The sequence below is a fragment of the Sodalis praecaptivus genome, from assembly GCF_000517425.1.
Lineage (GTDB): Bacteria > Pseudomonadota > Gammaproteobacteria > Enterobacterales > Enterobacteriaceae > Sodalis_A > Sodalis_A praecaptivus.
In genome coordinates, this window is record NZ_CP006569.1 from 115,344 (window position 1) to 171,402 (window position 56,059).

At 57.3% G+C, this 56,059-nt stretch carries 58 protein-coding genes and 1 tRNA gene (1 of these 59 running past the window's edge); 29 read left to right on the forward strand and 30 right to left on the reverse strand.

The window, feature by feature from the left end:
* Together sodA and fdhD are read right to left on the reverse strand one after the other, a co-directional pair.
* A protein-coding gene (gene sodA / locus SANT_RS00505) for a superoxide dismutase [Mn] (protein WP_025420370.1) crosses the window boundary here: on the reverse strand, positions 1-73 show its beginning. It extends 545 nt beyond the left edge of the window; only the first 73 of its 618 coding nucleotides appear in the window; the start codon lies at positions 71-73; its stop codon lies beyond the left edge, outside the window.
* A gap of 129 nt (positions 74-202) precedes the next feature.
* Complete coding sequence (gene fdhD, locus SANT_RS00510; RefSeq protein WP_237234704.1) at positions 203-988, reverse strand: formate dehydrogenase accessory sulfurtransferase FdhD; 786 nt, start codon at positions 986-988, stop codon at positions 203-205.
* 223 nt (positions 989-1,211) lie between these two features.
* Between fdhD and SANT_RS00515 the strand changes: the two genes are divergently transcribed.
* The 3 genes from SANT_RS00515 (at position 1,212) to SANT_RS00525 (ending at position 4,726) form a co-directional block, all read left to right on the forward strand.
* On the forward strand, positions 1,212-1,814 hold the full coding sequence (locus SANT_RS00515) for a hypothetical protein (protein ID WP_025420372.1): 603 nt from the start codon (positions 1,212-1,214) through the stop codon (positions 1,812-1,814).
* Positions 1,815-2,378: 564 nt separating this feature from the next.
* Entirely contained in the window at positions 2,379-3,020 is a 642-nt protein-coding gene (locus tag SANT_RS00520; RefSeq protein ID WP_025420373.1) for a glutathione S-transferase, read from the forward strand.
* Positions 3,021-3,187: 167 nt separating this feature from the next.
* On the forward strand, positions 3,188-4,726 hold the full coding sequence (locus SANT_RS00525; RefSeq protein ID WP_025420374.1) for an aldehyde dehydrogenase family protein: 1,539 nt from the start codon (positions 3,188-3,190) through the stop codon (positions 4,724-4,726).
* 13 nt (positions 4,727-4,739) lie between these two features.
* On the opposite strand, the gene SANT_RS00530 is transcribed toward SANT_RS00525, so the two are convergent.
* Positions 4,740-5,984: an MFS transporter gene (locus SANT_RS00530; protein ID WP_025420375.1), complete on the reverse strand. Its 1,245-nt coding sequence runs from the start codon at positions 5,982-5,984 to the stop codon at positions 4,740-4,742.
* Between the two features lie 219 nt (positions 5,985-6,203).
* Between SANT_RS00530 and SANT_RS00535 the strand changes: the two genes are divergently transcribed.
* Complete coding sequence (locus SANT_RS00535; protein ID WP_025420376.1) at positions 6,204-7,214, forward strand: acyltransferase; 1,011 nt, start codon at positions 6,204-6,206, stop codon at positions 7,212-7,214.
* A 219-nt stretch (positions 7,215-7,433) separates the two neighbouring features.
* Here the strand turns inward: SANT_RS00535 and SANT_RS00540 are convergent, their stop codons facing one another.
* The 4 genes from SANT_RS00540 to SANT_RS00555 all read right to left on the reverse strand — a co-directional run bounded on the left by SANT_RS00540 (position 7,434) and on the right by SANT_RS00555 (position 10,906).
* Positions 7,434-8,351, reverse strand: coding sequence for a GlxA family transcriptional regulator (locus SANT_RS00540; RefSeq protein WP_025420377.1), 918 nt, complete (start codon positions 8,349-8,351; stop codon positions 7,434-7,436).
* Positions 8,352-8,356: 5 nt separating this feature from the next.
* The gene (locus SANT_RS00545; protein WP_025420378.1) at positions 8,357-9,376 is read right to left on the reverse strand and encodes an isochorismatase family protein; all 1,020 of its coding nucleotides are present in this window, start codon (positions 9,374-9,376) and stop codon (positions 8,357-8,359) included.
* Between the two features lie 338 nt (positions 9,377-9,714).
* Positions 9,715-10,299: a DJ-1/PfpI family protein gene (locus SANT_RS00550; protein WP_025420379.1), complete on the reverse strand. Its 585-nt coding sequence runs from the start codon at positions 10,297-10,299 to the stop codon at positions 9,715-9,717.
* A 250-nt stretch (positions 10,300-10,549) separates the two neighbouring features.
* Complete coding sequence (locus SANT_RS00555) at positions 10,550-10,906, reverse strand: VOC family protein (RefSeq protein ID WP_025420380.1); 357 nt, start codon at positions 10,904-10,906, stop codon at positions 10,550-10,552.
* Positions 10,907-11,145: 239 nt separating this feature from the next.
* Between SANT_RS00555 and SANT_RS00560 the strand changes: the two genes are divergently transcribed.
* Positions 11,146-12,672, forward strand: coding sequence for a hypothetical protein (locus SANT_RS00560; RefSeq protein WP_025420381.1), 1,527 nt, complete (start codon positions 11,146-11,148; stop codon positions 12,670-12,672).
* On the opposite strand, the gene SANT_RS00565 is transcribed toward SANT_RS00560, so the two are convergent.
* Both SANT_RS00565 and SANT_RS00570 read right to left on the reverse strand, forming a co-directional pair.
* On the reverse strand, positions 12,669-13,061 hold the full coding sequence (locus SANT_RS00565; RefSeq protein ID WP_025420382.1) for a VOC family protein: 393 nt from the start codon (positions 13,059-13,061) through the stop codon (positions 12,669-12,671). The two genes, SANT_RS00560 and SANT_RS00565, sit on opposite strands and share 4 nt — an antisense overlap.
* A 36-nt stretch (positions 13,062-13,097) precedes the next feature.
* Positions 13,098-13,616 (reverse strand): cupin, encoded by a 519-nt coding sequence (locus tag SANT_RS00570; RefSeq protein WP_420480347.1) that lies wholly within the window; start codon positions 13,614-13,616, stop codon positions 13,098-13,100.
* 163 nt (positions 13,617-13,779) lie between these two features.
* On the opposite strand from SANT_RS00570, the gene SANT_RS00575 reads away from it, so the two are divergent.
* On the forward strand, positions 13,780-14,379 hold the full coding sequence (locus SANT_RS00575) for a nitroreductase family protein (RefSeq protein WP_025420384.1): 600 nt from the start codon (positions 13,780-13,782) through the stop codon (positions 14,377-14,379).
* 324 nt (positions 14,380-14,703) lie between these two features.
* Here the strand turns inward: SANT_RS00575 and SANT_RS00580 are convergent, their stop codons facing one another.
* Positions 14,704-15,912 (reverse strand): multidrug efflux MFS transporter, encoded by a 1,209-nt coding sequence (locus SANT_RS00580; protein ID WP_025420385.1) that lies wholly within the window; start codon positions 15,910-15,912, stop codon positions 14,704-14,706.
* Between the two features lie 93 nt (positions 15,913-16,005).
* Positions 16,006-16,614 carry an HD domain-containing protein gene (locus SANT_RS00585; protein ID WP_025420386.1) on the reverse strand — a complete coding sequence of 203 codons (609 nt, stop codon included), beginning with the start codon at positions 16,612-16,614 and terminating at the stop codon, positions 16,006-16,008.
* A gap of 109 nt (positions 16,615-16,723) precedes the next feature.
* Here SANT_RS00585 and SANT_RS00590 point away from each other — a divergent pair, with 109 nt between their 5' ends.
* The 10 genes from SANT_RS00590 to flhA all read left to right on the forward strand — a co-directional run bounded on the left by SANT_RS00590 (position 16,724) and on the right by flhA (position 27,501).
* Positions 16,724-17,182 (forward strand): MarR family winged helix-turn-helix transcriptional regulator, encoded by a 459-nt coding sequence (locus SANT_RS00590; protein WP_025420387.1) that lies wholly within the window; start codon positions 16,724-16,726, stop codon positions 17,180-17,182.
* Positions 17,183-17,314: 132 nt separating this feature from the next.
* Entirely contained in the window at positions 17,315-17,746 is a 432-nt protein-coding gene (locus tag SANT_RS00595; RefSeq protein WP_025420388.1) for an organic hydroperoxide resistance protein, read from the forward strand.
* A 223-nt stretch (positions 17,747-17,969) separates the two neighbouring features.
* Positions 17,970-19,673, forward strand: a complete 1,704-nt coding sequence (eptB, locus tag SANT_RS00600) for a kdo(2)-lipid A phosphoethanolamine 7''-transferase (protein WP_025420389.1) — start codon at positions 17,970-17,972, stop codon at positions 19,671-19,673.
* Between the two features lie 81 nt (positions 19,674-19,754).
* Positions 19,755-19,831 (forward strand) — tRNA-Pro (locus tag SANT_RS00605).
* Between the two features lie 1,023 nt (positions 19,832-20,854).
* The gene (gene flhD, locus SANT_RS00610; protein WP_025420390.1) at positions 20,855-21,199 is read left to right on the forward strand and encodes a flagellar transcriptional regulator FlhD; all 345 of its coding nucleotides are present in this window, start codon (positions 20,855-20,857) and stop codon (positions 21,197-21,199) included.
* Between the two features lie 4 nt (positions 21,200-21,203).
* Positions 21,204-21,794, forward strand: coding sequence for a flagellar transcriptional regulator FlhC (flhC, locus tag SANT_RS00615; RefSeq protein ID WP_025244158.1), 591 nt, complete (start codon positions 21,204-21,206; stop codon positions 21,792-21,794).
* Between the two features lie 98 nt (positions 21,795-21,892).
* Positions 21,893-22,789 (forward strand): flagellar motor stator protein MotA, encoded by an 897-nt coding sequence (gene motA / locus SANT_RS00620; protein WP_025420391.1) that lies wholly within the window; start codon positions 21,893-21,895, stop codon positions 22,787-22,789.
* Complete coding sequence (gene motB / locus SANT_RS00625) at positions 22,786-24,027, forward strand: flagellar motor protein MotB (protein WP_025420392.1); 1,242 nt, start codon at positions 22,786-22,788, stop codon at positions 24,025-24,027. The genes motA and motB overlap by 4 nt, the downstream gene beginning before the upstream one ends.
* 233 nt (positions 24,028-24,260) lie before the next feature.
* The gene (gene flhB, locus SANT_RS00630) at positions 24,261-25,424 is read left to right on the forward strand and encodes a flagellar biosynthesis protein FlhB (RefSeq protein WP_025420393.1); all 1,164 of its coding nucleotides are present in this window, start codon (positions 24,261-24,263) and stop codon (positions 25,422-25,424) included.
* Positions 25,405-27,501 carry a flagellar biosynthesis protein FlhA gene (gene flhA, locus SANT_RS00635; protein WP_025420394.1) on the forward strand — a complete coding sequence of 699 codons (2,097 nt, stop codon included), beginning with the start codon at positions 25,405-25,407 and terminating at the stop codon, positions 27,499-27,501. The genes flhB and flhA overlap by 20 nt, the downstream gene beginning before the upstream one ends.
* A 393-nt stretch (positions 27,502-27,894) precedes the next feature.
* On the opposite strand, the gene SANT_RS00640 is transcribed toward flhA, so the two are convergent.
* Genes SANT_RS00640 through flgA form a run of 3 tightly spaced genes read right to left on the reverse strand, consistent with a single transcriptional unit; the run spans position 27,895 to position 29,412 of the window.
* Positions 27,895-28,338: a flagella synthesis protein FlgN gene (locus SANT_RS00640; protein WP_025420395.1), complete on the reverse strand. Its 444-nt coding sequence runs from the start codon at positions 28,336-28,338 to the stop codon at positions 27,895-27,897.
* A gap of 38 nt (positions 28,339-28,376) precedes the next feature.
* A complete protein-coding gene (gene flgM / locus SANT_RS00645; RefSeq protein ID WP_025420396.1) occupies positions 28,377-28,652 on the reverse strand; it encodes a flagellar biosynthesis anti-sigma factor FlgM in 276 nt (91 codons plus the stop codon).
* A 43-nt stretch (positions 28,653-28,695) separates the two neighbouring features.
* On the reverse strand, positions 28,696-29,412 hold the full coding sequence (gene flgA / locus SANT_RS00650; protein ID WP_025420397.1) for a flagellar basal body P-ring formation chaperone FlgA: 717 nt from the start codon (positions 29,410-29,412) through the stop codon (positions 28,696-28,698).
* A 182-nt stretch (positions 29,413-29,594) separates the two neighbouring features.
* On the opposite strand from flgA, the gene flgB reads away from it, so the two are divergent.
* From flgB to flgL, 11 genes are all read left to right on the forward strand, one after another.
* Entirely contained in the window at positions 29,595-30,008 is a 414-nt protein-coding gene (gene flgB / locus SANT_RS00655; protein WP_025420398.1) for a flagellar basal body rod protein FlgB, read from the forward strand.
* A gap of 6 nt (positions 30,009-30,014) precedes the next feature.
* The gene (flgC, locus tag SANT_RS00660) at positions 30,015-30,419 is read left to right on the forward strand and encodes a flagellar basal body rod protein FlgC (RefSeq protein WP_025420399.1); all 405 of its coding nucleotides are present in this window, start codon (positions 30,015-30,017) and stop codon (positions 30,417-30,419) included.
* 11 nt (positions 30,420-30,430) lie between these two features.
* Entirely contained in the window at positions 30,431-31,249 is an 819-nt protein-coding gene (locus tag SANT_RS00665) for a flagellar hook assembly protein FlgD (protein ID WP_025420400.1), read from the forward strand.
* A gap of 51 nt (positions 31,250-31,300) precedes the next feature.
* Complete coding sequence (gene flgE / locus SANT_RS00670) at positions 31,301-32,527, forward strand: flagellar hook protein FlgE (RefSeq protein ID WP_025420401.1); 1,227 nt, start codon at positions 31,301-31,303, stop codon at positions 32,525-32,527.
* 12 nt (positions 32,528-32,539) lie between these two features.
* On the forward strand, positions 32,540-33,298 hold the full coding sequence (locus SANT_RS00675; RefSeq protein WP_025420402.1) for a flagellar basal body rod protein FlgF: 759 nt from the start codon (positions 32,540-32,542) through the stop codon (positions 33,296-33,298).
* 20 nt (positions 33,299-33,318) lie between these two features.
* Positions 33,319-34,101, forward strand: a complete 783-nt coding sequence (gene flgG, locus SANT_RS00680; protein WP_025420403.1) for a flagellar basal-body rod protein FlgG — start codon at positions 33,319-33,321, stop codon at positions 34,099-34,101.
* 63 nt (positions 34,102-34,164) lie between these two features.
* The gene (locus SANT_RS00685; RefSeq protein ID WP_025420404.1) at positions 34,165-34,926 is read left to right on the forward strand and encodes a flagellar basal body L-ring protein FlgH; all 762 of its coding nucleotides are present in this window, start codon (positions 34,165-34,167) and stop codon (positions 34,924-34,926) included.
* A gap of 30 nt (positions 34,927-34,956) precedes the next feature.
* Positions 34,957-36,054, forward strand: a complete 1,098-nt coding sequence (locus tag SANT_RS00690; RefSeq protein WP_025420405.1) for a flagellar basal body P-ring protein FlgI — start codon at positions 34,957-34,959, stop codon at positions 36,052-36,054.
* Positions 36,051-37,004 carry a flagellar assembly peptidoglycan hydrolase FlgJ gene (gene flgJ / locus SANT_RS00695; protein WP_025420406.1) on the forward strand — a complete coding sequence of 318 codons (954 nt, stop codon included), beginning with the start codon at positions 36,051-36,053 and terminating at the stop codon, positions 37,002-37,004. Before SANT_RS00690 ends, flgJ begins: the two co-directional genes overlap by 4 nt.
* A gap of 108 nt (positions 37,005-37,112) precedes the next feature.
* Positions 37,113-38,783 carry a flagellar hook-associated protein FlgK gene (gene flgK / locus SANT_RS00700; RefSeq protein ID WP_025420407.1) on the forward strand — a complete coding sequence of 557 codons (1,671 nt, stop codon included), beginning with the start codon at positions 37,113-37,115 and terminating at the stop codon, positions 38,781-38,783.
* Between the two features lie 57 nt (positions 38,784-38,840).
* Positions 38,841-39,779, forward strand: a complete 939-nt coding sequence (flgL, locus tag SANT_RS00705) for a flagellar hook-associated protein FlgL (RefSeq protein ID WP_025420408.1) — start codon at positions 38,841-38,843, stop codon at positions 39,777-39,779.
* A 50-nt stretch (positions 39,780-39,829) separates the two neighbouring features.
* Here flgL and fliR read toward each other — a convergent pair whose 3' ends face one another.
* From fliR to fliF, 13 genes are all read right to left on the reverse strand, one after another.
* Positions 39,830-40,618 (reverse strand): flagellar biosynthetic protein FliR, encoded by a 789-nt coding sequence (gene fliR, locus SANT_RS00710; protein WP_025420409.1) that lies wholly within the window; start codon positions 40,616-40,618, stop codon positions 39,830-39,832.
* A gap of 5 nt (positions 40,619-40,623) precedes the next feature.
* Complete coding sequence (gene fliQ, locus SANT_RS00715) at positions 40,624-40,893, reverse strand: flagellar biosynthesis protein FliQ (RefSeq protein WP_025420410.1); 270 nt, start codon at positions 40,891-40,893, stop codon at positions 40,624-40,626.
* Positions 40,894-40,911: 18 nt separating this feature from the next.
* Positions 40,912-41,715 carry a flagellar type III secretion system pore protein FliP gene (gene fliP / locus SANT_RS00720; protein ID WP_237234637.1) on the reverse strand — a complete coding sequence of 268 codons (804 nt, stop codon included), beginning with the start codon at positions 41,713-41,715 and terminating at the stop codon, positions 40,912-40,914.
* Positions 41,712-42,086 (reverse strand): flagellar biosynthetic protein FliO, encoded by a 375-nt coding sequence (gene fliO, locus SANT_RS00725; protein WP_025420412.1) that lies wholly within the window; start codon positions 42,084-42,086, stop codon positions 41,712-41,714. Before fliO ends, fliP begins: the two co-directional genes overlap by 4 nt.
* Positions 42,087-42,491 carry a flagellar motor switch protein FliN gene (fliN, locus tag SANT_RS00730; RefSeq protein WP_025420413.1) on the reverse strand — a complete coding sequence of 135 codons (405 nt, stop codon included), beginning with the start codon at positions 42,489-42,491 and terminating at the stop codon, positions 42,087-42,089.
* The gene (fliM, locus tag SANT_RS00735) at positions 42,484-43,497 is read right to left on the reverse strand and encodes a flagellar motor switch protein FliM (protein WP_025420414.1); all 1,014 of its coding nucleotides are present in this window, start codon (positions 43,495-43,497) and stop codon (positions 42,484-42,486) included. The genes fliN and fliM overlap by 8 nt, the downstream gene beginning before the upstream one ends.
* Before the next feature lie 5 nt (positions 43,498-43,502).
* Positions 43,503-43,991 carry a flagellar basal body-associated FliL family protein gene (locus tag SANT_RS00740; RefSeq protein ID WP_025420415.1) on the reverse strand — a complete coding sequence of 163 codons (489 nt, stop codon included), beginning with the start codon at positions 43,989-43,991 and terminating at the stop codon, positions 43,503-43,505.
* 132 nt (positions 43,992-44,123) lie between these two features.
* Complete coding sequence (locus SANT_RS22785; protein ID WP_025420416.1) at positions 44,124-45,371, reverse strand: flagellar hook-length control protein FliK; 1,248 nt, start codon at positions 45,369-45,371, stop codon at positions 44,124-44,126.
* Positions 45,368-45,817 carry a flagellar export protein FliJ gene (gene fliJ, locus SANT_RS00750; protein ID WP_025420417.1) on the reverse strand — a complete coding sequence of 150 codons (450 nt, stop codon included), beginning with the start codon at positions 45,815-45,817 and terminating at the stop codon, positions 45,368-45,370. The genes SANT_RS22785 and fliJ overlap by 4 nt, the downstream gene beginning before the upstream one ends.
* Positions 45,818-45,827: 10 nt before the next feature.
* Complete coding sequence (gene fliI / locus SANT_RS00755) at positions 45,828-47,204, reverse strand: flagellar protein export ATPase FliI (protein ID WP_025420418.1); 1,377 nt, start codon at positions 47,202-47,204, stop codon at positions 45,828-45,830.
* Entirely contained in the window at positions 47,176-47,889 is a 714-nt protein-coding gene (gene fliH / locus SANT_RS00760; RefSeq protein WP_025420419.1) for a flagellar assembly protein FliH, read from the reverse strand. The genes fliI and fliH overlap by 29 nt, the downstream gene beginning before the upstream one ends.
* Complete coding sequence (gene fliG, locus SANT_RS00765) at positions 47,882-48,871, reverse strand: flagellar motor switch protein FliG (protein WP_025420420.1); 990 nt, start codon at positions 48,869-48,871, stop codon at positions 47,882-47,884. The genes fliH and fliG overlap by 8 nt, the downstream gene beginning before the upstream one ends.
* Complete coding sequence (gene fliF, locus SANT_RS00770) at positions 48,868-50,577, reverse strand: flagellar basal-body MS-ring/collar protein FliF (RefSeq protein WP_025420421.1); 1,710 nt, start codon at positions 50,575-50,577, stop codon at positions 48,868-48,870. Before fliF ends, fliG begins: the two co-directional genes overlap by 4 nt.
* Before the next feature lie 242 nt (positions 50,578-50,819).
* On the opposite strand from fliF, the gene fliE reads away from it, so the two are divergent.
* Positions 50,820-51,143, forward strand: a complete 324-nt coding sequence (fliE, locus tag SANT_RS00775; protein ID WP_025420422.1) for a flagellar hook-basal body complex protein FliE — start codon at positions 50,820-50,822, stop codon at positions 51,141-51,143.
* A 554-nt stretch (positions 51,144-51,697) separates the two neighbouring features.
* Here the strand turns inward: fliE and SANT_RS00780 are convergent.
* From SANT_RS00780 to fliD, 3 genes are all read right to left on the reverse strand, one after another.
* A complete protein-coding gene (locus SANT_RS00780; protein ID WP_025420423.1) occupies positions 51,698-52,039 on the reverse strand; it encodes a flagellar protein FliT in 342 nt (113 codons plus the stop codon).
* Positions 52,040-52,051: 12 nt separating this feature from the next.
* A complete protein-coding gene (gene fliS, locus SANT_RS00785; protein WP_025420424.1) occupies positions 52,052-52,441 on the reverse strand; it encodes a flagellar export chaperone FliS in 390 nt (129 codons plus the stop codon).
* 79 nt (positions 52,442-52,520) lie between these two features.
* Positions 52,521-53,966, reverse strand: a complete 1,446-nt coding sequence (gene fliD / locus SANT_RS00790; protein ID WP_025420425.1) for a flagellar filament capping protein FliD — start codon at positions 53,964-53,966, stop codon at positions 52,521-52,523.
* Positions 53,967-54,411: 445 nt separating this feature from the next.
* Between fliD and SANT_RS00795 the strand changes: the two genes are divergently transcribed.
* The gene (locus SANT_RS00795) at positions 54,412-55,704 is read left to right on the forward strand and encodes a FliC/FljB family flagellin (RefSeq protein WP_025420426.1); all 1,293 of its coding nucleotides are present in this window, start codon (positions 54,412-54,414) and stop codon (positions 55,702-55,704) included.
* Positions 55,705-56,059 lie beyond the last annotated feature (355 nt).

The window sequence follows — 56,059 nt, forward strand, 5'->3', positions numbered from 1 at the left end:
CCATCGTTTCTTTGTCGAAATGCGGTTCCAGGGCGTCATAGCCATAAGGCAGGGAAGGTAGCGTAAAGCTCATAACAATCTCTCCATTTCTAGTTGAACCGGCCCCCTTTAAAAGCATGTTAGGGTCGCGTAAGCAATCCGATCATTATAGTTAATTAAACGTTGAATAAAACGTTTATCGGTTACTTTAAAAAGAACATGTTTAACTTACGTCTTCAACAATCCGCGTTGGATGGGTAAAGACCATAGCGCGCCCCGGTTTACTGAATCCCACCAGCGTCAGGCCGCAGCGCTCGGCAACCTCTACCGCCAGCGAAGTGGCGGCGGAAACGGCGAACAGGATTTCCACCCCGCACATGGCCGCTTTCTGAACCATTTCATAGCTGGCGCGGCTGGAAACCAGGACCGCCCCGGGCGTTTCACCCCGGCGCGCGCGCATGCCGAGCAGTTTATCCAGCGCCACGTGGCGCCCGACGTCTTCGGCGCCATAGCTTAAGTCCCCCTCCGGCGAGATCCAGGCCGCGGCATGGGTGCAGCCCGTGAGCCGGCCGATGGGCTGCACCTCTGGCAATTGCGCCAGCGCCCGATCCAACTGTGCCAGGGGCCAACGTTGCGTGAAAGGTAATGACGGCAGCGGCTTGCCGATTTCATCCAGTTGCTCCACGCCGCAGATACCGCAACCGGTGCGCCCGGCCAGCGCTCGACGCTGCGCTTTCAAGCCCATAAAACGGCGGCTGGAAAGCTCGACCTGCACCTCTAGGCCCTGACGGGCAGGCACGATATCAATACCGTAAATATCCGTCGGCGAGGCGATTATGCCTTCGGATAACGAGAAGCCAACGGCGAAAACGTCCAGTTCTTTTGGCGACGCCATCATCACCACATGGGAGATGCCGTTATAGACCAGCGCGACCGGCACTTCCTCGGCCAGCCAGTCCGGCTCCGGTTGATGGAGCCGGCCGCGCCGGCGGACGCGGGACTGGCAAATGCCCGGCTGGGCGTCATCGGCGTGAAAAGCGGCGTGTTTCACCAGGGGTTTCTCCCATAATGTGGTAGGGCGCTATTATTCGCCGCTACGGCCAGCGATGCAAATTCTCGACCCAGGCGAGCGGGCACCATAATGTAAACAGTTTTCTTTTTCAGTCAGTTGCGTAATCCGCCGGCCGTTGCTACGGTTAATGGAACATCATTGCGGATAAGGATTGAGGGCTATGACCAGGCATTATTTCAAGATCGCGCTATTCCTTATGCTGTCGGCCGGCGGGCTGGCAGGCGCGGCGGGTACGGTGGCGTCGGCGGCCGACAGCGGGACGGGCAACGCGTCCGCGCCGCCGGTCAACGGCATCGACGTCGCCGCGCTGAACGGCAAAGTGACGCTGCAAGTGCCGGCGGCTTTCGTTAATCAAACCCGCGAAGACACCACCTCGCAAAATCCCGGCGTGAAGATCCAGGTGTTCACCGACCGGCAGCGCCAGCAGGTGATCGGGGTAAGCGAGGTGCCGACCGCGGCCGGCGATGCCAATGATACCAGCGCCGATGCCTTTAACAAGATGGCTCAGGGCAGCTTGTCCGGTCTGAAAACCCAATATAAGGATGTGCAGAAAACCGGTCAAAGCACTGAAATCGTCGCTGGCCGTAAATTCTTGCGTCTGGATACCCGTCAATCGGTGGAGGGCAATGCCATGCTCGGTTCCACTATTACCACGCCGTATGCGGGCAATGTGCTGACCATTCAGGTGCTGACGCCAGCCAAAAATGAGGTGCAGCACAATCGGTTGGTGAAGCAAGTGCTGGGGACGGTGGCGTTTCATTAACGCCGATGTTGGGCCGACGACGGTACTCCCCCTTGTGCTCACCCGAGACAGCGCATAGACACTCCGCGGTTGCATTCGCCGGGTGGCCTGCAACGACGCCTTATCGTTATCCACCCGGTGAGGCCGCAGGCCACCCGGCGTTACATGCGCCAAACGACCCGTGCCGGCACCCTGGCGTCATTTGACAAAGAGCGTACGCCGGTGTTGCATGCGCCAAACGGCCCGTGCCGGCACCCTGGCGTTATTTAACAAGGAGCGTAAGCTGGCGTTGCATGCGCCAAACGGCCCGTGCCGGCACCCTGGCGTCATTTAACAAGGTGCGTACGCCGGCGTAACATGCGCCAAACGGCCCGCGCCGGCACTTTGCCGTCATTCACCCGCGGGCGCACGCCGGCATGATCCCTCGTGACTCTATCGACGCGCTAAGGTTAAATCTACTGGACGAGCCGCAGAGGCCGCCTTTATTCTGGTTAAAGATTGGGCGGGCAAGACCGCTTTTATTTCCCGTTGTTGCCCCCTTTGCGCCATACTGATGATTCCGTAACCGGCAACCGGAGGCGTATCATGAAACTCATCGGCAGCTATTCCTGTCCCTTTGTGCGCAAAATTTCGGTAATTCTGCTTGAGAAAAACTTGCCGTTTACGTTGGTTCACGCGGTGGATAACACGCTATCCAGCGCGATAAACCCGCTAGGCAGTGCGCCGGTTTTGATTGACGCGCAAGGTGAAAGTCACAGCCACCCCTCGCTGATTGCCGAGTATCTGGAATGGCTACAGCCCGAACCGGCACTACTGCCGGCCGACGCCCGCGATGCCCTTAGGGTGAAGGAGTGGGCGGCCTTGGCCGATGGCGTCACGTCGGCGGCGCTGGCGCTGGTGAGCGAATGCCGCCGCAGCGCCGACGCTCAGCAGGAGCAGCGGCTATGGCAACACCGCGCCCGCCTGCGTAGCGGGCTGGATGCGCTGGAGCAGGGGGCGGCGGAAGGCCGCTGGCTGAACGCATCCCTGCTGTCGGTGGCGGATGTGGCCGTCGCCTGCATGCTGGGTTTTATCAACGTCCGGCGCCTGATGCCCAACTGGTGCGTTGACCATCCTGCGCTGGTGGCCATGGCCGACCGGCTCTTCAGCCGTGAGAGTTTCGCTCGAACTCTGCCGCCGGCGACCGCCGGATTGTATAGCGATGAAACCATCGCCGCCAGAGTGTGAAGCCGCTCTGATAACCGCGATTTTCCTTCCCGTCGGCCCTGTTCATCGTCTCGGCGCGGCGTTAACGTTACGGATATAGCGTTCAGACCGCTCATCGCCGCGTGTCGATGTTGTTCGCTGACATCGGTCGACCGACCGGTAAAGCAACCAGCGTGAAGGAGAGAGCCATGGCGCACAATCCCCCTATCACAAACCTGATTCCCGGTGAATACGGGTATCCTTTTCAGCTAAAAGCACGTTATGCAAATTTTATCGGCGGCGAGTGGGTGCCGCCGCTGTCCGGCGATTATTTTGTCAATTTAACGCCGGTCACCGGCAGGCCGCTGTGCGAGGTCGCCAGCTCCGGTCGAGACGATATCGATCTGGCGCTTGACGCCGCCCATGCCGCTCGCCCCGGCTGGGGGGCGACGTCGGTGCAGGAGCGGGCCGCGATACTGCATCGCATTGCCGATCGCATGGAGCAAAACCTTGAGCTGCTGGCGGCGGTGGAAACCTGGGATAACGGCAAGCCCATCCGCGAAACCCTGGGGGCTGACGTGCCGCTGGCGATTGACCATTTCCGCTATTTCGCCGCCTGTATCCGCGCGCAGGAGGGCGGAATCAGCGAAATCGATAATGAAACGGTGGCTTACCACTTCCATGAGCCGTTGGGGGTCGTGGCGCAAATCATCCCCTGGAATTTCCCGCTGCTGATGGCCTGCTGGAAGATGGCGCCAGCGCTGGCCGCCGGTAACTGTATTGTGCTGAAGCCGGCCAAGCTAACGCCGCTGTCGGTGTTGGTGTTGATGGAGCTCATTGACGATCTGCTGCCGTCGGGTGTGGTCAATGTGGTCAACGGAGCAGGGAGCGAAATCGGCGAATATCTGGCGACCTCGGGGCGGGTGGCCAAAGTTGCCTTTACCGGTTCCACCGAGGTCGGACAGCAGATAATGAGCTACGCGGCCCGCAACGTTATCCCGGTGACCCTTGAGCTGGGGGGCAAATCCCCGAACATTTTCTTTGCCGATGTTATGGCCAAAGAGGATGCCTTCTTCGACAAAGCGCTGGAAGGGTTTGCGCTATTCGCTTTCAACCAGGGCGAGGTCTGTACCTGCCCCAGCAGAGCGCTGGTGCAGGAATCGATTTACGAACGCTTTATGGAGCGCGCTATCAAGCGGGTGGAGGCCATCAAAACCGGTAACCCGCTCGACCGCGGCACAATGATGGGCGCGCAGGTTTCCACCGGCCAGCTGGAAACCATCCTCAACTATATTGATATCGGCAAGCGAGAGGGGGCGGAAGTGCTTACCGGCGGCCGCCGCAAGCCGATGGCGGGCGATCTGGCGGCGGGATATTATCTGGAGCCGACGATTTTGTTCGGCAACAACAGCATGCGGGTTTTCCAGGAAGAAATCTTTGGTCCGGTGCTGGCGGTCACGACTTTCAAGGATATGGATGAAGCGCTGGCCCTGGCCAACGACTCCGATTACGGCCTTGGCGCCGGGGTCTGGAGTCGTGACATCAATACCGCCTACCGAATGGGGCGCGGTATTCAGGCGGGGCGCGTCTGGACCAATTGCTATCATACCTATCCGGCCCACGCCGCCTTTGGCGGCTATAAGCAATCGGGCATTGGTCGGGAAACCCACAAAATGATGCTTGAGCATTATCAGCAAACGAAATGCCTGCTGGTCAGCTATGCCGATAGCGCGACAGGTCTGTTCTGAGCCCAAACGGCGGTCAGGCCGCCGGTGCCGCCGCGGTAATTTGCTGCGCCGCGCGCCGGCGGATAAAGCGCCGCATCAGTACGAACCAGGCCAGAACGCTGAGCAAATTGAGGAAATTGAATAATCCGCTGCCGCCGGCGGTGTATAAAGTTTTCGCCAGCTCAATACCAAAGGTATATACCAGAATAGTGAGCATGCCCAGCGCGGCGGAAACGGCGCCCTTGCTGATGTTGCAGGAAAACAGGGTCAGCCTATAAAGACCGGCGTTGGCAACGCCGACGCCGAAAGCGTAGAAACTCATCCCGGCGGTCATCCACAAATAGGCGCCGGGAGACAGCAGCGTGGCGGCGGTGGCAAGCAGCAAACCGCCGAGGATGGGGACGGCGCCTAACTTTATCAGCCGTTCAACCGTGCGCCGGCCACTGTAGCGTGCCAGCGTGACGTTACCCACGATTAGCCCGCCAAATATCGGCAGCTGTAAAAACCCGTATTCCACGGCGGTGAGGCCGTGATCGCCCATCAGGATCACCGGCGACTGCGCCAGCCACGACAGCAGCGGCAGACAGGCGCAGCCGATGGCCATGGCACCGCACAGAAATTGGCGGTTAGTGAGGATGACGCGGTAATCGTGCCACAACGACGCCGGTGAAAGCGGCTCGCCCAGCCGGGTGGCGGTTTCGGGCATCGCGCGCCATAGTCCTACCAGAGCGACAGCGGCCAGGAGAGCGAAGAGCACGAACATCATTTTCCAGGAGAAATAAGCCACGATCACCGAACCGGCCAAGGGGCCGAGCAGCGGGGCAATCAGCGCGACATTGGCCATCAATGCGGTAATTTTGATGCAAACCGCTTCCGCAAACGATTCCTGAATGGCGGCGTATCCCACCGCGCCGATAAAACATAAGCCAAAGCCCTGCAAGAAACGCATGGCGATAAACTGTTCGATGGTATTGACCAGTAAAATACCCAGGCAGGCGCTAATAAAGAGGATTACGCCCGCCAGCATCACTGGACGGCGTCCGCGGCGATCGGACAGCGGCCCCAATAACCACTGTAGCACCATGCCGCCCGCCAAATAGGCGGTCATTGATGTCGGCACCCATTCATGGCTGGCGTTAAAGCTTTCCACAACGGCCATCATGCCCGGTTGTATCATGTCGTTTGCGATATAGACGGCAAATTCAAACAGCACCAGGCACAGGGGAAACAACAGCGCCCCCCGACCTAAACGGGCGGAGGAAGAGTTTAAAGACTTCATGATATAACCAATTGAAATTAAATGATAAAACGACGACATCTGACTGCGTCAGCGGTACAGGCTGGCTATTTTGCAACCAATTTCGCTAAGTCGCAAGCCCCAACGTTGCCGCGGACACATTTCGGATAAAGATTTATTCTTTAACCTTCAATAATAAGCCAAGTTAATCTAATCTAACTCTCTGATGATCAAGCTGTTGACCGGCGGCCGGGGAAAAGGATGACGCAGATAGCCACTGTAAAAAAATTCACCTGGATAGATAATCTGCGCGGCTGTGCCTGCATGATGGTGGTAATGATACATACCACCACGTATTACGTTACTCACGGCAATACCGTAGGTGAACACAATTGGATGTTCGCCAATATGCTTAATTCGGCCTCACGGGTAGCGGTGCCGCTGTTTATGATGATTTCCGGGTATCTGTTTTACGGCGAGCGTGCGGCGACTAAAAAACACCTGCTCAGGCTGGTGGGTTGTTTACTGTTTTACAGTGCGGTGGGGCTGATATATATGGCTTTGCTCACCCCAATCAGCGCGCATCAGGCGCTGTCAGGTATGTTGCAAAAGCCGGCGTTTTATCATCTATGGTATTTCTATGCCGTCATTGTCCTTTATTTGCTCTCACCGTTAATTCAGGTCAAAGCTTTAAGCGCCGGCCATCTGGCGGTGATTATCCTGCTGGCGGCGGTACTGGCCAACCCCCATAGCCCGGCGCTTCATCTGGCAGGCGTAAAATTCGCGCCGATAAATTTATTTATTAATGGCGACATGATTTATTATTTGCTGTACGCCATTCTCGGGCGCGCCATTGGTATGCTGACCCTGGATAACAAACGCGTACCGCTGCTGTCGGCGCTGGTATTCCTGCTTGCCGTTGCGCTGATCGCGGCGGGCACCAAAAAGCAGCTTATTATTAACGGCGACTTCGCCGATACGTTTTACGAGTTTTGCGGACCCTTGGTCTTCATCGCTGCGGTGAGTTTGTTTATCTGGTTTAAATCCGTCCTGGACCATCGGCCGCTGGCGCTGCTGTCTTGGGTCTCGCGTCATTCACTGGGCATTTACGGATTCCACGCCTTTATTATTCATTTTCTTCGCACTCATGGCCTGGATATGAAACGGTGGCCGATGCTGGATATTCCGCTGATTTTTACGGTCACGTTGCTGCTAAGTCTGGGGCTGGCGGTAGCGGTGGAAAAGATAGACACCCGACGGCGCATCAGTTGAGGCCGCGGACGGCCGCCGGCGACGGCGGCGGCGTTTTCAGCGGCGTCTCGGGCTTAGGCCGCCCTGCACCGCCGGCGGCGTCAGCGTTGTCGGTGCAGAGGATATCGCTATTGTTTGCCGATGCGCCGTCCGTTCAGGTAGCAAACCGCAACTGCCGTTCAGGGTGCGCCGTCCGTTTATGCAGCGTACGGGCAGTCGCCGCTCAGCGTTACGAGTCTTTCAATGCGTTTGCCGTCGCGCCTGCGCGCGCCGCAGTTGACGCCCGGAGGTAAAACCGGCGCAAAGCGCCGCTTTTTCGATTCCCATCCCTTGTTGTAGCCGTTGCTCGGCCACCGCCAGGCGCAACTGCTCATGATAGGCGCGTACGCTAAGGCCGAGATGAACGCGAAACAGCCTGCTAAGATGGCGGCCGCTCATGAAAACCTGCTGCGCCAGTTGCTCAAGATGCCAATCGGTCTCCGGCTCGCGGGCAAGAATATCCTGGGCCCGATGCACTGCCGGATGCAAATGATTGCGATAGCGCAGCCAGGGCGACAGTTGCGGATCATCGCCACCGCGCCGGAAATACACCACCATTTCCCGCGCCACCGACATCGCCACCTGCGGCCCCGCGTATTGGCTCACGAGATGCAGCGCCAGATCGATGCCGGCGGTAATGCCGGCGCTAGTATAGAGCCCTCTGTCCTCGACAAAAATGCGATTGTCTCGGGGCAGGGCCGCCGGCGCCTGTTGACGCAGGCGCGCCATCACCTGGTGGTGCGTCGTGCAGCAATAGCCATCAAGCAAACCGGCGCGCGCCGCCAAAAGCGCGCCGGAGCAGATGCAGACCAGCGTCCAAAGCCGTGAGTGAAAGCGCGTCCGGTGCTGTTGCAACCATCGCTGGGCTGATTGCGCCTGCGGGGTCTCAAGCTGTCTGCTGGAGTCGCTGACGCCGGGCACAAACACCAGACTGTCGTCAGGCAGCGTCGCGGGCAACGGCTCAATATGCCCAAGCGTTAGGCCAGTGGAGGTCACTACGTCCGGCTGCGGACCGATATAGTGCAGACGGAACCCGCCGGCCAGGGTCAGCACCTCCGCCGGCCCGGTGATATCCAGCGACATGACATGCGGCAGCAACAGAAAATAGACCTCGCGCATCGCCTTCATTCCACGTCGTTACGCAAGGTGCGCGCCAGCCAGGCGTCCACATTAGGCTGTCGGCATAGCATGGTGCTGACGTAGGCATCACGTTCAAACGCCAGCACCTGCATATCCCAGACGCAGAACGATTCGTTGCGCGCCAGCCGCCAGCTCCCGCCGTCGGTCACCCAGATCTTGATACGCAGCTCGTTCTCATTGTCCCACACCCCCAGCACAAGATAGTCGCGCTCCCGGCCCTGATGTTCAATCATGACGCCGATCCCGGCGCTGTCCGCACGCTGCGCATCAGGAGGCAGCCAGGCGGTGAGCTGTGGCCATGCCGCCTCGAAGCAGGAAACGCCGCCGGCCAGAGGGTAGCGCAGGCGATAGCGCTTCAGCCGCCAACCGCTCAGGGTAAGCGGCTCCTGCGGCGTAATCGACCGCGGTTGATAAGGCTGGGGGCGAAAGGCCACCGGCGTCGGCGGCGCTTCGGCGCTGGCGGCAGCCAAATCGGCTAGACAGCCTGCGACATCGCGGATGGCGGCAAAGCGGTCGACGAGCACGGTTTCGGTGCGGTGTTTTAATTCGGCGCTGCTGAGGGTTTGACCGCCATGGCGCATAGGAAATGTGAGTGTGGCTTCAGTGACAAAAGTAACCTGATATCCCAGATCGGACGCCACCCGGGCGGTGGTTTCACAGCATTGCTCGGTGCGCAGGCCGGCAATAATCAGCCGCGAAATGCCCTGTTCCTGCAACCATTCATGCAGACCGGAGTCGGTCAGGGCATTATGCACGCGCTTGGTGATGCGGACATCGGCCTGATGGCGCAGAAACGTCATCGGTTTCACCCAGCCTGAGTCTGGATGAAAGGGGCCGCTGTCGGCGGTGTGAAAGACATCCACCAGCGCCACGCCGCGCTCCCGGCATTGATCAATCAGCTCCAGCAATGCCTGCTGGAAGGCCGGTAATTCGGCTTCCGACCAGAATGGACGATGTTCAAATGATTGCTGAACATCGATGATCAATAATGCGCTCTGTGCCATTTTCGGACTCCTGCTATTCGCTGTGTGGCCTATAGTGCCGCAGTCTGGTCATAAGCGACAGGCTAAAAATGGACATAACGGAGCCGATTTGGGACCGGTGTTGGGCCTGTGTCCCGACGACGCGCTCCCGAGGAGACGTCTGACCGGCATGCGTGGTCAGAGAGGGGCTATAGGGTATACCGCGTCTTGGGCCGGCGGTTAACCTTGCGCCCTGTCGGGCGGGGCGTTAGCCGGAGTGATGACGGCGGCCAGGGTGAGTCGATTGACGAGCGTTGAGGCAGGCACGAAGGGCGCACGCCGTCTAGGCCAGCCTTAAGTCAACGGGGTGAACGGACGGGTTAACCAGGGCCGCTTGCGCTGCGCCAGTGATCGTAATAAATATGCTCCGCCTGGAAGTCGGCCCGCTCGACGTCGCCGGTCAGGCGCGATGCCAGGGAGAACGCGAAGTCGAAAGCGACGCCCAATCCTTTACCGCTTAAAAGGTTACCGTCTTCGACGACCTTTTGATCCACATAGATGCCGTCGGCCACCTGCTGATAAAGGTCGCCAGAACAGACATAGCGGCGGCCGTTTAGCAGGCCATTACCGCCCAGTACCCGTGCCGCGGCTGAGCAAAGCGGACAAACGAGCTTGCCGGCGGCATCGTGGCGTCGGATGAATTCCGCCACCTGCGGATTGGCAGCCAGATTGACCGTCCCCTCAGGGCCGCCTGGGATCACTACCGCATCGTAGAGGTCATTGGCGCGATTACTCAGCAGCGCATCCGCAAAAATACGGATGTCGTGATAGCTAAGCAATTCAAGACCCTCTTGGCAAGCCAGCTTTTCGACCGTAATATCCAGCCGCCGCAAGATATCAATGACGATGATCGCTTCCGCTTCTTCAAACCCCTGCGCCAGCAAAATGGCGACGCGTTTGCCTATCATATTAATGCTCATCCTGTATACCTAATGCCTGGTCATCAAGAATAGCACGGTGATTTATAAAAAATAGAACGTGGTTTCAAAAACGGAAAGAAGATCGCAGAAATACCGTGGCGGCCTGTCTTCGCCGCGCTGCCCGCCACACCAGAGCGCGCCGCTCGCCAGACGCCGTGATCCTACTGTGGCCGGGGTAGCGTACCGGGCGTGAAGGCGAGGGCCAATCCCCCGACCACTGCCCATCGCGCTAAGGTCAATTTTCCGTCCACACGCCCAGAATATAGCCGTCCAGATCCTTAAAATGGAAACGCTGGCCGCCCGGGAAGGCAAAAATGGGCTGAACAATTTCCGCTCCTGCGGCCTGTAGTTTGTCGCGGGTTTCTTGCAGGTTGGCTGCATAAAATACCACCAGTGGACCGCCCCCGGGCGTCACCGCTTCGGTGGAGCTAAATCCTCCGGTGATGCGGCCATCGGAAAACTCGGTATACGTGGGGCCGTAATCGGTAAACAGCCAGCCAAATACCTCGCCGTAAAAACGTTTACTGCGCGCGATATCGCTGACGTTGAACTCGATATAGTCCACTTGGCCGTTAGCGCCGATCTCTTGCATAGTCTGATCTCCGTTTGCGATGACATTTTCTCAGTATGGCGCAGGGCCGGTTTTCCCGCAGGGCAAGGTGTAAAATCGGCAAAAAAATCGTCTTTTCGTTGGATAACGGTTAAACCTGTGCGTTGCAACCTCCGTGTATATCAGCGCTAACGTGCTCATGTCAGGCGGCCGCGCAGCGATTCAGCCGGCCGACTGTGTTGTTTTGTATGGATAATCTGATTAATCAAAGGATAGAGAGTATGTCTCAGGTTAATGCTGCGCTGCACTGTTTACTCCCCTGTCTGTTTCGCGAGAGGCCGCCGCACGACGAACACTCCCCGGCGGCCAGGCGTGTCGGGGTCGTCCATCATGGAGGCCCGCTCGCGTTGCCGCGTGCGGAAAATCCCCTGTTGCGCTCGGTGGTAGCCAGAGGGCAAACGGTGCCGATGGGCCGGGGACGGCACAGTTTCACCGCAAGACGCAGCGGTCAGGGCATGATTGTTACCGGCAGTTGGCGGCGTCAAGGCAGCGATCGGCATACCGGCAGCGCGTCAGCGTCAGGGATAGCAAACGGCGGCTACGAAGGGACCCCGCCGCCGACGCTGAGAAACTCGCCGGCTGCGCTGTCGACGGCCTCGCCGGTGCCGGAGGGCAGGCTGCAAATCAATGTGATTTACGGGCATGATCTCAGGGCGCGCGCCTGGCGATCCTGTACGCCGCCGCGTTATTTGCCGGATAGCGCACCGCGCGGCGAAGGGCAATCGGACGAAAATCGGGGCTCACCGAGCACCAGCAGCGCGTCATCCGACCGCTCTGCTCCAGAGCGTCAGGCGGTAGCGGTAGCGCCGCACGGGCGCCGAGTGGAAGACGGTCGCCAGTCCCCCTCGCTGCCTTTAAACATCCGGGCATTGGCACAAAGAGGAGAGAATCGATTCCATGGCTACACCTGCCCGGCGACCTCGTCGGGACGGCTTTCGCCCGTGCAAACCAGATTGAATCGCCTATTGGCCCCGCGCGTCTCGCCGGCATCGGTGGAGAGCGGCTGGTTGCAAACGCTTTCGAGCGCCCTGTTCGAGGAACGACAAAGCCGTAGCCGCTTTGCCATCGCGGTTGCCGAACATAGCCTCCAGCAGCTGTTCACGCTGGCGGGCAATCAGGCGCGGCTGGTTAAAAAACGCTTTCGGCCTATCGCCAGCGGCGCGATAGGCGATACGTTGCTGCAGTTGGCGCATTTGCACTTTGTAGTATGGCAATTCCTGACTGAAAACGACCAGCGCGCAGCAAGCGCGTTGAGCGTGAAATACCAGTGTTTTATGTGCTTGCTGGGCAAAAAGCTCGGCGCAGATCCCCTTACGCGGCAATCGGCGTTTGATCCAAAAGTGGCGCTAACGGGCGCCCACTATCAAGAGATGACCGCGCTAATGAACGAGCTGCGTCTGGTGGTGCTGGAACTGTTCGATTACAACCTGTTCGGCCCGGGAAACTACATTTTACGGCTGCGCGGTCTGCCCTTCCTCAACCATCTGGAAGCGTTGTATGCCCAGGCCCGAGGCATTGAGCGTAAAGAGAGGGAGTTGCTGCAAGAGTTTGTCTCGGCGGATCAGCTTCTGCGCTTGAAACTTCAGCGCGATCAGGATTTGCAGAGCGGCGACATGATGAATGGCCGCGGCTATATTATGGCAGTAGGGCAAGATATTCGTTTTATCTGCGGCATGGGCATGTTGACCGCCAGCGCCGCGCTGATGAGCGAGCGGCGCCGTGCAAACGTGTTACATCCCGCCCACTAACCGTAATGCATGCCCTCAAGCTTCATGCCGTCGGGATCAAGGAAAAACACGGCATAATAATCGGGGTAATATTCGCCGGCGGGGTCGACGATGGTCGCGCCGTGCTGCTCAAGCCAACGCTGGAGCGCATCCACATCCTGCCGGCTTTTAAGCGACCAGGCGTAATGGTGGAAGCCGATATCCCCTTTTCGGTACGGGTGCTTGGCACCCTGCGCGTCGGCCTGGTAAATCCAAAACCGGCCGGACGCGTGACGCCACCCCATGGCGTTGTCCATCTCATCCATGACCTCGAAGCCAAGAAACGCAAAGAGTTGGCGATAAAAGTGCTTAGAGCGCGCGATATCGCTGACGCTTATCACCAGATGATCGACGGCCTGTACTCGGGACATAGTCTCTTCCTCCGCTTATCGAGGGCTGCGGGACGGTTATGCCTGTTCGGCGTTATGCCAAAGCGTGGTGATGCCGCCGCGATCGCCGCTTAACGGATCGGTCGCCGGCAGCGGCACTTGGGCGACTCTGGCGCGCGCTGGGTCCAAATTTGTCGCGTCGTCGCGATACAAATCGGCGCTAACGTCCGGCGGATAGGCGCCCACCACCATGAAATCCGCGCTGGTGTCGATAGCTTTATGACCCACGCCGGCTGGGATCAGCACCACATCCCCTATTGCGAGGGTCACCAACGGCCCGGTTTCGCCGCCCAGTTGAATTTGCGCCTGGCCGGCGTAAACGCCGAGCAACTCATGGGTATTGCTGTGGAAATGGGTAAACGGATAGATGCCGTAGCGCCACTGCGCCGGCCAGCCGTTCGCGGCGAAATGCCTCTCCAGCCACACCGCGGGATGGTGTGTCCCCCCTGGAATGACCCCGCGGTAGATCACTACCGGTAAGAGATTGTTGGGCACGCCGTTGGCGGCTTCGGCCAAGGAAAGCGTTTCAATTTTCATAGCGCGTGACATTCAGAATTTTTGCGTAAAGTCCTATCAGCATAGTCAACATTTTGCGCCAAGGGGATGATTTACAGAGCACGCTAATAAGGCTTAAGCTATTCAATGAATTATGATGGCTGGCGTATGCCGCTTTTCTCTTATCTTTTGCAGGAGCTCCATTATGAGTAATGCTTTTATCGACGCCATTGCTGCGCGCCGCTCCATTTATGCCCTCGGCAAGAACGTATCGCTGTCGTCGGACGCCATTACCGCGCTGGTGAAAGAGGCGGTGAAGCACAGCCCCTCGTCGTTTAACTCGCAAAGCTCGCGCGTGGTGGTGTTGTTTGGTCACGCGCATGAAACCCTATGGGACATCGTCAAAAGCACGTTGAAAAAGATCGTGCCGGCGGAAGCCTTTGGCGCTACCGAAAACAAACTGTCGTCCTTTGCCGCCGGTGCCGGTACGATTTTGTTTTTTGAAGACACCACGGTTATTGATGAACTGCAAAAACAATTTGCCGCCTATGCCGATAACTTCCCGATCTGGTCAGAACACTCCACCGGGATTGCGCAGTTCGCCGTCTGGAGCGCCCTGGCCCAGGAGAAGATCGGCGCCAGCCTGCAACACTATAATCCGCTCATCGATGATGAGGTCAAAGCCACGTGGCATCTGCCGGCGAGCTGGAAATTGCGGGCGCAAATGCCGTTTGGTTCCATTGAAAACCCCGCCGGCGAAAAGACCTATATTTCCGATGAAACCCGCTTCAAAGTATTCAAATAGTCGGCGGTGGCCGGCTTAACGGGACTGGCCTGCGCGCCGGTCTTTTTTTTCCCCCCTCGGCAATGGCGGTTTTACTTTCGCGCGATGCGGCTATAGTTATAGTCCAGGCCGGATAAAAAACAGACGATTCCGAACGGAATCGGCGCCGCAGACGTGGGATATTACCCGTCAGGGGGCGCCGGTTTCACCCGCAAACCGACAGGAGGAGAGCAGCAATGACCCGAATTCTGATAGTGTTTTTATTTTTTATCGCCGTGTGTGCCGGCGTGATGGTGGTACAAATGGGCGGCCATTATCCGTGGATCTAAATTCAGGCCGCTGCCTTCAGACGGATTTCTGCTCGCGCGCGGCGCCGAGTTTGCGCATACCGGCATGTAGCTGCCAGGTGTTTATCAGCACCAGCGCGGCGGTGGCGATGAAGACCCAGCGAAAGCCCAGCAGCGCTGAAATGCTGGAGCCCACCAGCGGGCCGGCGACGTTCCCCAAATACATAAACGACTGGTTATAGCCGAAAATACGGCCGGTTACCTGATCGCTTGAATACTTCAGCAGCAAAGTTTGAACCGCCGGCATCAATGCGCCTTCCGCAAACCCCATCATGAAACGTAACGCTCCTAATTGCAGCGGCGTTCTGACCAGCGCCATGATGCAAAACAGCGCAATCAGGCAGCCCAGCGCGGTCATTAGGACGCGCGCCGTGCCGATACGATCCCCCAGCCGGCCAAGGCGCGGAGCGGCCAATAACGCCGACACCCCCGGCACCGCGGCAATGGCACCGCTGATAAACGCCAGATTATCGCGATTGGCGGACAGTTCTTTGATAAATAGGGTTAATATCGGGCTGATGGAGCTGTTGGTCAACTGTATCATCATGGTGGTGATGAACAGCGTCAGAATCAATCGCGGATAGGGCAGCGCGGCGAATACCGCACGCCCGTGCAGCTGATCGGCCTTTTTCACCCTCACCACGCGCTCTTTGATTAACAGCAACGTGACGAGAAAACTGACCGTCATCAGACCGGCGGTGATAAGAAAGACCACCCGCAGGCCGAGATGGTCGGCCATAAATCCGCCCAGCAGCGGGCCGATGATCACGCCGGAAACCTGGCCGGTCGACAGCGTGCCGAGCGCCCAGCCGCTTTTCTCCCGCGGCACCTGCGACGCCACCAGCGCCATGGCGTTGGGAATATATCCCGACGTCAGCCCCATCAGCGCGCGCAGCAGCAGCAATTGCCAAACGCTGGTGACGAAAGCCTGTAGGGCGATCACCACCGCCATGCCAAGCGAGGCGCGCAGCAGCATCAGCTTGCGCCCGCGCCGGTCAGCCATACTGCCCCACAACGGTGACACGACGGCCGAGACCAAAAAGGTGGCGCTGAACACCATGCCGGACCAGAGACTCAGTGATTCGTGAGAGTGTACGCCGAGCTGTTCCACATACAGCGGCAAAAACGGCAGGATTTGGCTCATGGCCAGGCCGGTAAAAAAACATCCCAGCCAAACGGAGATAATATTGACCTTCCAGGCTTCCATATTCAGTGCTTACGCCGCGCGAAAAGTAAGGTGGGAATATAGGGTACCAGCTGTGCCCATGGCGCCCTATCGAAAATTTTCCCCGCGCTGTTTTTATCCGCCGGACAGCCGCCGGGCGCCGCCCTGATAGCTGACGGTTAATTGTTTAAACCACTCTTCGCTTATCAAATGAGGCGGCTGGCGTAATGTTTGCAGACCTTTGTCCAGCGTCCGCTCCGCTTCGCGCCAAAGACGGCTGTCGCCGCCGGATAACACCTCCAACTGCAGTTTTTTTTCTACGAGGTAGACGCTGGCGAAATCGGCGTCATAGCGAATAAGCGAGCAGGTATTATCAATAATATCCGCCAATTTAATGGTTTTGGCTTCATCGCAGGCGTTGGCTAAATGACGCAGGGCCGCCTGCTGTTTGACCACTCTGGAGGTAGGACCGGGGAAGGCCGGCAGCGTCAGCATGGCCACCAGTTCGGCCACCTCGACGCCGAACCGCTGCTGAATTTGCCCCAGGCTGACGCCGGTATCCTCGACGGTATCATGGAGCCAGGCGGCGGCCAGCATGGCTTCATTATGTGGCACCTGCCGCACCCACTCCACTACGGCGGCGGGGTGGATGATGTACGGCTCCTGGGTATATTTACGGCGCTGATCGCGTTTACCGTGGGCCTCGCGGGCAAAGCGTCGCGCTCGTTGCTCAAGTGTCGGCATAGCATGCCCTCCGATTAACGTGCCGCTGGCGCGGAAAAAACCTAATAAAGTCATTATAGACCAAGAAATGACTTGCTACTATATCGCGCGCTATCTATAATTCTACCGTATGAACACACCCGTGAAAAATAGTCAAAGCGACGTGCCGCTGCTGCTGGATCAGCAGTTCTGCTTTTCCCTTTATTCGGCCAATCTGGCGCTGAATAAGGTTTATCGCAAATTGTTGGCCAAGCTTAATCTGACCTATCCCCAATACCTGGTGATGCTGGTGCTGTGGGAGCGGGATGCGCTGACGGTTTCGGAAATCGGCGATCGGCTATTTCTCGACTCCGCGACGCTGACGCCGTTGCTCAAACGTCTGGAAAGCGCGGGCCTGCTGGGGCGTTTTCGTTCCGCCGCCGACGAGCGGCAGGTGATCATTCGCTTAACCGATCAGGGGCGTTCGCTGCGCGCTTTGGCGGCCACCATCCCGGCGGAGGTGCTCTGCGCGTCGTCGTGCCGCGCCGATGAACTTGACGCGCTGAAACGTCAATTAGAGATTTTACGCGGCCATTTGGCTCAGGGGTAACGGGCGTCAGGACGCAGTGTTACCCTGCGCCATGAGACTGCAAAAAGCTGACGCATTTATATAGCAAGCGATTTAATCGTGCAATATTTCTCAATCACCGGGAAATTTCCTCCCGCCAACCAAGGAAGCATTATGTCTATTGAAAAAGTGATTTATCGCGCCAAAGCGAAGGCCACCGGCGGCCGCGATGGGCGCGCGACCTCCTCCGACGGCGTGTTGGACGTCAAGCTGGGCCTGCCCAAAGAAATGGGCGGTCAAGGCGGCGCGGTCACCAACCCCGAACAGCTGTTCGCCGCCGGCTACTCTGCCTGTTTCCTTGGCGCGCTAAAACATGTCGCCGCGCAGGACAAAACCTCTCTGCCCGCCGAGACCTTTATCGAAGGCAGCGTGGGGATCGGTGCAATCGCCACCGGTTTCGCCATTGAGGTTCAGCTTGAGATCCACCTGCCGGGCCTGGCGCGCAGCGTGGCGGAAGAGCTGGTGCGAAAAGCCCATGTGGTGTGCCCGTATTCCAACGCGACCCGCAATAATATCGATGTTGATTTGCAGGTCATTACCGGCTAATACCCCGTCTGATTGCCGGGGGAGGTCATCCCCCGGCGTTTTGGCATCCCGCCTTTTGCTTCCCGCTGCGCTGGGGTGAAAACTTTTTGCAATTTTCCTTGTCAAAAAATTTCAATCGGTCACTATTGCGCTGCTCAATTATCGTCGGATTTAGCCTGTTGCTGCGCCAGCAGCTAAGCCCCGTGGCCGTCACGACCTCATCCTTGCTGGGCTTTTGCCTTAAATGAAAATTGTAAAAACACTGTCACATCAGACGCTTTCCCTGTTGCTTGCCATCTATATCGGCCTGTTCCTCAACCTCTCGGTCTTCATCCGACGATTCGATATGCTGCATCCGTCCTCCACCGTCGGGCATATGGTCATCGCGTTAACCGAAATCACCGCCGCTATTTTATCCACCTTCTTTTTGATGCGGATATTGTCGTTCGGCGGTCGCCTGTTCTATCGCATCGCGGCGTCGCTACTGGTGCTGATATCGGTCGCCGCCAGTTACTACATGACCTATTTCAACGTCGTTATCGGTTACGGCATAATCGCCTCGGTGATGACGACCGATATCGATCTGTCGCGCGAAGTCGTGGGCATCAAATTCCTGGTATGGATGGTAGGGATAAGCGCCTTGCCGCTGTTGCTGATTTGGCAAAACGCCCTCGCCGACACCCTGTTCCAGCAAATGAAAACGCCGGGCAGACGGGTGAAATCTTTACTGGGGCTGCTGGTGGTGCTGGCGCTGGTATGGCTGCCGGTGCGTTATCAGGATAAGGCGCAGAATCTGCGTGAACGTATCACCAATATTGACATGCCCAGCTATGGCGGTTTGGTGGCGCACTCCTATCTGCCGTCGAACTGGCTGGCGGCGCTCGGGCTGTTCGCGTATACGCGGCTCGATGAGAGCCAGGATAACGAGAGCCTGTTCGATCCCGCCAAGCAGTTTACCTATCTGCCGCCGGCGGGCATCGATAATACCTATGTGGTGTTTATTATTGGCGAGACCACCCGTTGGGATCATATGGGTCTGCTGGGCTATGAACGCGATACGACGCCAAAACTCTCCCACGAAAAGAATCTGGTGGCGTTTCGCGGGCATTCCTGCGATACCTCCACCAAACTCTCTCTGCGCTGTATGTTCGTGCGCGAGGGGGGAACCCTCGATAATCCGCAGCGTACGCTGAAAGAGCAGAATGTCTTTGCCGTGATGCGTAAACTGGGCTTCACCTCCGAGCTGTTTGCCATGCAAAGCGAAGTGTGGTTCTACAACAACACCGACGCCAACAATTATGCCTTTCGCGAAATGATCGCGTCAGAGAAGCGCAATGATGGTAAATCCGTGGACGATATGCTGCTTGTTGACGAGCTGAAGGAATCGCTGGCCCGCCATCCCCAAGGCAAGCATTTGGTCATTTTGCACACCAAAGGCTCTCACTATTTGTATTCGCAGCGTTACCCGCGCAGTTTTGCCCGCTATCAGCCGGAGTGTATCGGCGTCGATCAGGCCTGCAGCAAGGCGCAGCTGATTAACGCGTTCGATAACAGCGTCCTGTATACCGACAGTTTTATCGATAAGGTCATCGATCAGGTCCGCGATAAAAAAGCGCTAGTGTTCTATGCCGCCGACCACGGTGAGTCCATTGACGAAAACTATCACTTGCACGGTACACCGCGCGACATGGCGCCGCCGGAGCAGTTCCGCGTGCCGATGATGGTCTGGGCATCCGACGCTTTCCTGGCCAGTCCCGAGAATCATGACGCCTTTGCGCGGCTGCAGGCGCAACAGCGCGCCGGCACGGTGCATCGTCATGAAGAATTGTTTGATAGCCTGTTGGGATGCCTGGGGTACCGGTCCCCGAATGGCGGTATTAAAGCGGAAAATAACTGGTGTCAGAAACCGTCGGCGGCGCAGCCGGTTGCCACGGTTAATCGTGGCTGATGGGTTTGTAAACAGTTGACGGCAATTACTGAAAAAGGGATTGACGCCTGTAGCGAGGCGCAGTAATATGCGCCCGCATTACGGTGAGTGGCGCAGCCTGGTAGCGCAATACGTTCGGGACGTATGGGTCGGAGGTTCGAATCCTCTCTCACCGACCAAATTTCAGCCGTAGCGTGTCGCCATCAATCGCACGTTACCGCTATCGACAGCGGACCTGAGAAGGTCCGCTGTTTTTTTTTATCCCGGCGTCAGCGCCGCGTACGATTGGGCGAAACGTCAAGGGCGGCCATCTCCGCCAAAACGACTTGGAAGGGTTTCACCGTCGCGACAATGATTACTCTTGCTTAACCTAAATCGGCATTACCCGCCGGGATAGCGATCTCTTTCTGCGTCGCCGCCGCGGCCATGGCACTATTAGACGGAATGACGCGCCAGCGGCGCTATCCTGTGCGTTACCGGTCTGGATTGCGGTAGTCAAATGGCGATTAATATCCCATCACCGGTGATGCCCTCGTGTTATTACGACAGCCCAATTTCTCCTCCGGGGGAAAATTAAGGTAAAAAGGTTAGCGTTGCTAATTATCGGCGCAAATGATAGCCGATGATTTTAACCGGCTGAACCGATATTTAATTGGCACAATAGGCGATGATTAGGGCCGTGTTTTTTAATGTAAGTTACAAGTGTGACTAATGACGGGTTAGCGCGTAAAAATAAGATTTTTTATTTGTATTGCAATATAACTAGTATGTATATTGTGTGGTCAATCGCAAGCGTCACAGACCATGTAACATAAATGTCCGCCGATGCATTAAATCGGCGGATTATGGATTTACTAATGAGGCAGTGATGTAATTTCTTTTTTTGATCAGTGGCTAAATAATAAAGTGTTGGGCTATTGTACGCCGAATTAGCGCGTAGGATGACTGTTACTTATCATTAATTGTCTCCTGAGATTGATGGGAAAAATATGTTTGCATGGGCGGCGTGGTTAAGATAATAATGCTTTCGGTTAGGCCATTATAAATAGAGCCAAGGGTTAGTAATTGCAGTGTTCTTTAATTATTAACATGCTAAGTGTAAGTTTAAATAAGTGCCAGGTGACCGATATCTGCGTCTAATGCTTTTCGGTCATTAATGCTTAACCCTCCTTCGCTATTAAAATAACAAGGATGCATCGACGATGAGTAGTGATAACCTTCTCAGGAATATACATGAAATAAATCTATCCTATCTCTTACTCGCCCAGGAGCTTATCAAAAAAGATAAGAAGGTAGCGGGATTCCGTCTTGGGGTGGGCGAAGACACGCTGGATAAACTGGCGGGACTTTCTCTGTCTGAATTGATAAAGCTTGGCGAAATCAACCAGCTTATTTGTCTGCTGCGCCTGGATGACGAGCAGATCATCAATTGCCTGACGCGCGAATCCCGTGTTGATGAGTTACAGCAGGTCCATACAGGGATTGTGCTGTCCACGCAGTTGCTTAATTCAGCGACTCCCGATCCTACCCGTTTGCTTAAGGAATGATCTCGTGTATAGGAAAAGTATCATGCAGGAATCCAGGGATATACAGCTGGCCATGGAGCTGATTGCGCTAGGCGCTCGGCTACCCATTCTGGAAAATGAAACCTGCCTGAGCCGCAGTCGATTGCTGAGATTGTATAAGGAAGTCAAAGGGACGCCGGCGCCTAAGGGGCTGTTGCCATTCTCCGCTGACTGGTTTCTCTCCTGGGAGCAGAATATCCACTCTTCCGCGTTTTACAACGCTTATCTCTGCCTGATTCGTATAGGAAATATCCCGACCATCGAGGCAATGATAAAAGCGTATCGGCTGTATCTCGAACTCTGCCCGCAGCGCCAGGATGGCGGGCCGGTACTGGGTTTGACCCGCGCCTGGATATTGCTACGCTTTATCGACAGCCAATTACTGGGGCAAACGCGCTGTAAACAATGTGGGGGAGCATTCATTACCTACGCCTTCCATCCACCCCATAACTTTGTTTGCAGTTTTTGCCACCCACCCTCAAGGGCGGTTAAAAAGCGTAAACTTTCACATGCCGCCGCCGATAATCGCATATATAACTTAAGACAACGGAATATGTGCAACGTAAAGCCATGCTAGACAGAGTGATGCACTGAATACCATTTTCACAAACGGATTATTCCATCACTGGCAACAACGTTCATTTTCTGGATGTCACCGTCTTGTAAGGGATCACCGTGCTAGTTATCGTTGGTTATATCATTGTGTTTATGTCGATTTTTGGTGGATTTTTGTTAGCTGAAGGACAACTCGGCGCCTTATTTCAGCCTGCGGAATTTATGATTATCGTGGGCGCGGGTTTAGGTACCTTTATTGTAGGAAATAATGGTAAGGCTATCTATGCTACCGTAAAGTCAATTCCGCGCTTGTTCCGTTCATCGCGTTATAATAAAGCGATGTATATGGATATCATGGCGCTGATGTATCGCCTACTGTCCAAAAGTCGTCAGTCCGGATTGATAACGCTGGAAAAAGAGATTGACGATCCGCATAACAGCGTTATTTTCAATCACTATCCTTCGTTGCTCGCAGATAAATTGGTTATCGATTTCCTTATTGATTACCTGCGTCTGATGGTCAGCGGTAATCTCAACGCTTATGAAATTGAAGCGCTGATGAATGAGGAGATAGAAACTTATGAACAAGAAAATGATATCCCGGTAAACAGCCTGCTGCAGGTAGGTGATGCGTTGCCCGCCTTCGGTATCGTCGCGGCGGTAATGGGCGTGGTAAATGCCCTGGCCGCGGCGGACCGACCCGCAGGCGAACTCGGCGCCTTGATCGCCAATGCGATGGTGGGAACCTTGCTCGGTATTCTCCTGGCCTACGGATGCGTGATGCCCCTGGGGGCATTGCTTAAGCAGAAAGGCGATGAACATATCAAGATGTTGCACTGCATTCGCGTGACATTGCTCTCCAGTTTGAACGGCTATGCGCCGCCGATCGCGATAGAGTTCGGCCGCAAGACTTTATATACCTCTGAACGCCCCTCTTTTGAGGAATTGGAAGCCCACCTGCGCCAGATAAAAAAAACCGGTCTGATGGAATCTGCTGATACGACGGTCAATTCATGAAAAAGACGTCACCCCCGGTTGTAATCAAATGGCGCAGGGCACAGCATGCCAATCATCATGTCGGCTCGTGGAAGATAGCCTATGCCGATTTCATGACCGCGATGATGGCGTTTTTTTTGGTGATGTGGCTGCTGGGGGCGACGACGCCGCAGCAGCGTGAGCAGATCGCCGAATATTTCAGAATGCCGTTAAGTGAGGCGATTAGCCACAACCGCAAATTCAACATCAATGATTTCCCGCTGCCCGCTAACGCCAACGACGCCGCCGGGCCGACGCGTCTGCGTCAGCGCCAGCTGGAGCATCAGCGGGATATTCAACGGCTAAATGATACCCGCCTGCGCTTGGAGCAGATGTTGCGCAACGATCCGCGGCTGCGGGAACTGCAGCCGAATATGCGCATTACGCTGATGCATGAGGGATTGCGCATTGAAATTATCGACAGTAAAAGAAGGCCGATGTTCGCCACCGGCGGCACGGAAATTGCGCCCTATATGCGCAGTATTATGCATATCATTGCGCCGGTGCTTAACGATTTGCCCAATCGTATAAGCCTGGCCGGGCATACGGATAATCAGCCTTATTTAAACGGCGAGCGTGGCTACGGCAACTGGGAGCTGTCCGCCGATCGTGCCAATGCGTCGCGCCGTGAATTGGTGGAAGGCGGGTTGATGAGTGACAAAATTCTCCGGGTCATCGGCATGGCGAATACCATGGCGCCGCCCGGTAAAGAGGATGACAACGCCGCGCAGCGCCGTATTAGTATCGTTATTTTGACCCACGAGCAGGAAGAGGCCATTCGCCAGGAAAATACCGAGAGCCAGAGCGAAGTGATTGACGGCGAACAGGATGCGGCCGCGCAATTGCGGCGTTTGGCTAATCCGCCGCGCGGCAAGGATAGCGCGCCGTCAGGGCCATCGGTACCGTCAGGCCCCTCGGCGTCATCGCTACCGTCAGCTCCCTCGGCGCCATCGGCGCCGTCAGGCCCCTCGGCGTCATCGCTACCGTCAGGTTCCTCGGCGCCATCCGCGCCGTCAGCTCCCTCGGCGCCATCCGCGCCGTCAGGTTTTTCGGCGCCAACGGTGCCGTCAGGTTCCTCGGCGTCATCGCTACCGTCAGGCCCCTCGGCGCCAGCGGTATCCACCGCGGCGCCATCTGACGCGACGTCGCCCGCGCCGGACGACGATAACGATGGCGCCGGCGGGAAGACGCCGGAGACGATTCCACCCAACGCGCCCTGACGTGGAGGCCGCGTTATCCCCCTAGCACGATGCGCTAACTGACCGTGCGGCGCGGCCATCGCGAACGCTCGCCGCGCGGTCTCTGGCGCCGGCGCCTTCCGCTCGCCGCAGGTGGGTGCTTGGTCTGGTAAAAGCCGCGCGGATCCGGCGCTTTTTCACCTTATCGGTTCCCCTTTCCTCACGTAGGCTAAAAGCCCTGAAATCACTCATTCACTACGCGAGGGCAGAGTGCCGTGGCGGAAGAAAGCGATCTGGAAAAAAGCGAAGCGCCCACTCCCCACCGATTACAAAAAGCGCGCAAAGAAGGCCAGGTACCGCGTTCCAAAGAACTGGTGTCGTGGCTGATGTTACTGTCTGGCTGGAGCCTGCTATGGCTGGCGGGAGATCATCTGGCTCGCGGTATGGGGCGGATGCTGCAAAGCGGGCTCTCGTTTGATCTTCACATCAACGGCGAGGGGAGTTGGTTGCTGGCCCAATTTTCCGGCCTGGTGCGGCAGGCGCTGCTGGCGAGCGCGCCGCTATTCCTCGGCGTGACGTTGGTGGCCGCCGGGTCGCCGATGTTGATCGGTGGCGTGTTGTTCAGCAGTAAGGCCGTCAGTCTGGATCTTAAACGCTTGAACCCCTTTAGCGGGCTGAAGCGCCTGTTTTCCATGCAGATGATGGCTGAACTTACCAAGACGCTGTTCAAAGTCTGTCTGGTGGGGGGCGCCTGCGGCACCGCGTTGTGGTTTGTTTGGCCGCGGATGACGCAGTTGGCGCAGGGGGCGCCCCTTACGGTCATGGCGGAAAGTCTGTCGCTTATCCGCCAGTGCGTGTTGCTTATCATCCTCGCCCTGCTACCCGTGGTGGGGTTCGACATTTTGTATCAGTTATTCAGCCATCTGAAAAAGCTGCGGATGTCGCGCCATGATATTCGCGAAGAATACAAAGAACAGGAAGGGGATCCGCAGCTTAAAAGCCTGATTCGCCAGCGCCAGCGTCAGCAGGCGCAGCGGCGAATGATGCAGGATGTGGCGAACGCCGATGTGGTGATCGTCAACCCGACCCATTATGCGGTGGCGCTGAAATATGAACAGTTGCGTATGACCGCGCCGCGGCTAGTAGCGAAAGGGGCCGGCGTCGTGGCGCTAAATATTCGTCAGCGGGCGGAGCAGCAGGGGATCCCCATTCTGGAAGCGCCGCCGCTGGCCCGGGCCCTCTACCGGCACTGCGAGATAGGCGGCGTTATTCCGGTAGCGCTCTATGGCGCCGTGGCGGAGGTGCTGGCTTGGGTGTATGGCTTGCGTCGCTGGCGCAAGCAAGGGGGTTTGCGGCCCCGGCAACCGAGCAAACTCACCGTACCGAAAGCATTGGATTGTGCAAAAGGGAGTATTTTTAATGGTAAACCTGGTAGCTAAACTGCATTTAACCGATTTCAGTCAGACCAGGTGGCAAATCTTTGCGGGTCCGGTGGTGATTATCATGATTCTGTCGATGATGATCCTGCCTTTGCCCCCTTTCGCCCTGGACCTCTTTTTTACCTTTAACATCGTGTTATCCATAATGATCCTGCTGGTGGCGATGTTCACCCAGCGTACCCTCGATTTTGCCGCTTTTCCGACCGTGCTGTTATTCTCCACCCTACTGCGGCTGGCGCTCAATGTCGCCTCGGCGCGGGTAATCTTATTGCAGGGGCATCAAGGGGAAGCGGCGGCGGGGCAGGTTATCGACGCATTCGGCCATTTCCTCGTCGGCGGCAACTTCGCTATCGGTATCGTTGTGTTCGCCATTCTGGTGATTATCAATTTCATGGTTATCACCAAAGGCGCGGGCCGTATAGCTGAAGTGGGCGCACGCTTTGTATTGGACGGCATGCCGGGCAAACAAATGGCCATCGACGCCGATCTCAATGCCGGCCTTATCGGCGAAGAGGAAGCCAAACAGCGGCGCGCGGAGGTGACGCAAGAGGCGGATTTTTACGGCTCCATGGACGGCGCAAGCAAGTTTGTCCGCGGTGATGCCATCGCCGGATTATTGATTATGGCCATTAACTTGATCGGCGGTTTGCTGGTGGGCGTCATGCAGCACGGAATGGATCTCGGCCGCGCGGGGGAAACCTATACGCTGCTGACTATCGGCGACGGTCTGGTGGCGCAAATACCGGCGCTGGTCATCTCGACCGCCGCCGGCGTTATTGTCACGCGCGTGGCCACCCATCAAGACGTGGGCGAGCAAATGGTCAGCCAGTTGTTCAATAACCCTCGGGTCATGATGCTGTCCGCGGCGGTGATTGGCTTGTTGGGGCTAGTGCCGGGGATGCCCAACATTGTGTTTTTGCTGTTCACGCTAATGCTGCTCGGCATGGCGTGGCTGCTGCGCCGTCACGCCGTTATGCACGGGGAGACGGCGACGGCGGGCGCGCTGGGGGATAACCCGGCGCCGGAAACGCGGCAGAGCGAGGAGGCCAGTTGGGATGACGTGCAGCCTGAGGATACCCTCGGGCTGGAGGTAGGCTATCGGCTGATCCCGATGGTGGACAGCAGCCAGGGGGCTGAGCTGTTGAAGCGCATACGGGGGATCCGCAAAAAATTCGCCCGTGAAATGGGATATCTGCCGCCGGTGGTACATATTCGCGACAATTTGGAAATGCCGCCGACCCACTACCGCATCTTACTGCACGGCGTGGAAATCGGTTGCGGGGATACCTATCCCGAGCGCTGGATGGCTATAGATCCCGGCAGCGCCAGCGATACGCTGCCGGGCGACCCCTGTCAGGAACCCGCGTTTGGCCTGCCGGCCGTATGGATAGACCAAGTACTGTGCGATGAGGCCAAGACGCTGGGCTATACCGTGGTGGATGCCAGCACGGTAGTCGCGACCCATTTCAATCAATTGCTCATGCAGCATGCCGAGGAGCTGTTTGGCCGCCAGGAAACGCAGCAATTGCTGGCGCATTTGGGCCGTGAAATGCCCAAGCTTACGGAGGATTTGATCCCGGATGTGCTCTCGCTTACCACCCTGCATAAAGTGTTACAGAATTTACTGGCTGAACAGGTTTCTATCCGTGATATGCGCTCGATAGTGGAGTGCCTGGCGGAACATGCGCCGCAGCAAAACGATGTGGACATGTTAACCAGCCTGGTACGCCATAAATTGGCCCGCGCCATTACCCAACGCTGGTTTCCCGGCACCGGGGATATCCAGGTCATTGGCCTGGAGGTGGCGTTAGAGCAGGCGCTGATACAGGCGGTACAAAACGGCGGCGCGCTAGAGCCGGGGGTGGCGGATCGCTTGCTGGTCCAGGCCGAACGGGCGCTGCAGCGGCAGCTGACCCTGGGGGCTCCGACGGTTTTGCTGGTCAATCCCGTTCTGCGCGCCATGCTTTCACGCTTTTTGCGCCGCTCATTGCCGCAGCTGACCGTATTGGCCAGTACCGAAATCGCCGACAACCGGCCGGTGCGCTTTAATACGATGATTGGCGCGGCGGTAGAATAATCCCGCCGCCGCGTTTGACGCCTTGATGCGGGCGTTTAGACTGACGCCCCGCGAAATGACACCGGCATTGATTCCCCGGCTGTATGCCCTGCCGCCCGGCGCCAAATGAGGCTGGGTAAGGCGGCACACCCGCGTCGGACGAGGCACCGGTCTCGCGCAGGGTCGGGCACGCGGTCCTTTTATCACCCCCTATTGTTAGGCGTATTACGTGCACTGACGCTGTCTGGTAGACGAAGAACGATCGTCGCGGTGGTTATCCTTACCGCGGTCAAGGGTACGTGATGACCCGTTTGCGAAAAAAACGCCGCTGGTGAAGAGCGGCAGCGCCGGCGTGGCGACAAAGGAGGGAAACGGAAACGTATTGCGCGCTAACGTCGCGCGAATCGATGAAAATCAGGCATTGATATCGAGATTTTGCAGCCGCATACCGTGATGTGAGGCGCCGTCGGCGCAATAGAACATTTGTTGCGGGGCAAGCGCCTTTATCGCGGCGCTAAGGGAACGGACGTGGGCCATTTGGGCTTCAAGGCTCACCCCGTTGCGCCGATTCTGCTCGTGGAGATCCCGGGTGCGGACCTGGATCCGCGCCCACAGGTCATCCAGATCGGGATGGCGTGCATAAGGCGCCCGCAATCCGCAGTCAACTTCCGCCCGCTGGCGCAGCGCATCGTAATGGGCTACCGCGCTAAGTTGCTGACTTTTGTCGTGGGTAACGCCCTGTAGCGCAACGGGTTGAAGGGGCACGGTCACCAGTAATTGATACTCCGCCTGTAGTATCTGACCGAGCTTATCAAGTGCCTGGTCGAGCTGGCGTAACGCAAGCGTCAAATTATCCATTATCGTCTTGTCTCCGGCTCCTGGCGCAATGAATCGCATTAATTTTGCCAGGCATTGATCAGTAGGGCATCAGCCACGCGCCCTGAATCCATAATCAGCTTTCCTTGACCGATCGCCTGCTGTAGTTGCGCGACGCGGGTACCATCGACATCTTGGCTACGCACTTGTAATCGGGTATCGCTAAGGGTTATCTCTTGACTGCGATTGTCGCGGCGTGACATCGGCTGCCTTCTCGGTAGCTCGGACTGACCGTGACGCAGGTCATTCACCACCGCCGTGATAGCCTGCGCGGGTAATGTGCGTTCTATGCTCATAGTCTACTCCTCGCCTGGGGTTGAAGGGATGCCTATGTTTTGCTTATCGGCCTGGGGCGGAGAAACTTGAGAAAGCGCGTTCATTTTGCAAGACAACCCCTTGATTATCCACCGCGCCGCTGACCATTTGCCCTGAGGCCAAACGTACCCGCAGTGTATCCCCGACCGCGGCATCGCTCATGGCCTTGCCATAATGGCGAACTTGAAAGCCGGGTCCACGGCTGACGACCGCCACCGGGTTGCCCTGACGAACTTTCCAGGGCGCGCGCAGCAGGGTAGCCGCCAGTGGCTGACCGGCTTGGATGGTGCGCGTCGTAAGCGAGCCGGTTACCGGCTGCGTCGCAAAAATCACATTGCGTGCCTGACCTACCAACTCCCCGTGCTCCTTGACGATATCTTTTGCGCTAAGGGATGTCCCCGCGGGCAGCGTGCGGGCCGCTACCCAGTAATCGCCGCGGGCGCGCACCAGGATTTGCAGAAAATACCGCCGCTCGCCGCAGCGGGCGGTGACGCTCATATTGCCACTCAACCGGCCATGGCTGGCCAACTGCACGTGTGGCGACGGGCAATCCGGCAATAACTTCGCCGGGGTTTTGAGCGTGACTTTTTGCACCAGAGAGCTATCCACCCGCTGCTGGCGCAACAGCGATTCTAGCCGCGTGACTAAAGCATCGCCGTTCTCGGCCGCGACGGTTAAAGGAAATAAAAGAAGGCACAGCTGACTTAATGGTTTCCACCCACAAGACATGGATCCTTTCATACCCTTCCCTCGGCGTCTCGGCAAAGATTAAGTGGCGCTAACGATGAGGGCAAGTATAGAAAAAATAGGCGCGGGATTATAAGGCTAAATAAACGACGAATGAGTCGCTCTTTAGTCCATTGCCCGTGCAGGCAACCACTAGCATAGTTAATTATTCATTTTCTAGCGGGCTGTGAAAAATAATGTTGGATAAACTGGGTGAAGAGCTCTATTTTCAGCAAACCACGCTGAACATATTGAACCGGCGGCAAGATGTTCTGGCAGCCAATATTGCCAACGCCGATACGCCGGGTTACCAGGCGCGGGATATCCCTTTCACGCGGGAATTACGCCGTGCAATTGAACAGGGACAACAGCGGAGCAATAACCTGAGTTTATCACTCACTTCACGGCAGCATATACCGGCGGAGGGGGTTGCCCATGTCGATAACAGTTTGCTTTATCGTATTCCCGATCAGCCCTCCGCGGACGGCAATACGGTGGATATGGATCGCGAGCGGGTGAATTTCGCCGATAACGGCATGAAATATCAGGCCAGTCTGTCTTTCATCAATGGGCAAATCAAAAGCATGATGTCTGTTCTTTCCAAAGGATAAATCTGTATGTCGCTATTTAGCATATTTGATATCTCCGGTTCGGCGCTGATGGCGCAATCACAGCGTCTAAACGTCAGCGCCAGCAATATGGCTAACGCCGAGAGCGTCACGGGCCCCGATGGCGAGCCTTATCGGGCAAAACAGGTGGTTTTTCAACTCGATGCTGCGCCGGGTCAGCCGGTGGGCGGCGTACGGGTGAGCCAGGTGGTTGAGGATCCTGCTCCCTGGCGGCTGGTTTATGATCCGGGCCATCCGCTGGCCAACGACCGCGGTTATATCCGCATGCCCAACGTCAATAGGGTTGCGGAAATGGTGAATACGCTGTCCGCGTCACGCAGCTATCAGGCCAATGTCGAGGTCATCAATAGCGCCCGGTCGATGATGATGAAAACCCTGGCGATGGGCCAGTAAAGGACAAAGCGATGGAATTAGCAGGTCTGGCGTCCAGGGAATTTTCCCGCGGCGCATCCACTCTTTTGGCGTCGCGGGATGCCTCGTCAACGGCGAATAATTTCGCTTTGAACGCGCAGGATGCGCAGACGCGCGGGGCATTGCAAGCCGGCAACACTGATGCCGCGACCAGCGATAGCCGCGCCGTGACGTCGGACATGGACGCCCAATCCGTAGGGACCCAGGAGTTGATGGATAATTTTCTGCAAATGATGCTGGCGCAGATAAAAAACCAGGATCCCACCAATCCCATGGACAACAATCAGCTCGCCTCACAAATGGCGCAGATGCACGTCGCCCTCGGGGTGGAGAAATTAAATAACACCGTGCTGGGGATGGGAGGCATGGTCAATAGCGTGCAGGCGGTTAATTTGTCCAATTGGGTGGGCCGTACCGTGCTTATTGTCGGTAAGCCTTCGGTTTCGTTCGAGGGGCAGACGGCTTATGGTTTTGAATTGCCCAGCGGTGCGGATGAAGTCCGGGTGACCTTCACCGATGAGCAAGGCAAAACCTATACGCAAGACTACAAAGATGTGAAACCTGGCGCCTATAAATTGGATATCCGCAAGGCGCAAACGACACCGCCGATTGACGCTGCTTCTCTTAATGATGAGAAAGCCAAACACTATGACGTTAGCATTGAAGCAAAAAACAAAGACGAAAGCCGTCCGACGGTAAACGCCCTTAAGGCCGCCAAAGTCGAAAATGTGTTTTTCAGCAACGGCAGCGCGAAATTGGCGTTGGGGTTAGACGGCGCTATTTATCTTAAGGATGTCATATTGGTTGAATAGTTAATTTATACATCCAATACCACTACAATTCACCTAAATAGGATTATCACTATGGGATTCGCTCAGGGAGTCAGCGGCCTAAACGCCGCAGCGCAGGCGCTGGATGTGATCGGTAATAATATCGCCAACGCGCAAACGGTCGGATTTAAATCATCGTCGGCCTCTTTTGCCGATATGTTTTCGGGATCGATGATAGGACTCGGAGTGCAATTGGCGGGGGTGCAGCAAGACTTTAATGACGGCACGATGATTACGGGGGCGGGTAATCTCAATATGGCGATTGCGGGAAGCGGTTTTTTCCGCCTCGCGGATAATGGTGGGAAAATTTACTATAGCCGCAACGGCGAGTTTGATCGCAATAAATACGGAGAGATCGTTAATAAACAGGGTAAACATCTGACCGGTTATAAAGCCACCGGCACGCCTCCAACGATTTCAGGCGGCGCGCCCCTTGAAAATATTATCGTGCCTGATGCGCCGATGCCGGCGTCGGAAACGACCGAAGGCAGTAACAGCGATAATCTGCCCTCCAATGAAAAACCGCCGGAAATTAAGGATTTCGATCCCACTAACGATAAGAGCTATAACTACCCCTCGCAGTTTCAGGCCTATGACAGTCTGGGTAATCTTCACATTATCAAACTCTTTTATATCAAGGGTGAGAAACCGGGAGAGTGGACGGTGAAGTGTTTTGACGAAACCGCACCGGTAAAAGATCAGAATGGCAAAAACATCTATACCGACGTCGAAATTAAATTTGATGAGTACGGTAACCTCAAAAAAGATAGCTCCAAAAACCTTCAGGTGAATAGCGAGAGTCTTAACGGTGCCAAGAAGCTGGACTTCGCTATCGATCTCACCGCCATTACGCAACAGGGTGACGAGAAGGCATTGGGAAAAACGTCGACCAATGGCTATGGGGTGGGCAAATTCAACGGCTTTTCCGTCGGCGATAACGGAGAGATTATCGCAAATTACAGTAATCAGCAGACCCAACTGATAGCGCAGGTGGTGATGGCCAGTTTCACCAACACCGGCGGTTTGCAGCCCACCGGTGATAACTGTTGGACGGAGACCGGCGCTTCCGGAGCACCGCTTATCGGCACCTCCGGTACCGGTAGCTTTGGCGCCATCAGGGGCAAGATGCTGGAAGCCTCGAATGTGGATATGAGCAACGAGCTGGTCAAAATGATGACCCAGCAGCGCAACTATCAATCCAACGCCCAGACGATTAAAACCCAGGATCAGCTGCTGCAAACGCTGGTCAGTATGCGCTGAGGATAATGTGCCATGGATCGCGCGATATATACCGCCATGGGCGCGGCCTCCGCCGCGCTGACGCAACAGAGCGTGGCCGCTAATAATCTGGCCAATGCGGCGACGACCGGCTTTCGGGCGCAACTGGCCGCCTTTCGCGCCGCGCCGGTCAACGGGCCGACCCTCGCCACCCGCACGCTGGTCGTACCGTCGGTGCCGGGTAACGATTTTTCCCCTGGCCCTATTAATATCAGCGGCAACAATCTCGATGTGGCCCTGGACCAGCACGGTTGGTTGGCGGTGCGGTTGCCCGACGGCGGCGAAGCCTATACCCGCAACGGCCGGATCGAGATCGATAGCGCGGGAGGGCTCAGGGTGCAGAATTACCCGCTGCTGGGCGCCGATGGCCAACCGCTGACGGTGCCCCCCGGCGCGGCTATCACCTTCGGCCCGGACGGCACGCTGTCCGTTCTGGGCGACGGCGATGAGCCAAAAACCCTGGTCCAGATTGGCCAGCTAAAGCTGGTTCGTCCCGAACCCGACAGTTTGCGCCACGACGATAGCGGCCTGTTTACTCTCACCGCTACCGCGCGCGCGCAACGCGGCGCCGTGCTGCCGGCAGACTCGACGCTGCGTCTGACGCCCGGCGCCTTTGAGGGCAGCAACGTCAGCCCGGTCCAGACCATGGTGGAGATGATAGGCAACGCCCGCAGCTTTGAAATGCAGATGAAAGTTATCAGCAACGTCAACGATAACGCCCGCGCCGGTAATCAGCTGTTGGCTATCGGTTAAGCCAGGAAGGAGAAAAGATCATGATGCGCTCTTTAATGATTGCCAAGACCGGTCTCGAAGCGCAGCAGACCAATATGGACGTGATTTCCAACAATATTGCCAACGTATCCACCATGGGATTTAAACGCCAACAGGCGGTATTCGAGGACCTGCTCTATCAAACCGTACGCCAGCCGGGCGCCAAATCTTCCGAACAGACCACGATTCCCTCCGGACTCCAGCTGGGTACCGGCGTGCGGCCCGTCGCCACGACACGCATCCATTTGCAGGGCGGGTTGACCAATACCGGCAATCCCACCGATGTGGCCATTGAGGGGTCGGGCTTCCTACAGGTATTGATGCCGGACGGCACCAACGCCTACACCCGCGATGGATCACTACAGCGCGATCAGTACGGCCAATTGGTGACCTCGAGCGGCTATCCCATCCAGCCGGCGGTGACGATACCCAACGGTGCCTCCAATCTGACTATCAGCAAGGACGGTTTGGTCAGCGTCACCTTGCCAGGACAAACCGAGCCGCAAGAAGTGGGGCAATTGACCCTCGCCACGTTCATTAACGATGCCGGTCTGCAAAGCCTGGGGGAAAACCTGTATTACGAGACGCCCTCCTCCGGCGCGCCGATGGAGAATAAGCCCGGTATGAACGGGGCCGGCGCGCTCAAGCAGCAATTCCTGGAAAACTCCAACGTTAACGTCGCCCAGGAGCTGATTACCATGATTCAGGCCCAGCGCGCTTATGAGTTGAACAGCAAAGCGATATCCACCTCCGATCAGATGCTGCAGCGACTCGCGCAGCTCTAGGGGCGTCATTAGGGGGCCGGCGTACGGCCCCGCTTTTTCTTCTCACCTGCGTGATCCACCTTTATGGAAAATATGACTCAGCTTTCATCGCCAAGGTTCGCCGGGTGCCGGCGTCACGGCACGCGCGCCGCGCGCCGCGCCCTTATCAGGGGAAGCGGCATTGCCCTGGCCACACTTTTACTCGGCGGTTGCGCCGCGCCGCCGCCTCGTCCGCTGGTGGCCGGCGCGACCACCGCGGCACCGGCGCCGCCCATGCCCATCGCCGTTAATGGCTCGGTGTTTCAGCCCGGCCAGGCGATGAATTATGGCTATCAGCCGCTATTTGAGGATCGCCGGCCGCGCAATATTGGCGACACGCTGACGATTATGCTGCAAGAAAACGTCAGCGCCAGCAAAAGCTCCTCCTCCAACGCCGATCGTAAAGGCAAAGCGGATTTGGGCATTAACGCTCTGCCCAGCATGTTGAACGGGTTGATGGGCGGCGATCGTCTGGCGACGGATATCGAAAGTAGTAATGGTTTTAACGGCAAGGGGGGCGCGGCCGCTAAAAACACCTTCAGCGGGACCATCACCGTCACCGTGATCGACGTCCTTACCAACGGCAATTTACGCGTCGTGGGGGAAAAGCAGATTGCCATTAACCAGGGCACGGAGTTCATCCGTTTTTCCGGCATCGTCAACCCCCGCACCATCGACGGCAACAATCAGGTAGTGTCGACGCTGGTTTCCGACGCCCGAATCGAATATGTCGGCGATGGCTATATCAATGAAGCGCAGCAAATGGGTTGGTTACAGCGTTTCTTCCTTAACTATTTCCCCTTTTAAGGATAAGGAATGAACAAATCGGTTGTGAGAATGATGTTATCCCTCTGCGCGGTGGTCGGGCTGTTGCTAGCGCCGTCCATTCAGGCGGAGCGTATCCGCGACCTCACCACGGTATTGGGCGTGAGGGAGAATGCGTTGATCGGCTACGGTCTGGTGGTGGGCCTGGACGGCACCGGCGACCAGACCACCCAGACGCCGTTCACCACGCAAAGCCTGCGCAATATGCTTTCCCAGCTGGGCGTCACCGTGCCGACGGGAACCAACATGCAGCTGAAAAACGTCGCGGCGGTGATGGTAACGGCTAAATTGCCCGCTTTTGCCCGCGCCGGCCAGAAGATCGATGTGGTGGTCTCCTCACTCGGCAGCGCCAAAAGTTTGCGCGGCGGAACGTTATTGATGACGCCGTTGAAGGGCGTGGATAACCAAGTTTATGCGCTGGCGCAGGGCAATATACTGGTTTCCGGTTCCGGTGCGCAGGCCGGCGGCAATCGGGTGCAGGTGAATCAATTAAACGGCGGACGTATCAGCGGCGGCGCCATCGTCGAACGTAGCGTGCCGGCGGATTTTGCCGGCGGCAACGTCATTATGTTGCAGTTGAATAACGACGACTTTTCGCTGGCGCAGCAAATCAGCGACGCCATCAATCGTCATTTCGGCCGCCGTAGCGCCCTGCCGCTGGATAGCCGCACGATTAACGTCGCCGTGCCGCGCGACGGGCCGGGCAAAGTCCGTTTCCTGGCCAGCTTGCAAAATATCCCCATTACGCTTGGCCCCGCCGATGCGGTGGTGGTGATCAATTCGCGTACCGGCTCGGTGGTGATGAACCGGGACGTGGTGCTGGGTAGCTGCGCCGTGGCCCATGGCGAGCTGACGGTCGAAGTCAATCGGACCTATAAGGTCAGTCAGCCTAACACGCCTTTCGGCGGCGGACGCACGGTGGTGGTGCCGGACACCGCCATCAACGTGCGCAATGAAGGGGGCGCCCTGCAGCAAATCGACGCCGGCGCGAATCTCAATGATGTTGTCAGCGCGCTAAACGGCATCGGCGCTACGCCGAATGATTTGATGGCAATTTTGCAGTCTATGCAAAGCGCCGGTTGTTTAAACGCCAAATTGGAAATCAACTGATGAGTGACGGCATCCCATTGTTCGGCTCCACGCTGGATTTTTCCCAACTGGAGGCCATGAAAATCCGCGCCGCGCAGGCGTCGAGTCAGGGGGTCGCGGACGCGGCGCGCCAGGTCGAGGGGCTGTTTGTGGACATGATGCTCAAGAGCATGCGCGCGGCGCTCCCGCAGGAGGGACTGCTGACCAGCGCCCAAACCCAGCTCTATACCTCGCTGTACGACCAACAGCTGGCGCAGGATCTGACGGCCCGCGGGGTGGGGCTGGCGCAGGCCCTGCGCAGACAGCTCGGCGGGGGCGACGCCTCACCGCCGACCCCTGCCGCTCAGCGGATACCGGCCTACAACGTCGTCGACCCGCGCCAGCGGCGGCCTATGCCGGAGCAGCTTGTCGGCGACGGGCTGGCGTTCCCTCCGGAGGCGTTTGTCGACGCGCCGTGGGATCTGAACGCCGACACCGGCGGATTTGTTGCCCGCATCACCGCGCCGGCTGTGCAGGCCGCGCGCGATAGCGGGCTGCCCCATCAGCTTATTGTGGCGCAGGCGGCGCTGGAATCGGGATGGGGCGCGCGGGAAATCAGAACCGCCCACGGCGCGCCGAGCCACAATTTATTTGGCATTAAAGCGGATGCCGGCTGGCGGGGCGAAAGCACGCAAATTACCACCACCGAATGGGTGGACGGGGTCATGCAGAAGGTGAAGGCGAAATTTCGCGTCTATGCCTCTTATGGCGAGGCGCTGCGGGATTATACGCGGTTGCTGACGGAAAACCCCCGTTATCGGCGGGTCATGCAGGCCCGCACGCCGGAACAGGCGGCCCGATCGCTGCAATCCTCCGGCTATGCCACCGATCCGCATTATGCCGACAAATTGATCACTATCATCGCGCAATTGAAAACGGTGGGGCAGCGCGCGCAGGCGGCCTATCAGCACGATCTCGCCACGCTTTTCTGAGCGGCGCGCTTGAGTTTTTTCCCCGCCGGCCGATAAGGAAAATAAGCCCTCGCCGGTCGTCAACGCTTTGGCTGGCCGGCCACATTCTGACCAGGAGCAGGTACCCTTATGCTAAACCTTTATTATATTGCCAGCAGCGGTTTGCAAACCGGACAGCAGGCGCTGAGCGTCATCGGCAACAACCTCGCCAACGCCACCAACCCCAATTACAGCCGGCAAAACATTATCTTGGGCGCTGCGGGGGGAAGAGTGACCGCCACGGGCTTTATCGGCAACGGCGTGCGCGTGGAGGGGGTTGCCCGCGCTTTCGATGAATATGCCAATGAGCGGGTGCGTGGGACGGAAACCTTGCTGCGGGCCAGCGGCGCGCATTATGACAAGATGAGTGCGCTGGATCTGGAGTTCAGCAGAACCGACAACGGGATTGATACCAAGCTTAACAGCTTGTTCAACGCACTGAAGGACATTAGCAAAGTGCCGACGAACGGTAACTACCGCAGTAGTGCGTTTACGGCCCTTAAAGAACTGACCGGACGCTTTAATAAACTCAGCGATGAGCTCATCAAACAAGAGCAGAAAAATAATCAGGACATCCGGCAGTCGGTTAACTTCATCAATCAATTGACCGGCCAACTGGCAAGTTTGAATCGGGAGATTAGCAACCGACAGAGCATTGACGGCGGCGGCGCTTACGATCTGCTGGACAGGCGTGATGCGCTGTTACAGGCGCTGAGCCAGCAAACCGGCATCAACACGCAGATTGACAGCCGCACCGGGGCGGTCAACGTCACGTTGAGTAATGGTCATATGCTGGTGAGCGGCGACAAGGCCAACGCGCTGGAAGTCACGACCGATAATAATAACCCGGGGCGCCAGGTGATTGCCTATCGCGATGCTGAAAACGCCATTATTCCTCTACAGGATAGTCTATTGGACAAGGGCGTTTTGGGCGGGCTACTGGCGTTTCGCAATCAGGACTTGCCGGAGATCCGTGACCGGTTAAATGAGCTGGCGCTGCATTTAAGTCAACGCTTCAACGAGGTGAACAAGCAAGGCTATGACGCTAACGGCGAAAAAGGTAAGGACCTATTCAGCTACGCGTTACCCAACGCCATCGCCAACGGGAAAAACCAAGGCGAAGCCAGCCTTTCGGTGACCGCACTCAACACCGACCCGGCCGCCGAGGGCGGGGTAGCGAAACCGCAGGAATATACCCTGCGCTTCGAGAACGGCACGTGGCAGGTCACGGGCACCGCTGACGGCAGAAAAGTAGAGTCCACCTTCGTCGACGGTAAATTGACGTTCGAGGGGGTCACGGTCGCGGTGAAGGGCGATGCGCAAGAGGGCGATAGCTATCAATTAAATCCGTTCAACGGTATTGCCGACAGCGTGGCGGTGAGCATCAAAAACGGTGATGAAATTGCCGCCGCCAGCGAAAAAGATCCCCAAGATACGGACGGTAAAGAGACGGGCAACAACGGTAACAGCATTGCGCTCGGCAATATCCAGCATGAGAAATTAATCAATGGCGGTACGCTGAGTGACGCCTACGCCGGCCTGATTGGCTATGTCGGCACCACCACCCGCAATTTGATGGAAACGGCCAGCTCGCAGGAGAAAGCTTTCCAGGATGCCTACGTTGAGCGCAGCGAGAAAACCGGGGTCAATCTCAACCAAGAATACGTTCAAATGGAAATGTTCCGGCAGTATTACAATGCTAGCGCCCAGCTGCTGCAAACCGCTAATTCATTGCTGGATACCCTGCTTACTATCCGCTAAATCGCCACCACGTGACCCAAGTGCCGGCAGGCTGTCACCCACTTGACGAGGTAAATAATGAATCTCAGCACCCATTATATGTATCAACAGCAAACCCAGTTCATCATGAGCTCCGCGTCCCGCTTTAATGATGTAGCCATGCGTTTGAGCGCCAATACCCGGGTATTGCGCCCGTCCGACGATCCCGCCGCGGCGATGGACGCGGTGACCTACCGTAACGCCCTGGCGCAGCTGGATTATTACAGCGGCACGCGCGGTTATGCCCGGGCCGTGCTAACGAAAGAGGGCGATACGCTGCAAACCGTCACCAACACGCTCTCCGCCATCAATGCCAAAATCATGGCCATCCAGAAACCGGCGGGAGATCTCGCGCCGATAATTCAGGAATTAGAGGGCCTGCGCGACGATCTCCTCGCCAGCGCTAATGCGCAGGACACCAGCGGCAACTATATCTTTGCCGGCTATAAAGCCGATGTGAAGCCTTTTCAAAAAGCGCAGGGCAGCGATGATATCGTTTATCAGGGCGGCGGTACCGCTATCGGCCAGCAGGTTGACGAAGGCCGGGAGATGAAAATTGGCCATATCGGCAGCGATATTTTCAATGTCGACGGGCAGGATACGGTTTTCAAAAAACTGGATGCGCTTATCGGCGCGCTAAAAAGCGATGCGGGCAATGAAGGGGGCGGCACATGGCCGGGAGAGGAACTGAAAGCGATAATGGACGCCGCCCGCAGCGCGGTAAGAAAGACAGAAGATAACGTCGGTAATGCGCAGGTCGTTTCCGGTCTTAATCTGCAACTGCTCGACAACCTTGACGCTGCCGGCGTAAGCCAACGCGAGGGGATAACCGATCGACTGCAACAAGGGCTGGGGCAGGATACGGGTTCGCAAATAGCCCTGGTAACGGAGCTGCAATTGTCCCAAGTCGCGATGGATTCCTCGATGATGGTGTTTCAGATGATGCAAAACATGTCGTTATTCAACCTAATGAAGTAAGTGTCCGCTTAGGCTAGCGCCGGCGCTGAGACGTTTTCGCGCCGGTTTTTTTATGCCTGCTGGCCGCCGCCCATCGCGGCGAGAATGGCGGAAAGTTGTTGAAACAGCGTGCTCAATAGCCCTTCGGCGAAGGTTGCCAACAGCGGCATGACCAGCATCAGCGCCAGCAGTCCGCCGCCGAGCGTTAGCGGAAAGCCAATGACAAACACGGAGAATTGCGGTGTTAATCGGTTCAGCACCCCCAAAGTGATATTAAGCAACAGCAGTAGCGTCATTGCCGGCAGCGCCAGCATTAAACCGCAGGAAAACAACAGACCGGCGGCGCGCGCCAGCGCCAGGAAACTTTCGCCGTTAAGGGGCAGCGGCGCGATGGGCAGCAGTTGGAAAGTGTCGACCAACACGTCAATCATCAGCAGGTGCGCGTCGAGAGAGACGAACAGCAACAGTAACAACACATTGAACAGGCGGGCGATAATCGGGGAGTTCGGTCCGCTGAAGGGGTCGAAAAAGGTGGCGAACGAGAGCCCCATCTGCAAACCGATCACTTCGCCGGCGAAGCGCACGGCGCTAAAGGCGAGCTGCAGCGTCAGCCCCACCGTTACGCCAATGATAAGCTGCACCATGATGAGCCACAGCCCCGCCACGGAAACCAGAGGGGTGGCCACCGGCTCGAGTCCGGGGGCAATCAGCAGCGTAATGAGCACCGCCAAGCCGATTTTGACTTTATTGGTGATTATCTTCTCGCTAAGCAGCGGCGCGCTGACGAAAAGCCCCAGTAAACGCGCCAGCGGCCAGAAATGCGGGCCGATGGCGGCCGGCAGGGCGGTCAAGTCCAGCATGGCCCTTACCCTATCGAATACGGCAGTTGGCTGAATAGCGTACGCATATAATCCAGCAGCAGGCTGAGCATCCAGGGACCGGCGATAACCAGCGAGGTAATGACCGCCAGAATTTTCGGGATGAACGACAGCGTCATCTCGTTTATCTGGGTGGACGCCTGCAGCAGGCTTACCAGTAAGCCGGTGACCATGGCGGCCAACAGCGGCGGAGTGGAGAGCGCCAACCCGACTTTCATTGCGTCAAAACCCAGCGTCATTACCGCTTCCGGCGTCATGGAAAGGCCTCGTTTAGGTTAACTGAAAAAGCTTTGGGCCAGCGACCCGAGCAAGAGTTGCCAGCCGTCCACCATCACGAACAGCATCAGCTTAAACGGCAGCGACACCGTGGTGGGCGGCAACATCATCATGCCCAGCGCCATCAGGACGCTGGCGATGACCAGATCGATAATCAGAAACGGAATAAACAGCGTGAAGCCAATTTGAAAGGCGGTCTTAAGTTCGCTGGTGACAAACGCCGGCAGCAGGATGCGCATCGGCACCTGCTCCGGGCCGGCGAGCTCTGTCTGTTTTCCCAGGCGGGCGTAGAGCGACAAATCCGTTTCCCTCGTTTGGGTCAGCATAAACTGGCGCAGCGGCTGCGCCGCCCGCTGGACCGCCGTTTCCATACCGATCTGATCCTTGGAAAACGGCAGATAGGCATCGCGATAAATGCTGTCCAGCACGGGCGACATGACGAAAAAGGTTAAACATAACGCCAGCCCGAGCAGGACCTGATTGGGTGGGGCGGAAGGCGTACCCAATGCGTTGCGCAGGATGCCCAGCACGATAATGATGCGGGTAAACCCCGACATCAGCAGCAGCGCCGCCGGTAAAAAAGTGAGCGATGTCAGCAATACCAGCGTTTGTACCGGCAGCGACCAGCGCTGGCCGCCGTCGGGCAGGGTGTGTATTTGTAACAATCCCTGTTCCGCGGCGTGGGCAGCCTGGTAGGGCAGCAGCAGCAGCAGCGGTAGCGCCAGCAGTAGCCAACATGGCCAAACGCCGCCCGCCGTCCCGCGGCGCGCGCGAAGCGAGGCGCGCAGGGTCGGCATGCTCATGTCGTCTCCCGCGATTGGCGCCCGCGCGAGAACAGCGTCGAGAAAGCCGGCGGCGGCTCGTCGGGCGCGGCGTCGCCGGCGGGGAGGGTATGCAGGTGGGTGATCCGTCCCGGCGTGACGCCGAGCACCAGCCAGTGTTCGCCGGCTTCCACCACCACGACCCGTTCACGGTTGCCAAGGGAGCAGCCGGCGCGGACTTTGAGCAGCGGCTGGCCGCCGTGACGGGGCGCGAAATAGCCCAAGCGCCGGGCCAGTTTGAGCAGCAACAGGATCAGCAGCAACACCGCGCCCAGCGAGCCGGCCACATTGAAAAGCGCCGCGCCGTGACCGCTATCGTAGGCGGCGGGTGACTGTAACGTGGTCTGTTTCATTTATCGGCTCAAGCGGCGCATACGTTCGGCGGGCGTCACAATATCGGCGATGCGCACGCCGTACTGTTCTCCCATCACCACCACTTCGCCGCGGGCGATAAGGTAGCCGTTAATCAGAATATCCAGCGGTTCGCCCGCCAGTCCTTCCAGCGGCACCACCGCGTCCTGACTTAGGTGCAGCAGTTCGCGAATGGTCATCCGGGTACGTCCCAACTCCACGGTCATCTTTACCGGAATATCCAGAATCAGACTGAGATCTTCCGTCAGCGGCGATCCCTCTTCGGCGGCGTCAGCGGCGGGAAATTCCGGTCCGGTCGGTGCCGGCCGTGCCGCATCGCCATTGGTTTGCGCGTCGGTCTCGTGCAATGGCGCCTCGCCGTCGGGCGTATGTGAGGTATCACTCATGAGAAATGTCCTTATTGTTCAGTTGATTAATGCCTTGATTGATCACGTGTTCCACCCGCAGCGCATACTGCCCGTTCAGGCTGCCATAGCTGCCGAGAAACACCGGTACGCCGTCAACGTAGGCGGTCAGCCGTTCAGGGCGGGGGATCGGCAGGATATCGCCGCGCCGCAGCGCCATGACCCGCGACAGGCACAAAGGCAGGTCGGCGAATCGGGCGATAAGCTCCAATTCGGTGCCCTGCAATTGCCTGGCCAGGTTTTGCCGCCACTGCCCCTGATCCTGGCGGATATGCTCCGGCAGCGGTTTACTCAACATCTCGTGCAGCGGCTCCAGGGCCGCCTGGGAGAAAATAATGGCGAATTCGCCCTGCATGGCGCCGATAGCGACCCGGAACGGAGAGACCACGACCATTTCGCCGTCGCTAAAGCCTGTGAAGCGGCAGGAGGTTTCCGCGGTGATAAATTCCGGCTCAAGCGGATGTAACCCCAGCCAGGCGTCGCCGTAGGCGTGCAGCATCAGCTTCAGCAAACGGTCGATAACACGCTGTTCCGCCGGGGTAAATGCCCGCTCCTGCGTGTCGGGCAGCCGCCCGTTGCCGCCGAACAGCGTGTCGAGCGCGGTAAAGATGAGTCCCGGCGTGAAGGCGAATAGCGTGTTGCCCCGCAGCGGTTTCAGGCTGATAAGATTCAGGCTGGCGGGCGGACGCAGTTGGGCGGCGAATTCACGATACGGTTGGATCAAAATCGCTTCCGCACTGATATCGGTGCGACGCTGCATCAGAGTGAACAGCGCGCGGCGAAACCGCCCGGCGAAATCCTGGTTGATCATTTCCAGCCCTTTCAGACGTTCGCCCCCCAGGCGACGCCGTTGCGCGGCATCAAACGGCGAACCCGAACCGGCCTGCAAAGGGGTCTGCTGCGTGGCGCGCGCCTGTGCCTGCCGCAGCTCCTTCTTGGCCTGTTTGCGCGTAAGAGGGCCGGAGCGGACGGATTCTTTCTCGGACATAGCGTTCACCGCACAATGAATGAGTTGAAAAATACGTCAGTCACGAAAGGCGGCTGACCGTTGGGATGCTGCTGATTGAGCTCGCGCTTTATTTTCTTAAGTAATGCCTGCTTGTCTGCCGCGGAGGTGAGCGAGGCGGGGGATTGCTGCGACAGCAGCAAAATCAGGTGATTGCGTAACTCGGGTAATTGACTTTCCACTAACTCGCGGGTCTTTTCGTCCCGCAGACGCAACGTCAGACCGACATACAGCATGGCGCCGTAATCGCCGTCCTCGGGCTGTAGACTGACGGTAAAAGGGTCCAACGGAAAATACACCGGCGGTAAATCATTTTCCGCGGGCAGGCCATCCACCGTCTGCGTAACAGGAAGCAATTCCTCTTTCACGCCGGGCTGCAGATAGACGAACAGGCTGAGCGCCAGTACGGCGATCAACCCCAAAATAATGACCGCGACAGCGCGGTATCGAGTAAAAGTAGCGTTAATGCCTGACACGTCTTTTTGCCCCTGTAGCCAAAATCTATTCCCTCGCCAGCGCGCCTGCGGCCGGGCGCCGTACTGAGTATCCCGTTAATCATCCCGAATGAAGGGGAAAAAAAACGTCTAAAACGCCTGCTCTTTGCCCCTTCAGGCATAGATATCGATACCGTCGCGGTACCACGCGCCGGGGCCGGCTGAGCCGCCGCCGTTGCGGTGCGCCACGAACAGCGACTCCCTGCGCCCCTGCCCGTGTTGAGGGCTGTCGCCGCGGTCCTGCTGATGACCGGAGGCGTTATGTCCGGATGCGTCGGTGCCGACGCTGGTATCGCCGAGCGCGATGCCGTTTTCCGCCAGTGACGTGCGCAATTGGGTCATGGCGGTTTCCAATACCGCCCGCACCTGCTGATTATCGGAAGCGAAATGCACCTGCAACTGCTCCTTATTCAGGCGCAAATTGACTTTCACCGCACCCAACTCCTGCGGATGCAGATGCAACTGGGCGTGAAAGATACCGTTACGGTTGAATAGCGTGATGTGTTCACCGAGTTGTTGCTGCCAGGCCGGGGAGCCTAGCGGTTGGCGCAGGTGCGCTATGGGCGCCTGCGGCGGTGCCGGTGTCCGCAGGGAAGGGGCGTCGGTGGTGATAGCGTCCAGCCCCGCGCTCGGCGGCGCACTCGGCGTAGGCGTCGCGGTTGCGGTTGCGGCAAGTTTGTCTGCCGTTGTCGCCGTGCGCGACAACGCTTCGCCGCGCTGGCGCGGGTGCGCGGCCACCGACTGAAGCTTAACGGTGTCAAGACGGAGTGGGGTGTTTTCCGCGCGGCGCGCGTTGCGCTTGGTCGACGGCACCAGCAGCAGCGGCTGCGGCTCTTTCTTGCCCTGAACCTCTGCGCTCTGAACGTCGGTAAATTCCGGCGCGCTGGCCGCAAGAGCGGACGGCGCCACTGCGCGCCCGCCGCCGGCGCCGGAGGGGGTTTGCGCCGTTCCGTCGCCCTCGGCGCGGGGCTCGGCCAGCGCCAGAGCGGCGCCGTTGCGCTGATCGCGGGACGGGACGGGGGCAATGCCCAGTTTCGCCAGCACAGGATCCCCGTCGGCGGGCCACTGTTGCAGCGCCAACTGCGCCAGCAGCGCCTGTAAATGCTGCAGCTCGTCATCGTCCAGCGCGCTATCCCCCTCCGCCAGACGCCGGTGGATAAGGGCCGTCAGAGCCTTGCAGCGCTGCGTCAGGGTTGCCTTCGGATCTGTCGCCGTACTGTCGGCGCCCACGTCCTGACGCCGGGTACCGGCGAGATAGTGTTCCAAAGCGTCGGCAAATTCGCTTTGGGGTAATTCGGCGGGGAGGGCCGCGGCGATAGGCTGCCCGCCGCCCCGGATAACAGCGCTCGCGTTGGGTATCATGATTCCACTCTCCTTAAGGATGCCCGCAGAGCGAACTCATCCATTTGTTTTTGATTGCGGCGGCTTTCTCGTAATTGACGGGCGTTATCGGAGCGCGTTTTCAGAATTTCAAACGCGTTAAGACGCTGTTTTTTCTGTTGCCAGTGGGCCATCGCCAGATCGACCCGCGATTGGAACACCGACACCTGCTGGCTGTGGTGGGCGACAATTTTATACAGCGACGCGATAAACGACTGATAATTAATCCATTTGTCAACGTTCAGACCGGTTCCGGTCATATTCTCTTCGAGCTGTTTGCGATAGTCCTGTTCGTAATCCATCAGCTGATTCAGCTGCGCCACGGCGCTGGCGTGCGCGCTGCGGCAGGCGCCGAGCTGAAGCAGGGCGTCTTCCAGCGCCCGTTCAGCATGTTCCCTCAAGGTTTCGATTGGCGATGTACTGGTCATGAAGGATTCCTTATGCGGTTGAAGGGGGAGTGAAGAGACTGGACAACTGTTGACAGGATTGAGCGTAATTGCAGCGTTGCGATACATCCTGGCGCAGATAGCTCTCCAATTGCGGATAGTGGGCAATCGCCTGATCGAGCAGCGGGTCACTGCCGGCGGCATAAGCGCCGACCGACAGGAGATCGCGATTGCGCTGATAGCTGGCGAGCCACTGCTTTACCTGCTGAACCTGTTGAAAATGAGGCGTATCCACCAAGGCGGTCATCGCCCGGCTGATGGAGGCCTCAATGTCGATGGCAGGATAATGTCCCGCCTCGGCAAGCTGGCGGGACAGCACCACGTGACCGTCCAAAATGGCCCGGGCGGCGTCGGCGATGGGATCTTGCTGGTCATCGCCCTCCGTCAATACGGTATAAAAAGCGGTGATGGAGCCGCCGCCGTCCGCGCCGTTGCCGGCGCGCTCCACCAGCGCGGGCAATTTGGCGAATACCGACGGCGGATAGCCTTTAGTAGCCGGCGGCTCGCCGATGGCCAGGCCGATTTCGCGCTGGGCCATCGCATAGCGCGTCAAGGAATCCATAATGAGCAGCACATGCTTGCCGCGATCGCGAAAATCCTCGGCGATGCGCGTGGCATAAGCGGCGCCCTGCATACGCAGCATCGGCGACACATCCGCCGGCGCGGCAATAATGACCGCGCGGGCGATCCCCTCCTCGCCGAGAATATTTTCGATAAAGTCCTTCACCTCGCGCCCGCGCTCGCCGATCAGACCGACGACGATGACATCAGCCTGGGTATAGCGCGCCATCATGCCGAGCAGCATGCTTTTGCCCACGCCGGAGCCGGCGAATAGGCCCATACGCTGCCCGCGGCCTACCGTCAGCAGGCCATTAATGGCGCGCACTCCCACATCGAGCACCTCGGTGATCGGGCTGCGCGATAAGGGATTAAGCGGCGGGCTGTAGAGGGAGGCGCGATAACCGGTTTCCGGCGGCGGTAAATTGTCCAGCGGCAGCCCGCCGCCGCAGAGGACGCGGCCCAGCAGCGCCGGGCCCAGAGGAAGCAAGCGGGCGGGAACTTTGCCGTTGACCAAACCCGGGGCATACACGCGGGCGCCGGGCAGAATGCCCTCCATATTCTCCAGCGGCATCAAAAACAACTGCCGGCCTTTAAACCCGACCACCTCGCATTCGACCTGACTTACCGCCTTGCCGGTATAGCGTTCGATAAGGCAGGTGGCGCCGAGGGGCAATTGCAGCCCCACCGCCTCCATCACCATGCCTGTTGCCCGCGTTAGCCGCCCGTAGTGGCGGCAGTCCGGCAGGGTAGTGATCATCCGTTCCTGGCGCGCCATCGCGTTAATCCAGCGTTCCAGCTGCACGGTCATGCGGCAAGCCCTCCTTAAGCATCTGGCACAGCTGCTGCCAGCGGGTTTCCAGGGTGGCGTCCACTTCGCCGTCCTCGGCGACAATCCGGCAGCCGCCGCGCAGCAGCTGCCCATCGGCCAGCAGCCGCCAGCCCTGGCTTTCCAAGGTGCTGCCTAAATGACTCTGTAGCGACGGCAGATCGTCGGGATGGACATAAAGCCGCAGACAACCGTCGAACAGCGGCCGATCGTGCAGCAGTTGTTGGATAGTACTCAGCACCACGCGGCTATCGCACACCGGCGACTGGCCGAGGATTTTGCCGGCCGCCGTCAGCGCGATTTGCATCAGCCGCGCCGGCATCACCGCATCCACCCCCGCCAGGGTGGCCTTGAGTTCGCGCAGGAAATCCGCCATCTGTGCGGTGATATGCTCCTGCTCGGCTTGCGCATCCTGTAACCCTTGTTCAAAGCCGTCGCTGCGCCCCTTGTCAAAACCTTGCCGGTAGCCCTGCTGCTCGCCTTCCTGCTGGCCCTGCTTAAACCCGCGCTGTTCCGCCTGGGTGCGCAGGAGCGTCAGCTCCGCCTGCCAGGCTTTTTCATCGTGGTCCGCTGACAGTAGCGGCGCGGGGAGGCTATCGGCGAACGCCAGGGACAAATCCGCCGGTAGCCAGTGTTGCCAGCGCGTTTGTTCGACGTGCTCAGACATAATTTTCCCCGTCTTTATTGATGACTATCTCATCGGCATCGGCCAGGCGGCGCACCACGGCCAGGATCGCTTTACGCTCGGTTTCCACCCGCGACTCTTTCACCGGCGCGCTGAGGCTGAGGTCGTCGCGCAATATCTCGGCCTGGCGCTGCGACATATTGCCCAGGATCCTATCCACCAGCGACGGCGCACAGCCTTTCAGGGCAATGACGAGCGTATCGGCGTCGATCTCCTGCAGGATCCGCCGCAGGCTGCGGTCGTCCAGATCCTGTAGATCATCGAACGTAAACATGTGCTCGACGATTCTCTCCGCCAGGTTTTGGTCGAGGGCGCGTACCGCATCGATTGCCGCCTCTTCCTGCCGGCTTTGCATATAATTAAGGATCTCCGCCGCCGGACGAACGCCGCCTTTATTGCCTTGCCGGCCACGCTGGCCGCGCAGCAAATCATTGAGGGCCAGAGTGAGCTCTTGCAGCGCGGCCGGCTGCAGACCGTCCAGCGTGGCGATACGCACCAGGATGTCGTTGCGCAGCGTCTCCTCGAAACCGGAGAGAATTTCGGCGGCCAGACTGCGCTTAAGCAGTACCAAAATGGCGGCGATCACCTGCGGATGTTCGGCTTGAATCAGCGCCACCACCGCCTGCGGTTTCATTGCGTTAAGCGCGTCAATGCCTTTGTCATCGTCCGCGCCGGTGATGTGCAGCTCCTCAAGCAGCAGCAGGGCGCGATCCTCCCCCAGCGCGCTGACAAGGGCCGCGCGCAGGTAGTCGTAACTGTCCTTATCCGGGCTTATCATCGTCTCGGCATCGGCATGAAACGCTTCAAGCACGCTCGTCAACTGCTGGCGGGAGTAAATCCCCAGCGAGGCTATGGTTTTACCTATGGCTTCCACTTCCTGCTTACGCAGATGTTTAAAGACGGCAGCGGCGGTCTCTTCCCCCAGCGTCAGCATGACGATGGCGCTCTTTTCGATGGCATTCATGATGGTTGTTGCTCGCGGGTTATCCATTGACGCAGTATCCGTGCCACCATCTGTGGCCGGGCGGCGGCGATATCACGCAACTGCTGGATACTGTCCTCCATTGCCTGGCGGGCTTTTTCGCGCGTCTCCTTCTCCAGCTCGCTGCGCGAGACGGGGCGTGGCTCATCCCGCGGCTGGTTGGCTTCGTACTGCGCCCGGATGCGCTCGCGCTCGATCTCCTGCTGCCGCTGCCAAAGCGGACGGAAACCTTTACGCCACGCCAGCCAGAACAGCAGCGCCACCAGCGCATAGCGCAGCGTACTGAACGCCATAGCCTGTAGGCTGGGATCCTGCCAGAACGGCAGCGGCGGCAGCATGTCCTGATTGGCGACAAAGCGGGTATTGACGATGTTGAGCGTATCGCCGCGTTCGCTTGAAAAGCCCATGGCTTCGCGCACCAGCGCGGTCACATCCTGCATTTCCTGCGGCGTCAACCGTACGGGCTTGCCGGCGCTGTCCTTACGGTCGTTAACCACCACCGCCACCGACAGGCGTTTAAGCACGCCGGGACGAAAACGGCTATGGGTCAGCGTGCGATCGACTTCGTAATTGATGGTTTTTTCGTTCTGGCTGCTGCGCGGCGGCTGCGCGATGGGTGCCGCGGCGGCGGCGGGCGCCGGGGCGCCGTCCTTGGCGGCGGGCTTTTTGCCGGCGGCGGGGTTGGCGGGGGATTCAATCGGCGCCGTGGCCGGCGGAGTGGGCTGATTGCTAAGCGCCCCCGGTACACCGCCAGGCGGCTGAATACCGATCTGATCGCTGGCATTCAACTGTTGGCTGCGGATCGCCATCTCCTCCGGGCGTCCGTTGGGTTTATGCTGCTCCGCCGTTTGCTCCACCGCGGTAAAGTCCAACTGGGCGGTCACCTCCGCGCGCACGTTGGCCGCACCTATCACCGGCGCAAGTATCGCGCTGATGCGCCGCTGATAATCGCCCTCCACTTCACGGGTATAGGCAAGCTGGGTCGTGCTGAGGTTAAGCTCATCATTGCCCGGTTGGGCAAGTAATTGGCCCTGGCTGTCTACCAGGGTAATATTTCCGGCGGGTAAATCGGGCACGGTGCCGGATACCAACCAGGTAATGGCCTGAATTTGTCCGGTGTCCAGCGCGCGCCCGGGATACAACGCCAACGTCACCGAGGCGGTGGCCGGCTTGTGTTCGCGCACAAACAGCGAGGGTTTCGGCATCGCAATATGCACCCTGGCCGATTTCACCGGATTTAGCGTTTCAATGGTGCGGGCGATTTCGCCTTCCAGCGCCCGCTGATAATTGATCTGCTCGCTGAATTGGCTCATACCGAATTTCTCGCGATCCAGCAGTTCAAATCCCAGCGCGCCGCCCTTCGGCAACCCCTTTTGCGCCAGCAGCAACCGGGTTTCGTGGACCCGGTCGCTCGGCACCATAATGGCGCCGCTGTTGCCGGCAAAACGGTAGGGGATATTCATCGTGGTCAGTTCTGCCACCACGGCGCCGCCGTCCTGGTCGCTGATATTGCTATACAAAATGCGATAATCCGGCGTTCTGGCCCACAACAGCAGGACAATAGCCAGCGCAATCCCCGCGGCGCCGGCCGCTAATAGCGTATATTTCGGATGGTCGCGAAAACGCGCTATTAGGTTGGTCAGGCTTATTGCCGATTTAGCATTGATATCCATGGCCGAGGCATTCATGCAGGATCCCTGAAGCAGAATTAAAAATAAAGAATCATGATGGTAGGGTGAGGAAATAAAATGCTTATTACTAGGGAATAGCTTTCCATCGCCCAACGACGTAATTTCCCAATCGGTGTCAATCTTGGCACAGGGGGACCCGCCTGATAGGCAAATAAGCTTGCGCTTTTATTCTTAATTTCGCCATTCAACGCGGCCTTGCCGTGCTAATGTCGCTGAAGTGAGGTATTTGAGGAGGTTATATGACAACCCAGGCCATCCATTCCGTTTTGGCCATGATGAAGGTGACGGCACAACAGGCGGCGGGCACCACAATAACGCTCTCCGCGCCGGCTACCGCCGGTGCGGGCTTTATTGGTGAATTGAATAGCAGTATCAAACAGATTAACGGCATGCAAATAAATGCCCGGCGCAAGGCGGAGAAATTTGAATTAGGCGTGCCGGGAATCGCTTTGAATGATGTTATGGTGGAAATGCAAAAGGCGTCGCTGGCGCTGCATTTGGGAATTCAGGTGAATAATAAATTGATCAATGCCTATCAGGAAGTGATGAATATGGCGGTCTAGAATTCGGTATCCGGTATCCGGTATCCGGTATCCGGTATCCGGTATCCGGTATCCGGCATTCGGTATTCGATATCCGGTATTCGATATCCGGCATCCGGTATTCGATATCCGCCATCCGGCATCCGGCATCCGGCATCCGGTATCCGTCCGGCATTCGACATACGACTGTCGCGAATAACGCGAAGGTCATGGCCGACGCCGACGCGAGGGATCATGAATGCGACGGCTAATGCCGGCGTTAGGATCTACGCCGACGTTGCGGCGATTCACTCCGTCACGGCCGCCGTCAACGCCAATGCAGAGGTTGCGCAAAATGCGGAGGTCGCCAAGGAGAGGAGGTTTAGAATAGGGCGCACTAGCGGCTAAATCGACATTGCGGTCAGGTGGAAAACCGGAGATAACGGTTATCCACTAACCGAGGTTGAGGCAAATAGGCGTTATCGCGCAATAGTAGAACTAGCGAAATACCTGTGCCGAAGGACGATAGCACGTGCCGACGGAGATATTGCCCCGCCGCCGGCGCGTGGGGCGAGGACGTAGCGACAGTTGGCCCTTTAAGATTGCAACAGCTGCCGATGATAGGCGTTAGCACCCTGCAAATTTCGGCGCAGTTGCCCGATATCATTCTGTAATGCCGTTAAACGTGTGCCGATCAGCGCGCGGATCTCTCTTTCATTTTTAAGTAATTGCTCAATATCTTTCATTCTCCCTTCTTCTTCATACGCGGCCATGCCGGCAGATTGGATATAATCTATTGCTGCGCGTAAGGTAATAGCATAGCGATTATTCAGCGCGACAACGCTGTCCCAGTCTTTTGAGCGTGCCGATTCGATAATCTGATACGTTAATTGTAACGGTAGGGCAAACGGGTGCTCGGTTTGGGAAACCATTAGCATGGTATTATCCTTTTATCGTTGCGGAGTAATTTCTTTCCAGGCGCTGGAAATGTTTTTCAGCAAAGTATCTACATGTTTTATCGCTTCAGGGTCATTATTCAAATTGGCCTGCAACAAGGTGCGGATCATATAGCGGTAGAGACTTGCCAGATCCTGTGCCAGGGTTTTGCCCTTTTCGTAATCTAGCGTGGCCAGCAGGCCGCATTCAATAATGGCAATAGCGCGGGAAATTTCCTCACCGCGCCGGGCGATATTACCGCGCGCCATCCAGATACCTGCCCGGGCCAGCGCGCCATGGGCGCCATCAAACAGCATGACAATCAACTGATGCGGGGTCGCCCCTGCGACCCCGGTTTGCAGACTGATTTGTTGGTAGGCGTTGATGCCCTGATCTGCAGACATCGTTTTTTCTCCTGAGTGGCAGCAAACTGTTGAGCTGTGCGCCGGCTGAAGGCATCACGGCAGGCGCACCGGCGGGGGGTTATTTTTTGGCGATCGACTGTATCGCGGCGAGCGGCGCCTGAAGCGACTGTATTTGCGCGAGCGCGACTTCCATCCGCTGATATTGTTGTTGATAAGCCCGCAACTTGGCATCAATCGTGGCCTGGGTGCGTTTCAACTGTTTCTCATTATCTTTCTTCTGCTTTTCTAGCTTTTCGGTTTCGTCTTTAATGATATTGCCGCTGCCGCCGCTACCGACATAGCCCTTAATATGGTCGGCCATGACGCTTGCCATGCCGCTTTCCCCTTCAGTGCCGAGAAACAGCCGCTGCACCCCCTCCGGGTTAGTATGAATAATATTTTTCAGTTTGGTGCTATCCAGCTCGAGCTTGCCGGTTTTGGCATCGACCTTGATACCGAGATCGGCTAGGGATGCTATGTCGTTGTCGCCATAGTTACTGCCGGCATCGCGGCGCACAAGCGCTTTTAAGTTACTTAATAAACTCTCACCGGCCAAAGGACCATTGCTCGTATCGGGCAGTGCGACGTCCTCGGGCTTCAGATTGGAATAATCGGCGGGTTTGAATTGACTCAAGGACGATGATTGGGTAATGAAGTCATTAAAAGCGGAGACAAATTCCTCCACGGCTTTTTGCACGGCGCTTTCGTCCGGACTCAGGGTCAGCGCTTCTGATTCATCGGGTTTGGATTGTTGCTTGAGCGTAAGCGTGATGCCGGTCAGGATATCATTGATGCTGTTGCTGGAGCGGATATATTCATTGCCGTCAACCGAAACTTTGGCGTCGGTTGCCTTGAGATCCTCCTTCATTTTCTCATCAGGATGGGTCGGGTCGTCCTTTTGTTTTGGAGTGTATTTCATGATCTCGTTTAAGGTTTCATCACCCTCGACCGAGACGGTCATTTCCCCGGCGCTGCCGGATTTCTCCGCCCGTAACACCAAACGCAGCGTGCCGTCATCGTCCACATTCTTCACTTCGGCATGGACGCCGGCCTTCTGGTTGTTGATGGCCTTGGCTATCCCCGCCAGACTGGTTTGCTCTTGCGCGAGGGTAATCACGGTATCTTTCATCTCACCGTTTTCGCCTTTTTGGCTGATGGTCAGCGTACGGGTTGGCTTGTTATCGCCCAGCGGCGTATCAATCCCTTTTTTGGTCTGAAAAGACAGGGTATGGTTTTGCGCCAGTTGATTGACCTTGATATCGTGGGTGCCCGCCATGGCGCCGCTGCTGGCGGTGGCGCTAAATGCCTTGTTTTCGCTGATTTTCATGGCGTAAAAGGCATCATTCTTCAGGGCATTGCTTTTCTCCATCAAGGTTTGCAGGCTGGAGCGGATTTTCCCCCAGGCGCTGATTTTACTCTCGATGCTTTTTTGCCGTATCTGTATAGGTTTTAGCAACAATTGAAACTGCTTGGTCTGCTTCTCCATCAGCGCATCGCTGATGCCCGAAATTGATATACCCTCCATGCCAACTCTCCTGTTAATCACCGCGTGGATTGTATGCATTGCTATCGGCCGCGAAGAGAAAAAAGTTTAATCGGCGCGGGATGACAAAAGGATAAATTGACAAAAAGTCCCCGGTTGTGTGATGCGAAACGATGACCCGTTTCCTCAGTAATAACAGGCGAGATCGCGTTTACGTCGTGAGTAATGACGGGATGAGCAGCGTGCCCGCAGGGTGGCATTATTGCCGGACATGCGCTTAATAAACATATTAAGTACGTTGAGCCGCATGTAGGTTATGCATCTATTATAATATCATAAATTATTGTGCTACTTATTTTATGATCCTCGGTGGACAGAGTTAGATTAAAGCTTTTGAATGGAGTGCCGATATTTGTAGGGCCTGCAGGCGTTACTGAGTAATGATCTTCAATGACTTACTTAATCGCATTCAAAAAAGGAATTTATTATGTCACAGGTGATTAACACCAACATCCTCTCCATGGCCGCGCAGAATAACCTTAATAAATCACAGGCTTCTTTGGGTAGCGCGATACAGCGTCTATCCTCCGGCTGGCGCATTAATAGCGCCAAGGATGACGCGGCCGGCCAAGCGATCGCTAACCGCTTTACCTCATTAATTAACGGGCTGACTCAGGCATCGCGCAATGCCAATGACGGTATCTCGGTGGCGCAAACCGCCGAAGGGGCAATTAATGAGATCAATGAGAACCTGCATGCAATCCGTCGCCTGACGGTACAGGTTAAATCCACCGCCACGATCTCCGAAGCCGATAAAAAATCCATCCAAAATGAAATCGGCAAGCGTTTGGATGAGATTGACCGTATTGCCGCACAAACGGAATTTAACGGTGTACGAATTCTGAGTAAAAACCAAAACCTGTCGATTCAGGTAGGCGCCAACGATGGCGAGACGGTGGATATTGAACTCAAGCAATTGGATACAAAAGAACTGGGTATCGATACTTTCAGCGTGGTGCAGGTTATAAAATCGTCGGACATTAAGACAGAGCAAACCAACAATGTCGACAGCTGGGCCAAGCCAACGATCGATTACACGGGCACCGCTGCGGATAAGATTAACATTGACGGCAAGGTTTACAGCAAGGATGCGCAATATTACGTTAAAAAATCAGGAACTGAAGAATACTACAAGGCAGAAGTGGATAATTCCGTCCCTGGCAACACCAAGTTAACCTATACCGCTGCCGCCGCAACCAAGGTGGCGGGAGAGCCAGCAAAAGGCGTGGCGCCTAGTCCGCAAGGTGTTAAAACCGGCACTACGTCAGTTACACCGCCGGCGGATATGACCGTTCATGCCTGCCAGGACAATTCCGTTCAATCAGGCTATGTACTTAAAGGGATGGATAACGGCGAGCCGGTCTACTATAGCGCCAGCATCGATGCCAAGGGAAAGGTGACCCAGGGAGAGAAAATAGAGGTGAGCGAGGAGGGTAAAGCCGCAACCCACAACCCGCTGGAGAACCTGGACAAGGCCATTGCCAAGGTTGACGAAGTGCGCGGTTCGCTGGGCGCCACCCAAAACCGTTTAAGTTCGGTGATCAATAGCCTGAGCACCACCGTAACGAATCTCAGCCAGTCGCGTTCCAATATTCTGGATGCGGATTTTGCTATCGAGGTTTCCAATATGAACCGCGCCAACATCCTACAGCAGGCGGGCACCGCGGTATTGGCGCAGGCTAATTCGGTGCCGCAGGGCATCCTTTCACTGCTGCGCTAAAGCGCTTTCCGCTTCTGCCTGACCCCGGCTTGCCGGGGTTTTTTTCGCTTTAACGCACCCACGGTGCGGCCCGTCGCGCCGTGACGAAGACCGCGAAAGCCCGCTGCGGGCTGCGCCTGTGCGTCGACAACGTGACGGCGCGGCAACGCCGCCCTCACTCTCCTGTTAAGCTAGCTTTCCGGCGGTCGTCGCCGGCGCGTTACCCGCGATTATCCCTTCTCTACAGCCAGCAATAGCTACCTTCATCAAACGCAAAGGATATCGGCATACCGACCAGCAGCGCGACCCGGGCGCAACGAGCGCAGAGATTTTTACGGTGATGATGAGGCATCGACGGCGTCAATCAAAGCCACAA

What these genes read in the sequence shown, in the direction of transcription:
- SANT_RS00515 (WP_025420372.1), top strand. Translation starts at nt 1,212, where the DNA reads ATGACCAGGCATTATTTCAAGATCGCGCTATTCCTTATGCTGTCGGCC.
- SANT_RS00520 (WP_025420373.1), top strand. Translation starts at nt 2,379, where the DNA reads ATGAAACTCATCGGCAGCTATTCCTGTCCCTTTGTGCGCAAAATTTCG.
- SANT_RS00525 (WP_025420374.1), top strand. Translation starts at nt 3,188, where the DNA reads ATGGCGCACAATCCCCCTATCACAAACCTGATTCCCGGTGAATACGGG.
- SANT_RS00530 (WP_025420375.1), bottom strand. Translation starts at nt 5,984, where the DNA reads ATGAAGTCTTTAAACTCTTCCTCCGCCCGTTTAGGTCGGGGGGCGCTG.
- SANT_RS00535 (WP_025420376.1), top strand. Translation starts at nt 6,204, where the DNA reads ATGACGCAGATAGCCACTGTAAAAAAATTCACCTGGATAGATAATCTG.
- SANT_RS00540 (WP_025420377.1), bottom strand. Translation starts at nt 8,351, where the DNA reads ATGCGCGAGGTCTATTTTCTGTTGCTGCCGCATGTCATGTCGCTGGAT.
- SANT_RS00545 (WP_025420378.1), bottom strand. Translation starts at nt 9,376, where the DNA reads ATGGCACAGAGCGCATTATTGATCATCGATGTTCAGCAATCATTTGAA.
- SANT_RS00555 (WP_025420380.1), bottom strand. Translation starts at nt 10,906, where the DNA reads ATGCAAGAGATCGGCGCTAACGGCCAAGTGGACTATATCGAGTTCAAC.
- SANT_RS00560 (WP_025420381.1), top strand. Translation starts at nt 11,146, where the DNA reads ATGTCTCAGGTTAATGCTGCGCTGCACTGTTTACTCCCCTGTCTGTTT.
- SANT_RS00565 (WP_025420382.1), bottom strand. Translation starts at nt 13,061, where the DNA reads ATGTCCCGAGTACAGGCCGTCGATCATCTGGTGATAAGCGTCAGCGAT.
- SANT_RS00570 (WP_420480347.1), bottom strand. Translation starts at nt 13,616, where the DNA reads ATGAAAATTGAAACGCTTTCCTTGGCCGAAGCCGCCAACGGCGTGCCC.
- SANT_RS00575 (WP_025420384.1), top strand. Translation starts at nt 13,780, where the DNA reads ATGAGTAATGCTTTTATCGACGCCATTGCTGCGCGCCGCTCCATTTAT.
- SANT_RS00580 (WP_025420385.1), bottom strand. Translation starts at nt 15,912, where the DNA reads ATGGAAGCCTGGAAGGTCAATATTATCTCCGTTTGGCTGGGATGTTTT.
- SANT_RS00585 (WP_025420386.1), bottom strand. Translation starts at nt 16,614, where the DNA reads ATGCCGACACTTGAGCAACGAGCGCGACGCTTTGCCCGCGAGGCCCAC.
- SANT_RS00590 (WP_025420387.1), top strand. Translation starts at nt 16,724, where the DNA reads ATGAACACACCCGTGAAAAATAGTCAAAGCGACGTGCCGCTGCTGCTG.
- SANT_RS00595 (WP_025420388.1), top strand. Translation starts at nt 17,315, where the DNA reads ATGTCTATTGAAAAAGTGATTTATCGCGCCAAAGCGAAGGCCACCGGC.
- eptB (WP_025420389.1), top strand. Translation starts at nt 17,970, where the DNA reads ATGAAAATTGTAAAAACACTGTCACATCAGACGCTTTCCCTGTTGCTT.
- flhD (WP_025420390.1), top strand. Translation starts at nt 20,855, where the DNA reads ATGAGTAGTGATAACCTTCTCAGGAATATACATGAAATAAATCTATCC.
- motB (WP_025420392.1), top strand. Translation starts at nt 22,786, where the DNA reads ATGAAAAAGACGTCACCCCCGGTTGTAATCAAATGGCGCAGGGCACAG.
- flhA (WP_025420394.1), top strand. Translation starts at nt 25,405, where the DNA reads ATGGTAAACCTGGTAGCTAAACTGCATTTAACCGATTTCAGTCAGACC.
- SANT_RS00640 (WP_025420395.1), bottom strand. Translation starts at nt 28,338, where the DNA reads ATGGATAATTTGACGCTTGCGTTACGCCAGCTCGACCAGGCACTTGAT.
- flgM (WP_025420396.1), bottom strand. Translation starts at nt 28,652, where the DNA reads ATGAGCATAGAACGCACATTACCCGCGCAGGCTATCACGGCGGTGGTG.
- flgA (WP_025420397.1), bottom strand. Translation starts at nt 29,412, where the DNA reads ATGAAAGGATCCATGTCTTGTGGGTGGAAACCATTAAGTCAGCTGTGC.
- flgB (WP_025420398.1), top strand. Translation starts at nt 29,595, where the DNA reads ATGTTGGATAAACTGGGTGAAGAGCTCTATTTTCAGCAAACCACGCTG.
- flgC (WP_025420399.1), top strand. Translation starts at nt 30,015, where the DNA reads ATGTCGCTATTTAGCATATTTGATATCTCCGGTTCGGCGCTGATGGCG.
- SANT_RS00665 (WP_025420400.1), top strand. Translation starts at nt 30,431, where the DNA reads ATGGAATTAGCAGGTCTGGCGTCCAGGGAATTTTCCCGCGGCGCATCC.
- flgE (WP_025420401.1), top strand. Translation starts at nt 31,301, where the DNA reads ATGGGATTCGCTCAGGGAGTCAGCGGCCTAAACGCCGCAGCGCAGGCG.
- SANT_RS00675 (WP_025420402.1), top strand. Translation starts at nt 32,540, where the DNA reads ATGGATCGCGCGATATATACCGCCATGGGCGCGGCCTCCGCCGCGCTG.
- flgG (WP_025420403.1), top strand. Translation starts at nt 33,319, where the DNA reads ATGATGCGCTCTTTAATGATTGCCAAGACCGGTCTCGAAGCGCAGCAG.
- SANT_RS00685 (WP_025420404.1), top strand. Translation starts at nt 34,165, where the DNA reads ATGGAAAATATGACTCAGCTTTCATCGCCAAGGTTCGCCGGGTGCCGG.
- SANT_RS00690 (WP_025420405.1), top strand. Translation starts at nt 34,957, where the DNA reads ATGATGTTATCCCTCTGCGCGGTGGTCGGGCTGTTGCTAGCGCCGTCC.
- flgK (WP_025420407.1), top strand. Translation starts at nt 37,113, where the DNA reads ATGCTAAACCTTTATTATATTGCCAGCAGCGGTTTGCAAACCGGACAG.
- flgL (WP_025420408.1), top strand. Translation starts at nt 38,841, where the DNA reads ATGAATCTCAGCACCCATTATATGTATCAACAGCAAACCCAGTTCATC.
- fliR (WP_025420409.1), bottom strand. Translation starts at nt 40,618, where the DNA reads ATGCTGGACTTGACCGCCCTGCCGGCCGCCATCGGCCCGCATTTCTGG.
- fliQ (WP_025420410.1), bottom strand. Translation starts at nt 40,893, where the DNA reads ATGACGCCGGAAGCGGTAATGACGCTGGGTTTTGACGCAATGAAAGTC.
- fliP (WP_237234637.1), bottom strand. Translation starts at nt 41,715, where the DNA reads ATGAGCATGCCGACCCTGCGCGCCTCGCTTCGCGCGCGCCGCGGGACG.
- fliO (WP_025420412.1), bottom strand. Translation starts at nt 42,086, where the DNA reads ATGAAACAGACCACGTTACAGTCACCCGCCGCCTACGATAGCGGTCAC.
- fliN (WP_025420413.1), bottom strand. Translation starts at nt 42,491, where the DNA reads ATGAGTGATACCTCACATACGCCCGACGGCGAGGCGCCATTGCACGAG.
- fliM (WP_025420414.1), bottom strand. Translation starts at nt 43,497, where the DNA reads ATGTCCGAGAAAGAATCCGTCCGCTCCGGCCCTCTTACGCGCAAACAG.
- SANT_RS22785 (WP_025420416.1), bottom strand. Translation starts at nt 45,371, where the DNA reads ATGATACCCAACGCGAGCGCTGTTATCCGGGGCGGCGGGCAGCCTATC.
- fliJ (WP_025420417.1), bottom strand. Translation starts at nt 45,817, where the DNA reads ATGACCAGTACATCGCCAATCGAAACCTTGAGGGAACATGCTGAACGG.
- fliI (WP_025420418.1), bottom strand. Translation starts at nt 47,204, where the DNA reads ATGACCGTGCAGCTGGAACGCTGGATTAACGCGATGGCGCGCCAGGAA.
- fliH (WP_025420419.1), bottom strand. Translation starts at nt 47,889, where the DNA reads ATGTCTGAGCACGTCGAACAAACGCGCTGGCAACACTGGCTACCGGCG.
- fliG (WP_025420420.1), bottom strand. Translation starts at nt 48,871, where the DNA reads ATGAATGCCATCGAAAAGAGCGCCATCGTCATGCTGACGCTGGGGGAA.
- fliF (WP_025420421.1), bottom strand. Translation starts at nt 50,577, where the DNA reads ATGAATGCCTCGGCCATGGATATCAATGCTAAATCGGCAATAAGCCTG.
- fliE (WP_025420422.1), top strand. Translation starts at nt 50,820, where the DNA reads ATGACAACCCAGGCCATCCATTCCGTTTTGGCCATGATGAAGGTGACG.
- SANT_RS00780 (WP_025420423.1), bottom strand. Translation starts at nt 52,039, where the DNA reads ATGCTAATGGTTTCCCAAACCGAGCACCCGTTTGCCCTACCGTTACAA.
- fliS (WP_025420424.1), bottom strand. Translation starts at nt 52,441, where the DNA reads ATGTCTGCAGATCAGGGCATCAACGCCTACCAACAAATCAGTCTGCAA.
- fliD (WP_025420425.1), bottom strand. Translation starts at nt 53,966, where the DNA reads ATGGAGGGTATATCAATTTCGGGCATCAGCGATGCGCTGATGGAGAAG.
- SANT_RS00795 (WP_025420426.1), top strand. Translation starts at nt 54,412, where the DNA reads ATGTCACAGGTGATTAACACCAACATCCTCTCCATGGCCGCGCAGAAT.